This window comes from Streptomyces sp. NRRL B-24484, assembly GCF_000717715.1.
Lineage (GTDB): Bacteria > Actinomycetota > Actinomycetes > Streptomycetales > Streptomycetaceae > Kitasatospora.
Map to the genome: position 1 here is coordinate 56,340 of NZ_JOAI01000042.1, position 56,584 is coordinate 112,923.

52 protein-coding genes and 2 tRNA genes (2 of these 54 only partly in view) are annotated in these 56,584 nt (G+C 74.2%); 25 read left to right on the plus strand and 29 right to left on the minus strand.

Going from position 1 to position 56,584, the window contains the following annotated elements:
• The 5 genes in view from IE98_RS0130780 to aroA are tightly spaced (at most 13 nt apart) and all read left to right on the plus strand, a layout consistent with a single transcriptional unit that may run on beyond the window.
• Positions 1-310 carry the end of a class II 3-deoxy-7-phosphoheptulonate synthase gene (locus IE98_RS0130780; RefSeq protein WP_052391192.1) on the plus strand. 1,085 nt of this gene lie to the left of the window's left edge, so 310 of the gene's 1,395 nt are visible here — the last part of the coding sequence; its start codon lies beyond the left edge, outside the window; it ends in the stop codon at positions 308-310.
• Positions 310-684: a chorismate mutase gene (gene aroH / locus IE98_RS0130785; protein ID WP_030274621.1), complete on the plus strand. Its 375-nt coding sequence runs from the start codon at positions 310-312 to the stop codon at positions 682-684. The genes IE98_RS0130780 and aroH overlap by 1 nt, the downstream gene beginning before the upstream one ends.
• The gene (locus IE98_RS0130790) at positions 684-1,844 is read left to right on the plus strand and encodes a prephenate dehydrogenase (RefSeq protein WP_078661444.1); all 1,161 of its coding nucleotides are present in this window, start codon (positions 684-686) and stop codon (positions 1,842-1,844) included. The genes aroH and IE98_RS0130790 overlap by 1 nt, the downstream gene beginning before the upstream one ends.
• A gap of 13 nt (positions 1,845-1,857) precedes the next feature.
• A complete protein-coding gene (locus tag IE98_RS0130795; protein WP_030274625.1) occupies positions 1,858-2,328 on the plus strand; it encodes a type II 3-dehydroquinate dehydratase in 471 nt (156 codons plus the stop codon).
• Complete coding sequence (aroA, locus tag IE98_RS0130800; protein WP_030274628.1) at positions 2,325-3,563, plus strand: 3-phosphoshikimate 1-carboxyvinyltransferase; 1,239 nt, start codon at positions 2,325-2,327, stop codon at positions 3,561-3,563. Before IE98_RS0130795 ends, aroA begins: the two co-directional genes overlap by 4 nt.
• A 57-nt stretch (positions 3,564-3,620) precedes the next feature.
• On the opposite strand, the gene hisC is transcribed toward aroA, so the two are convergent.
• The 3 genes from hisC to gap form a co-directional block, all read right to left on the minus strand.
• The gene (gene hisC, locus IE98_RS0130805) at positions 3,621-4,691 is read right to left on the minus strand and encodes a histidinol-phosphate transaminase (protein ID WP_030274630.1); all 1,071 of its coding nucleotides are present in this window, start codon (positions 4,689-4,691) and stop codon (positions 3,621-3,623) included.
• 28 nt (positions 4,692-4,719) lie between these two features.
• On the minus strand, positions 4,720-5,619 hold the full coding sequence (locus IE98_RS0130810; RefSeq protein WP_030274632.1) for a pyridoxamine 5'-phosphate oxidase family protein: 900 nt from the start codon (positions 5,617-5,619) through the stop codon (positions 4,720-4,722).
• Positions 5,620-5,757: 138 nt separating this feature from the next.
• Positions 5,758-6,765, minus strand: coding sequence for a type I glyceraldehyde-3-phosphate dehydrogenase (gap, locus tag IE98_RS0130815; RefSeq protein ID WP_030274635.1), 1,008 nt, complete (start codon positions 6,763-6,765; stop codon positions 5,758-5,760).
• A gap of 303 nt (positions 6,766-7,068) precedes the next feature.
• Here gap and IE98_RS45270 point away from each other — a divergent pair, with 303 nt between their 5' ends.
• The 4 genes from IE98_RS45270 (at position 7,069) to IE98_RS51300 (ending at position 11,218) form a co-directional block, all read left to right on the plus strand.
• A complete protein-coding gene (locus tag IE98_RS45270; RefSeq protein WP_159401130.1) occupies positions 7,069-7,827 on the plus strand; it encodes a helix-turn-helix domain-containing protein in 759 nt (252 codons plus the stop codon).
• Positions 7,828-7,996: 169 nt separating this feature from the next.
• Positions 7,997-8,779: a class I SAM-dependent methyltransferase gene (locus IE98_RS0130825; RefSeq protein WP_030274638.1), complete on the plus strand. Its 783-nt coding sequence runs from the start codon at positions 7,997-7,999 to the stop codon at positions 8,777-8,779.
• Positions 8,776-10,443, plus strand: a complete 1,668-nt coding sequence (locus IE98_RS0130830; protein ID WP_030274640.1) for an AMP-binding protein — start codon at positions 8,776-8,778, stop codon at positions 10,441-10,443. Before IE98_RS0130825 ends, IE98_RS0130830 begins: the two co-directional genes overlap by 4 nt.
• A 181-nt stretch (positions 10,444-10,624) precedes the next feature.
• Positions 10,625-11,218, plus strand: a complete 594-nt coding sequence (locus tag IE98_RS51300; protein WP_078661431.1) for a TetR/AcrR family transcriptional regulator — start codon at positions 10,625-10,627, stop codon at positions 11,216-11,218.
• Here the strand turns inward: IE98_RS51300 and IE98_RS45785 are convergent.
• From IE98_RS45785 to IE98_RS0130850, 3 genes are all read right to left on the minus strand, one after another.
• Entirely contained in the window at positions 11,119-11,592 is a 474-nt protein-coding gene (locus tag IE98_RS45785; RefSeq protein ID WP_063749035.1) for a LysR family transcriptional regulator, read from the minus strand. The two genes, IE98_RS51300 and IE98_RS45785, sit on opposite strands and share 100 nt — an antisense overlap.
• Before the next feature lie 60 nt (positions 11,593-11,652).
• Positions 11,653-12,675: a ScbA/BarX family gamma-butyrolactone biosynthesis protein gene (locus tag IE98_RS0130845; RefSeq protein WP_078661432.1), complete on the minus strand. Its 1,023-nt coding sequence runs from the start codon at positions 12,673-12,675 to the stop codon at positions 11,653-11,655.
• A 209-nt stretch (positions 12,676-12,884) separates the two neighbouring features.
• Entirely contained in the window at positions 12,885-13,535 is a 651-nt protein-coding gene (locus IE98_RS0130850; RefSeq protein ID WP_078661433.1) for a ScbR family autoregulator-binding transcription factor, read from the minus strand.
• 314 nt (positions 13,536-13,849) lie between these two features.
• On the opposite strand from IE98_RS0130850, the gene IE98_RS0130855 reads away from it, so the two are divergent.
• Positions 13,850-15,016 carry a hypothetical protein gene (locus tag IE98_RS0130855; RefSeq protein WP_078661434.1) on the plus strand — a complete coding sequence of 389 codons (1,167 nt, stop codon included), beginning with the start codon at positions 13,850-13,852 and terminating at the stop codon, positions 15,014-15,016.
• A gap of 99 nt (positions 15,017-15,115) precedes the next feature.
• On the opposite strand, the gene IE98_RS0130860 is transcribed toward IE98_RS0130855, so the two are convergent.
• Positions 15,116-15,496, minus strand: a complete 381-nt coding sequence (locus IE98_RS0130860; RefSeq protein ID WP_030274652.1) for a hypothetical protein — start codon at positions 15,494-15,496, stop codon at positions 15,116-15,118.
• Complete coding sequence (locus tag IE98_RS0130865) at positions 15,493-17,124, minus strand: class I adenylate-forming enzyme family protein (RefSeq protein WP_030274654.1); 1,632 nt, start codon at positions 17,122-17,124, stop codon at positions 15,493-15,495. The genes IE98_RS0130860 and IE98_RS0130865 overlap by 4 nt, the downstream gene beginning before the upstream one ends.
• 423 nt (positions 17,125-17,547) lie before the next feature.
• Between IE98_RS0130865 and IE98_RS0130870 the strand changes: the two genes are divergently transcribed.
• The 3 genes from IE98_RS0130870 (at position 17,548) to IE98_RS0130880 (ending at position 20,050) form a co-directional block, all read left to right on the plus strand.
• Positions 17,548-18,003 (plus strand): MoaF-related domain-containing protein, encoded by a 456-nt coding sequence (locus tag IE98_RS0130870; RefSeq protein WP_030274661.1) that lies wholly within the window; start codon positions 17,548-17,550, stop codon positions 18,001-18,003.
• 128 nt (positions 18,004-18,131) lie between these two features.
• Complete coding sequence (locus IE98_RS0130875) at positions 18,132-18,545, plus strand: DUF3151 domain-containing protein (RefSeq protein WP_030274663.1); 414 nt, start codon at positions 18,132-18,134, stop codon at positions 18,543-18,545.
• 623 nt (positions 18,546-19,168) lie between these two features.
• Entirely contained in the window at positions 19,169-20,050 is an 882-nt protein-coding gene (locus IE98_RS0130880) for a DUF3152 domain-containing protein (RefSeq protein ID WP_052391208.1), read from the plus strand.
• 79 nt (positions 20,051-20,129) lie between these two features.
• Here the strand turns inward: IE98_RS0130880 and IE98_RS0130885 are convergent, their stop codons facing one another.
• The 5 genes from IE98_RS0130885 to purS all read right to left on the minus strand — a co-directional run bounded on the left by IE98_RS0130885 (position 20,130) and on the right by purS (position 26,069).
• Complete coding sequence (locus IE98_RS0130885; RefSeq protein WP_030274665.1) at positions 20,130-21,893, minus strand: WD40 repeat domain-containing protein; 1,764 nt, start codon at positions 21,891-21,893, stop codon at positions 20,130-20,132.
• A gap of 107 nt (positions 21,894-22,000) precedes the next feature.
• Positions 22,001-22,810, minus strand: coding sequence for a maleylpyruvate isomerase family mycothiol-dependent enzyme (locus IE98_RS0130890; RefSeq protein WP_030274666.1), 810 nt, complete (start codon positions 22,808-22,810; stop codon positions 22,001-22,003).
• A gap of 69 nt (positions 22,811-22,879) precedes the next feature.
• A complete protein-coding gene (gene purL, locus IE98_RS43345; protein WP_043175525.1) occupies positions 22,880-25,135 on the minus strand; it encodes a phosphoribosylformylglycinamidine synthase subunit PurL in 2,256 nt (751 codons plus the stop codon).
• Positions 25,135-25,812: a phosphoribosylformylglycinamidine synthase subunit PurQ gene (purQ, locus tag IE98_RS0130900; protein ID WP_030274667.1), complete on the minus strand. Its 678-nt coding sequence runs from the start codon at positions 25,810-25,812 to the stop codon at positions 25,135-25,137. Before purQ ends, purL begins: the two co-directional genes overlap by 1 nt.
• Positions 25,809-26,069 (minus strand): phosphoribosylformylglycinamidine synthase subunit PurS, encoded by a 261-nt coding sequence (gene purS / locus IE98_RS0130905; RefSeq protein ID WP_199922992.1) that lies wholly within the window; start codon positions 26,067-26,069, stop codon positions 25,809-25,811. Before purS ends, purQ begins: the two co-directional genes overlap by 4 nt.
• Positions 26,070-26,521: 452 nt before the next feature.
• Between purS and IE98_RS0130910 the strand changes: the two genes are divergently transcribed.
• The 7 genes from IE98_RS0130910 to IE98_RS0130940 all read left to right on the plus strand — a co-directional run bounded on the left by IE98_RS0130910 (position 26,522) and on the right by IE98_RS0130940 (position 31,136).
• Entirely contained in the window at positions 26,522-26,839 is a 318-nt protein-coding gene (locus IE98_RS0130910; protein WP_030274670.1) for a histone-like nucleoid-structuring protein Lsr2, read from the plus strand.
• Between the two features lie 139 nt (positions 26,840-26,978).
• Positions 26,979-27,051, plus strand: a tRNA-Gly gene (locus tag IE98_RS0130915).
• Positions 27,052-27,102: 51 nt separating this feature from the next.
• Positions 27,103-27,175: transfer RNA gene (locus IE98_RS0130920), tRNA-Gly, on the plus strand.
• A gap of 160 nt (positions 27,176-27,335) precedes the next feature.
• Positions 27,336-28,310 carry an ABC transporter ATP-binding protein gene (locus IE98_RS0130925; RefSeq protein ID WP_030274672.1) on the plus strand — a complete coding sequence of 325 codons (975 nt, stop codon included), beginning with the start codon at positions 27,336-27,338 and terminating at the stop codon, positions 28,308-28,310.
• On the plus strand, positions 28,307-29,152 hold the full coding sequence (locus tag IE98_RS0130930) for an ABC transporter permease (protein WP_030274674.1): 846 nt from the start codon (positions 28,307-28,309) through the stop codon (positions 29,150-29,152). The genes IE98_RS0130925 and IE98_RS0130930 overlap by 4 nt, the downstream gene beginning before the upstream one ends.
• Positions 29,153-29,277: 125 nt before the next feature.
• The gene (locus IE98_RS0130935; RefSeq protein ID WP_078661436.1) at positions 29,278-30,525 is read left to right on the plus strand and encodes a sensor histidine kinase; all 1,248 of its coding nucleotides are present in this window, start codon (positions 29,278-29,280) and stop codon (positions 30,523-30,525) included.
• The gene (locus IE98_RS0130940; RefSeq protein ID WP_030274678.1) at positions 30,522-31,136 is read left to right on the plus strand and encodes a response regulator transcription factor; all 615 of its coding nucleotides are present in this window, start codon (positions 30,522-30,524) and stop codon (positions 31,134-31,136) included. The genes IE98_RS0130935 and IE98_RS0130940 overlap by 4 nt, the downstream gene beginning before the upstream one ends.
• An 86-nt stretch (positions 31,137-31,222) precedes the next feature.
• Here IE98_RS0130940 and IE98_RS0130945 read toward each other — a convergent pair whose 3' ends face one another.
• The 4 genes from IE98_RS0130945 to purD form a co-directional block, all read right to left on the minus strand.
• Complete coding sequence (locus tag IE98_RS0130945) at positions 31,223-32,122, minus strand: phosphoribosylaminoimidazolesuccinocarboxamide synthase (RefSeq protein WP_030274679.1); 900 nt, start codon at positions 32,120-32,122, stop codon at positions 31,223-31,225.
• 43 nt (positions 32,123-32,165) lie between these two features.
• Positions 32,166-33,707 carry a N,N-dimethylformamidase beta subunit family domain-containing protein gene (locus IE98_RS0130950; protein WP_030274681.1) on the minus strand — a complete coding sequence of 514 codons (1,542 nt, stop codon included), beginning with the start codon at positions 33,705-33,707 and terminating at the stop codon, positions 32,166-32,168.
• A 164-nt stretch (positions 33,708-33,871) separates the two neighbouring features.
• Positions 33,872-35,344, minus strand: coding sequence for a hypothetical protein (locus tag IE98_RS0130955; protein WP_030274684.1), 1,473 nt, complete (start codon positions 35,342-35,344; stop codon positions 33,872-33,874).
• Between the two features lie 510 nt (positions 35,345-35,854).
• The gene (gene purD, locus IE98_RS0130960) at positions 35,855-37,096 is read right to left on the minus strand and encodes a phosphoribosylamine--glycine ligase (RefSeq protein WP_030274686.1); all 1,242 of its coding nucleotides are present in this window, start codon (positions 37,094-37,096) and stop codon (positions 35,855-35,857) included.
• Positions 37,097-37,552: 456 nt separating this feature from the next.
• Here purD and IE98_RS0130965 point away from each other — a divergent pair, with 456 nt between their 5' ends.
• Positions 37,553-38,338, plus strand: coding sequence for an SLATT domain-containing protein (locus tag IE98_RS0130965; protein ID WP_030274688.1), 786 nt, complete (start codon positions 37,553-37,555; stop codon positions 38,336-38,338).
• 101 nt (positions 38,339-38,439) lie between these two features.
• Here the strand turns inward: IE98_RS0130965 and IE98_RS0130970 are convergent, their stop codons facing one another.
• The 3 genes from IE98_RS0130970 to IE98_RS0130980 form a co-directional block, all read right to left on the minus strand.
• Positions 38,440-39,090 carry a hypothetical protein gene (locus IE98_RS0130970; protein WP_030274690.1) on the minus strand — a complete coding sequence of 217 codons (651 nt, stop codon included), beginning with the start codon at positions 39,088-39,090 and terminating at the stop codon, positions 38,440-38,442.
• A 117-nt stretch (positions 39,091-39,207) separates the two neighbouring features.
• Entirely contained in the window at positions 39,208-40,116 is a 909-nt protein-coding gene (locus IE98_RS0130975) for a GntR family transcriptional regulator (protein ID WP_063749036.1), read from the minus strand.
• A gap of 184 nt (positions 40,117-40,300) precedes the next feature.
• Positions 40,301-41,098 carry a carbon-nitrogen family hydrolase gene (locus tag IE98_RS0130980; protein ID WP_030274694.1) on the minus strand — a complete coding sequence of 266 codons (798 nt, stop codon included), beginning with the start codon at positions 41,096-41,098 and terminating at the stop codon, positions 40,301-40,303.
• Positions 41,099-41,254: 156 nt separating this feature from the next.
• Between IE98_RS0130980 and IE98_RS0130985 the strand changes: the two genes are divergently transcribed.
• Together IE98_RS0130985 and IE98_RS45275 are read left to right on the plus strand one after the other, a co-directional pair.
• The gene (locus tag IE98_RS0130985; RefSeq protein WP_030274697.1) at positions 41,255-42,088 is read left to right on the plus strand and encodes a maleylpyruvate isomerase family mycothiol-dependent enzyme; all 834 of its coding nucleotides are present in this window, start codon (positions 41,255-41,257) and stop codon (positions 42,086-42,088) included.
• 150 nt (positions 42,089-42,238) lie between these two features.
• Positions 42,239-43,048 carry a Bro-N domain-containing protein gene (locus tag IE98_RS45275; RefSeq protein ID WP_078661437.1) on the plus strand — a complete coding sequence of 270 codons (810 nt, stop codon included), beginning with the start codon at positions 42,239-42,241 and terminating at the stop codon, positions 43,046-43,048.
• A gap of 86 nt (positions 43,049-43,134) precedes the next feature.
• Here IE98_RS45275 and IE98_RS43350 read toward each other — a convergent pair whose 3' ends face one another.
• The 9 genes from IE98_RS43350 to pdhA all read right to left on the minus strand — a co-directional run bounded on the left by IE98_RS43350 (position 43,135) and on the right by pdhA (position 54,806).
• The gene (locus IE98_RS43350) at positions 43,135-44,457 is read right to left on the minus strand and encodes an MFS transporter (RefSeq protein WP_052391197.1); all 1,323 of its coding nucleotides are present in this window, start codon (positions 44,455-44,457) and stop codon (positions 43,135-43,137) included.
• A 140-nt stretch (positions 44,458-44,597) separates the two neighbouring features.
• On the minus strand, positions 44,598-45,824 hold the full coding sequence (locus tag IE98_RS45280; protein WP_052391198.1) for a M64 family metallopeptidase: 1,227 nt from the start codon (positions 45,822-45,824) through the stop codon (positions 44,598-44,600).
• 244 nt (positions 45,825-46,068) lie between these two features.
• On the minus strand, positions 46,069-47,319 hold the full coding sequence (locus IE98_RS0131005) for an ABC transporter permease (protein ID WP_030274703.1): 1,251 nt from the start codon (positions 47,317-47,319) through the stop codon (positions 46,069-46,071).
• Entirely contained in the window at positions 47,316-47,999 is a 684-nt protein-coding gene (locus tag IE98_RS0131010) for an ABC transporter ATP-binding protein (RefSeq protein ID WP_052391199.1), read from the minus strand. The genes IE98_RS0131005 and IE98_RS0131010 overlap by 4 nt, the downstream gene beginning before the upstream one ends.
• On the minus strand, positions 47,996-49,528 hold the full coding sequence (locus IE98_RS49590) for a peptidoglycan-binding protein (RefSeq protein WP_052391200.1): 1,533 nt from the start codon (positions 49,526-49,528) through the stop codon (positions 47,996-47,998). Before IE98_RS49590 ends, IE98_RS0131010 begins: the two co-directional genes overlap by 4 nt.
• Before the next feature lie 338 nt (positions 49,529-49,866).
• Positions 49,867-51,096 carry a benzoate/H(+) symporter BenE family transporter gene (locus IE98_RS0131020; protein ID WP_030274708.1) on the minus strand — a complete coding sequence of 410 codons (1,230 nt, stop codon included), beginning with the start codon at positions 51,094-51,096 and terminating at the stop codon, positions 49,867-49,869.
• A gap of 136 nt (positions 51,097-51,232) precedes the next feature.
• A complete protein-coding gene (locus IE98_RS0131025) occupies positions 51,233-52,666 on the minus strand; it encodes a dihydrolipoamide acetyltransferase family protein (RefSeq protein WP_030274710.1) in 1,434 nt (477 codons plus the stop codon).
• 14 nt (positions 52,667-52,680) lie between these two features.
• On the minus strand, positions 52,681-53,655 hold the full coding sequence (locus IE98_RS0131030) for an alpha-ketoacid dehydrogenase subunit beta (RefSeq protein ID WP_030274712.1): 975 nt from the start codon (positions 53,653-53,655) through the stop codon (positions 52,681-52,683).
• Positions 53,655-54,806 carry a pyruvate dehydrogenase (acetyl-transferring) E1 component subunit alpha gene (pdhA, locus tag IE98_RS0131035; RefSeq protein WP_030274714.1) on the minus strand — a complete coding sequence of 384 codons (1,152 nt, stop codon included), beginning with the start codon at positions 54,804-54,806 and terminating at the stop codon, positions 53,655-53,657. Before pdhA ends, IE98_RS0131030 begins: the two co-directional genes overlap by 1 nt.
• 379 nt (positions 54,807-55,185) lie before the next feature.
• On the opposite strand from pdhA, the gene IE98_RS0131040 reads away from it, so the two are divergent.
• Together IE98_RS0131040 and IE98_RS0131045 are read left to right on the plus strand one after the other, a co-directional pair.
• The gene (locus IE98_RS0131040; protein ID WP_030274715.1) at positions 55,186-55,854 is read left to right on the plus strand and encodes a response regulator; all 669 of its coding nucleotides are present in this window, start codon (positions 55,186-55,188) and stop codon (positions 55,852-55,854) included.
• A 43-nt stretch (positions 55,855-55,897) separates the two neighbouring features.
• Positions 55,898-56,584 carry the 5' portion of a phosphotransferase enzyme family protein gene (locus tag IE98_RS0131045; RefSeq protein ID WP_324605818.1) on the plus strand. 474 nt of this gene lie beyond the right edge of the window, so 687 of the gene's 1,161 nt are visible here — the first part of the coding sequence; its start codon is at positions 55,898-55,900; its stop codon lies beyond the right edge, outside the window.

Here is a 56,584-nt window from a genome sequence, read left to right on the forward strand (position 1 = left end):
CGCCTCCACCGGCCACAAGACCCGCAGCTTCGACGCGGTGCTGGACGAGGTCGCCGGCTTCTTCGAGGTGCACCGCTCGCTGGGCACCCACCCGGGCGGCATCCACGTCGAGATCACCGGCGACGACGTCACCGAGTGCGTCGGCGGCGGTCACGCCCTGGTCGCCGAGGACCTCCACCAGCGGTACGAGTCGGCCTGCGACCCGCGGCTCAACCGCAGCCAGTCGCTCGACCTGGCCTTCCTGGTCGCCGAGATGTACCGGGGCCGCGGCACCGCCGCGGGCGTCCGCACCGTGCAGGCGGTGCGCTGATGCGCGCCGTCCGCGGGGCGATCCAGGTCGACCGGGACGACCCGGACGAGGTCATGGACGCCACCCGCCTGCTGCTGCGGGAGATCATCGAGGCGAACTCGCTCGTCGCCGACGACCTGGTCTCGATCCTCTTCACCGCCACCCCGGACCTGCGCAGCGGATTCCCCGCCCGCGCCGCCCGCGACCTCGGCCTGACCGACGTGCCGCTGATGTGCGCGCAGGAGATGGACGTCGACGGCGGGCTGCCGCGGACCGTCCGGGTGCTGGTCACCGCCGAGACCCCGCTGCCCCGCGACCGCGTCCGGCACGTGTACCTCGGCGGGGCCCGGGCGCTGCGCCCCGACCTGGCGCAGCCGATGGCGGGTGCCCGGTGATCCGCACCGCCGCGGTGGTCGGGGCCGGGCTGATCGGCACCTCGGTGGCGCTCGCACTGAGCCGCCGCGGGGTGCTGGTGCACCTGCTGGACACCGACCGGAACGCCGTCCGCACCGCCGTCGCGCTCGGCGGCGGTGTGGACTGCCCGCCGGACCACCCGGTGGACATCGCGGTGATCGCGGTGCCACCGAGCGCGGTCGGCCGGGTGCTGGCCGACCAGCAGGCCCGCGGCCTCGCCCACGCCTACACCGACGTGGCGAGCGTCAAGCACGAGACCGAGCGGGCGGTGCTGGTCGGCGCCCCGGACCCGAGCCTGTTCGTCGGCGGCCACCCGATGGCCGGCGGCGAGCGGTCCGGACCGCTGGCCGCCTGCGCCAACCTCTTCGAGGGCCGCACCTGGGTGCTGACGGCCTGTGAGCAGACCTCGCGGGAGACCCTCAACCGGGCGCTCGCCATGGTCGCCATGTGCGGCGCGGTGCCGGTGGTGATGGAGAGCGACGCGCACGACCGCGCGGTGGCCCTCGTCTCGCACGCACCGCACGTGGTCGCCGCACTGATGGCCGCCCGGCTGGAGAACGCCCCCGAGGAGGCGTCCCGGCTGGCCGGCCAGGGGGTGCGCGACATGACCCGGATCGCCGGCGGCGACCCCGGGCTGTGGGGCGACATCCTGGAGTCCAACGCCACCGCCGTCGCCGACGTGCTCAGCGAGCTCGCCGACGACCTGGCGGCCACCGTGCGGGCGCTGCGCGGCCTCGCCGAGGTCGACGCCGCCAAGCGGGCCGAGGAGATGACCCGGGTGATCGACCTGCTCGGCCGCGGCAACGCCGGCCGGGCCCGGCTGCCCGGCAAGCCCGGCACGGCCGGCGGCGCGCTGGTGCCGGTGGTCATCGGCGACCGGCCGGGCGAGCTGGCCCGGCTCTTCGCCGCCGTCCAGGACACCGGCGTCAACATCGAGGACGTGTCGATCGACCACTCCACCGGCCGGCCGAGCGGCCTGGTCGAACTGGTGGTGGCCACCGACGCGGCCGGCCTGCTCGCCGACCGGCTGCTGGCCGCCAACTGGACGGTGCAGCGGATCCGCCCGGTGTACGCGAACCGGTCCGCGGGCGCCGACGACCGGGACCGCGGCTCCGCGGACCGGGTCACCGTGCCGAGCTGACGAGGGAGCAGCCGTGACGCTCGTCTACGTGCTCAACGGCCCCAACCTGGCCCGGCTCGGTCTGACCGAGCCGGGCCCGGACGGCCGCGCCGCCTACCCGGAACTCGTCCGGGTCTGCCAGGAGACCGCCGCCGAACTCGGCCTGCGGGCCGTGGTGCTGCAGACCGACAGCGAGGCGGAACTGGTCGGCTGGCTGCACCGGGTCGCCGAGGAGGCGGCCCCGCTGGTGCTCAACCCGGCCGCGTTCACGCACTGCTCGTACCCGGTGCGGGACGCGCTGGCGCTGCGCCGCGCACCGGCGATCGAGGTGCACCTGTGCAACCCGTACGCGCGCGAGCCGTTCCGCCGGGTCTCCGTGCTGTCCGACGTGGTCGACGGCGCGGTGACCGGCCTCGGGACGGACTCCTACCGGCTCGCGCTGCACGCCGTCGCCCGCCTCGCCGGGGCGGGCACCCGTCCGGAACCCCAAGGAGCCATCGCGTGACCACCGCCGCCCGAGGGGCGACCGCCCGCATCCCGGGCTCCAAGAGCATCACCAACCGGGCGCTGCTGCTGGCCGCGGCCGCCCTCGGCCCGAGCCGGCTGGGGGCGCCGCTGGTCAGCGCCGACACGGTGGCCTTCCGCCGGGCGCTGGAGGCGCTCGGCGTGCGCGTCGACGAGCAGGACGGCGACTGGGTGGTGCACGGCACCGGCCGCGGACCGCACGGCCGGGCCCGGATCTGGTGCGAGGACGCCGGAACCGCCGCCCGCTTCCTGCCGGTGCTCGCCGCGGCCGGCTCCGGCCGGTTCGAGGTGGACGGCACCGAGCAGCTCCGGGCCCGCCCGCTCGGTCCGCTGGTCGACGCGCTGGTGCGGCTCGGCGCCGAGGTGACCGCCGGGCCCGGCGGCCGGCTGCCGCTGACCGTCCGCACCACCGGGCTGCAGGGCGGCGAGATCGCCCTGGACTCCACCAGCAGCAGCCAGTACCTGACCGGTCTGCTGCTGTCCGCGCCGCTGATGCGCAGCCCGCTCACCGTGCACGCGGCGGGCCTGGTGAGCCGCCCCTACATCGACATGACGGTGGCGCTGATGCGCCGCTTCGGCGCCGACGTGGCGGAGGGGCCGGACGGCCGGCTGCGGGTCACCGGCGGCTACCGGGCCACCGACCTGCGGATCGAGCCGGACGCCTCCACCGCCTCGTACGTCTTCGCGGCGGCGGCGGTGACCGGCCGGTCGGTCACGGTGTCCGGTCTCGGCAGCGACAGCCTCCAGGGCGACCTGCGGTTCGTCGAGGTGCTGCGGCGGGCCGGTGCCGAGGTGGAGACCGGCGCCGACGGCACCACCGTGACCGGGACGGGGCGGCTGCGCGGCGGCTTCGAGGTCGACATGGGCGACATCTCGGACACCTTCATGACGCTGGCGGCGGTCGCGCCGCTCGCGGACGCGCCGATCACCGTCACCGGCATCCGGCACGCCCGGTTCAAGGAGTCGGACCGGATCGCCGCCGTCGCCGGCAACCTGCGGCGGCTCGGCGTCGAGGTGACGGAGGGGCCGGACCGGCTCACCGTGCACCCCGGACCGGTCACCGGCGGCCTCGTCGACTGTCACCGCGACCACCGGATCGCGATGTCCTTCTCCGTCCTGGGCCTGCGGATACCGGGCATCGTGCTGGACGACCCGTCCTGCGTCGACAAGACCTTCCCCGAGTTCCACACCGAGTTCGCCCGCCTCTTCGCCTGACGGAAAGCCACAGGGGCGCGTGGGGGTGTGCCCTCCACGCGCCCCTGTGGCTTTCCGTCACCGCCGGGCGGCAGCCGCCCGCAGGACCACGTCGTTGGCCTCCGGCTCCCCCACCGTGATCCGCACGCCGTCCGTCCCGTACGGCCGGACCACGGCGCCGAGCTCCGCGCAGGCCTCGGTGAACGCGGCGGTGCGCCCGCCCAGCCGCAGCCAGACGAAGTTGGCCTCGCTGTCCGGCAGGGCGAAGCCGCTCTCCCGGAGCGCCGCGGTGACCCGGGCCCGCTCCTTCACCAGCAGTTCGACCCGCTCGAGGAGTTCGTCCTCGGCGGCGAGGGAGGCCAGTGCGGCGTCCTGGGCGAGCCGGCTGACACCGAACGGCAGCCCCACCTTGCGGAGCACGGCCGCCACCTCCGGGTGGGCGACGGCGTAGCCGATCCGCAGGCCGGCCAGGCCGTACGCCTTGGAGAAGGTGCGCAGCAGCACGACGTTGCCGTGCCGGCGGTGGAAGTCGAGGCCGTCGGCGGCGTCCGGGTCGCGGACGAACTCGGTGTAGGCCTCGTCGAGGACGACCGTCACGTCGCTCGGCACCCGGTCGAGGAAGCGCTCCAGTTCGGCGCGGCGGACGACGGTGCCGGTGGGGTTGTTGGGGGTGCAGAGGAAGATCAGCCGGGTGCGGTCGGTGACCGCGTCGGCCATGGCGTCGAGGTCGTGGCGCTCGTCGGCGAGCAGTGGGACCCGGACGGAGGTGGCGCCGCAGACCTCGGCCATGATCGGGTACGCCTCGAACGACCGCCAGGCGTAGAGGACTTCGTCGCCGGGGCCGGCGGTGGCCCGGACCAGCAGCCGGCCGACGGCGACCGAGCCGGTGCCGAAGACCAGCCGGTCGGCGGGGACGTCGAGCCGGGTGGCGAGCGCCTCGGCGAGGGCGGTGCAGGCCGGGTCCGGGTAGCGGTTGATCCGGCCTGCCTGTTCGCGGACGGCGGCGACGACCGAGGGCAGCGGCGGGTAGGGGTTCTCGTTGGAGGAGAGCTTGAGGTTCTCGCAGCCCTGCCGCGGGGATCGGCCGGGGACGTAGTCCGGGACGGCGGCCAGCGCGGCTCTGAGCCGGGGGGCGTCGTAGCGGCTCACAGCGGGTACCTCCTGCGATCGGGCCCGATCAGGTCGGGTTGAAGGGCGAGGGGGCGGCGAACTTCCAGCGCAGGGTGGTGAAGTCGCGGACCTCGACCACCTGCTCGACGTCGAACTCGACCAGCCGCAGGGCGCCCTGGACGGCCTTGGTGCGGGACTCGTCCCAGTCGATCCGGGCCTTCCCGGTGACGTGCAGGGCGTGGCCGGCCTCCCAGTCGAGGAAGGTGAGGCCGCAGGCGGGGTCGAGCTGGAGGTTGCCGAGGGTCATGTAGAAGGAGTTGCCGAAGTAGTCCGGCCAGACGATCCTGTTCGGCGCGGGGACCTCGACGAAACCGGCCGCACCGCCGCGGTGCGAGGCGTCGGCGCCGTGCTGCGGAGCCCGGCTGGCGATGAAGAAGGTGTCGGCGCCGGTGATCAGGCGCTGCTGGTCGGCGTCGAGCACGGTGGAGCGGCGCACGGTCGGTGCGGCGGCCTGCGGTGCGTCGGGGCGCAGCACCCGCTGCTGCAGGTACTTGGGGCAGTTGCCGAGGACCTGCTCGGTGGTGACGACCAGGATGTCGCCCTCGCGCTGCGCGACGCCGTTGATCCGGATCCGCTGGCTGGTCTGCGGCTCGATGGCGAGCATGCCGATGTCGCGCTGTTCGTCGAAGACGTGCTCCAGCGGGTCGCCGGCCACCGGCAGGGCCTTGACGTGGATGGTGTGGGAGCCGACGGCGCCGGCGAAGCCGCGCGGGCCGGTCAGGACGGTGGCCCAGGCGGCGCCGTCGTCGTCCACGCCGCCGATCACCAGCATCCGCTGGCGGCGCAGGAACATGTCGAACGGCGGCGGGATCGCGGCCTCGAACATCGGCGAGCCCCAGCCGGGGTGGCCCTCGCCGGCCCGCTGCTGCACCGCCTGCTCGCCCTCGTGGTACGGCGTCTTGACCATGGGTCGGCCCTCTCTGTGCGGGTGTTCGTCCGGTGCGGCGGATGTCGCCGCCGGTCGCCCGGTGGGTTCACGGGCGCGGGCCGGGAGCCCGGGGTTCGCCCCGGGCGCCCGGCCCGCACGTGCGGTCGGCGGTGCCGGTCAGGCGTGCTTGCCGATCAGCAGGACGGTGTCGACGACGCGGTTGGAGAAGCCCCACTCGTTGTCGTACCAGCCGGCGACCTTGACGGTGCGGTTGTTGATGACCTTGGTGAGACCGGAGTCGAAGATGCAGGACGCCGGGTCGGTGACGATGTCGCTGGAGACCAGCGGCTCGTCGGTGTAGCGCAGGACGCCGGCCAGCGCGCCCTCGGCGGCCTTCGCGAACAGCGCGTTGACCTCCTCGACGGTGGTGTCCCGGGCGACGGTGACGGTCAGGTCGGTGACCGAGCCGACGACGACCGGGACGCGCAGCGCGTAGCCGTCGAGCTTGCCGTTGAGCTCGGGCAGCACCTGGCCGATGGCCTTGGCGGCGCCGGTGCTGGTCGGCACGATGTTGCCGGCCGCGGCCCGGGCCCGGCGGAGGTCCTTGTGCGGACCGTCCTGCAGGTTCTGGTCCTGGGTGTAGGCGTGCACGGTGGTCATCAGGCCCTGCTCGATGCCCAGGCCGTCGTTGAGGACCTTCGCCAGCGGGGCGAGGCAGTTGGTGGTGCACGAGGCGTTGGAGACCACGCTGTGGACGTCCTCGTCGTACACCGCGTCGTTGATGCCGATCGCGATGGTGAGGTCCTGGTTGGTGGCCGGGGCCGAGATGATCACCTTGCGGGCGCCGGCCGCGAGGTGCGCCTTGGCCTTCTCGGCGTCGGTGAAGACGCCGGTGGACTCCACGACCACGTCCACGCCCAGCTCCGCCCAGGGCAGGTCGGCCGGGTTGCGCTCGGCGGTGACGCGGATGCTGCGGCCGTCGACGACGATCTCGCCCTGGCCGGCCGTCACCGGCACCGGCAGCTTGCCGAGCGTGGTGTCGTACTTCAGGAGGTGGGCCAGGGTCGCCGCGTCGGTGAGGTCGTTGACCGCCACGATCTCGATGTCGGCGTTCTGCTCAAGTGCGGCGCGGAGGAAGCTCCGGCCGATCCGGCCGAATCCGTTGATGCCTACCTTGATTGCCACGGGTGGGCCCCTTCTGGGTGGGTGCACAGGGGGACGCGCGCAGCGCCGGTGATCCGCGCGCCCGGCACTGATCTGTACCGCCGACGCTAGGCGGGGCCCGGCCGGGCGACTTGTCGGAACGCGCACGGGTCGTGGTGCGCCGGCGCACGATCCGGCCGGAGCGCTTCACAGCGGGCCGGGCATCACTGCTGCCGATGAAAACCGCATACCTTCCAGAAGGTATGTTTCCATGATGGAGGGGTCCGCCCTCCCGGAGCGGACCGAGTGTCGACTGACGCGGCCTCAAGTCCTCGCGGGGGAGCCATGGATGCACTGCTTACCGAGAACTGGCACACCGACCACGGAACGGCGCCACGTCAGTCGGCGGAGGTGTCTGCGCAGCAGGTGGTGGAGAACGTGAGCGAGGTCAGCCTCGGCAGGGTCCGGATCACCGTCGTCGAGGGCGCCGCCCCGGACTGCACCGGCGACGACCTCCGGGTCTCCCAGCACCGCACCCGTACGGGCGAGGCCTACCTGCGGGTGAGCTGCCCGCTGTCCGACCCGCTCGCCGTCCCCGAGCTGCTGCGCCGGCTCGCCGACCAGGGCGCGCTGCCCTCCGACCGCACCGCCGAGCTGCTGGCCCGCGGCATCACCGGGCTGGTCGCCCAGGCCTGCGCCGACTACATGGACCGCGACCAGGACTCGCCCCGTCCGGCCCGCAGTTCCGGCCTCGCCCGCCGCGCCATGCTGCAGCGGGTCAAGCACTTCGCGCGCAGCCGGCTCGCCGATCCCGAGCTGAAGCCGGAGATGCTCGCGCAGCACCACCACATCTCGCTGCGCTACCTGCAGAAGCTCTTCCAGGAGCACGGCCAGAGCCCGGCCAGCTGGATCCGCGACGAGCGGCTGCACCGCTGCTGCACCGAGCTGCGCGACCCGCGGCTCGCGCACCTGACCATCGCGATGATCGGCGAGCGCTCCGGCCTGTACGGCGCCTCGCACTTCAGCCGGCTGTTCCGCGACCGCTACGGCATCTCGCCGCGCGAGTACCGCCGCGACCACGCCCGTCTGACCGACGCCGCCTGACCGACGCCGCCGGCCCGGTGCCGCCCGCCCGGGCCGGCCGGTGTCGCCGCACCGCCAGCACCGCCGTCCCGCACCGCCCGAACAACGCCGCCCGCCGGGCCGGCCGGCACCGACCGGACCGGACCGGGACGACCGGCGCCCGCCGGTCCCGAGCGAAAGGCCCTCCTCCGTGTCCAGCCCGTCCAGCTTCGAATACCCGGGCGAGTTCTACGAGGTGATCCGCAAGGATTTCCGCGACCTCGCCACCGAGACCGAGTTCCTCGCCTCGTACCTGCCGCCCGGCGGGTCCGCCCTCGACATCGGCAGCGCCACCGGCGGCAACCTGCGGGCCCTGGCCGCGCTGGGCCACCCCGGCACCGGCCTCGACCAGAGCGCCGCCTTCACCGAGTACGCCGCCTCGAAGGCGCAGGAGCCCGGCTCCGCCCCCGTCGAGTACGTGTGCACCCGGGCCGAGGAGTACACCACCGACCGGCGCTACGACCTGGTGTACAGCCTGTTCAGCACGCTCAACCAGCTGGACCGCGGCGAGCTGCGGCAGCTGCTGGCGGCCGTCCGCGGCTGGCTCGCCCCCGGCGGCCACGTCGTGGTCGACATCGGCCACCTGCTGAACTTCGTCGACGGCTACCAGCCGAACATCATCGCCCACCACCAGGGCGACGGCCTGCTCGTCACCCGGCTCGCCCGGCAGTCCGTGCACGCCCACCGCGCGGTCTGGCGGAACGAGGAGACCATCATCGCCCGCGACGGCGGCGGCACCGTCTCGATGTACGCCAACTTCTTCGACCAGACCGTCTTCACCGCGCCCGAGGTCCGCGACCTGCTGGTGGACGCCGGCTTCGAGGTGGTCGCCGAGTACGGCGGCTTCCGCAAGGAGCCCGGCCCGCGGATCGGCCGCGGCCCGCTGCTGTTCGTCGCCCGTGCCGCCGCGACCGGCGAGGAGGCCGCCGCATGACCACGACCGTCGACACCCGCACCCTGCCGGACGCCGTCCTCGACGGCGGCCCGGCCCCCGAGCTCCCGGTCTGCAACCTCGGCGAGGCCCTGCAGCGCGCCGCCGCCCGGCCCGACGCCGGCCGGATGCACTTCGTCCGCGCGGACGGCTCCGACACCGTGCTCGGCTACCCCGAGCTGCTGGACGGCGCCCGCCGGATCCTCACCGGCCTGCGCGCGGGCGGCGCCCGCCCCGGCGACCGGGTGCTGCTGCAGATCCGCGAGGAGTCCGACCAGCTGGCCGCGTTCTGGGCCGCCGTGCTCGGCGGCCTGGTGCCGATCCCGGTGCCGCCCGGCCGCACCGACGCGCCCGAGGCCGCCGCCCAGCAGCTGGAGTGGATCTGGGCCGGCTACGACAGCCCCTGGGTGGTCGTCGGCGACGACGGCGCCCCGGCCAGCCCGGCGATGGCCGCGGCGGGCCGCTGGCTCGGCCGCACCGGTGAACTGCGCGACCACGCCCCGGCCGAGGAACTGCACCCGGCCCGCGCCGACGACCTCGCCGTCCTGCTGCTGACCTCCGGCAGCACCGGCGTCCCGAAGGCCGTCGCGCTGACCCACCGCAACGTCCTGGCCCGTTCCACGGCCACCGCGCAGGTCCGCCGGCTGGACGTGACCAGCCGCTCCTTCAACTGGATGCCGCTCGACCACATCGGCGGGCTGGTCATGTTCCACGCCCGCGACGTGCTGCTCGGCTGCACCCAGGTGCACGCCCGCACCGAGTGGATCCTGGACGACCCGACCCGCTGGTTCGAGCAGATCTCCCGGCACGGCTGCGACACCACCTGGGCGCCCAACTTCGCCTTCGGCCTGGTCAACGACCGTGCCGAGGAGATCGCCGGACGCGACTGGGACCTGCGCAGCCTGCGCTACATCATGAACGGCGGCGAGTCGGTCAAGGCCCGGGTGATCCGGCGCTTCCTCGACCTGCTGGCCCCGTTCGGCCTGCCGCGCACCTCGATGCACCCCGGCTGGGGCATGTCCGAGACCTCGGCCGGCATCGTCGACTTCGTCTTCGACCCGGACACCATGGGCGACGAGCGGTTCGTCCCGGTCGGCCGGCCGCACCCGGGCGTCCGGCTGCGCGTGGTGGACGAGCACGACGCCGCGCTGCCGACCGGCACCGTCGGCCGCCTCCAGGTGACCGGCGACCCGGTGTTCTCCGGCTACTACGAGAACCCGGAGCAGAACGCCAGGTCGTTCACCGCGGACGGCTGGTTCCGCTCCGGCGACCTCGCCGTGATCGAGGACGGCATCCTCACCGTCACCGGCCGGGTGGACGACCTGATCACCCTCAACGGCGCCGAGTACCACGGCCACGAGATCGAGGCGCTGGTCGAGGAACTCCCCTTCGTGGAGCCCTCGTTCACCATCGTCTCGCCGTGCACCGCGGCCGGCGGCGAGGAGGAGCTGGTGGTCTTCTACCACCCGCGCGGCGGCGCCGGCGACGACGAGGCCGACCGCCGGATCCGCGACCTGGTCACCGAGCGGTACGGGGTGCGCCTCGGCGGGGTCGTCACCCTCGCACGCGAGGACGTGCCGAAGACCGGCATCGGCAAGCTCCGCCGCGCCGAGCTGCGCAAGCGCTACGAGGCCGGCGGCGCCGGCGGACCGGGCACCGGGGCCTGACACCCCGCCGCGGCACGCACCGAGCGGCCCTTGGTCCGGACACCCGGCAGACCGAGGGCCGCTCGCGTGTTCATGGAGAGGACATGGACGATAGGCGGGGGTCCGGAAGAAGGGTTTGCCTTCGAACCATGAACTGCGGTACGTGAGTTCACGGGCAACGTGGTGGAACGGAAGGAAGCCGATGGCACAACAGGAGCGGGCCAGGAGGACGTACGAGGCGGTGCTGGACGCCGCAGCACGGGAGTTCTCGGCCCACGGCTACGCCAACACCAACCTCGGCCATGTGGCGCAGAGCACCGGCGTCACCAAGGGAGCCCTGTACGGCCACTTCGCCTCGAAGGAGGAACTGGCCGCGGCGCTCGTCCAACACCTGGACGATGCATGGAAGTTGATCGAGGACGGGGTCGGCGAGACACCGGACTCACCGGTGGCGACCCTGAAGAACGTGACCTGCGCGCTGGTCGCCCGGCTGCACCGCGACATCCGGGTCAACGCGGCCCTGCGGCTGCTGCTGGAGGAGGCCCAGTCCACCAAGCGGACGCCGGCCTTCGTGTCGGACGTGGAACGCACGCTGCTGCGCCTGGTCGTCCAGGCGCAGCAGCAGGGCGAGATGGACTCCGACTACCCGCCGGAGCCGGTGGCCCAGTTGATGACCACCGTGATCTTCGGTGCGCACTACCTCGGTTCGGTGCGCGAGGAGTTGGATCTGATCACCCGGGTCCGCTCCTCCTGGGACGTGCTGCTGCCGGCCCTGGGCGCCCGCTGGGTGAGCTGAAGCCGCCCGCGCTGGGCGGGCAGCCTGACGCCCGCCCGGCGGGGCACGGCGGCCCGCCCCAGCGCCTGGCCGGCCGCCTCGGCGGACGCGCGCTCGGCCCGGCCGGACGGCCGGTCGCCGACGCCGGCCACCTCGCGGTGGGCGAGGTCCGCCAGGGCCACGATGCGCTCCGCCACCGGGCGCAGCCGCAGTCCGCTCTCGGTGAGGGCGATCCGGCGGCCGCGCCGGTCGAACAGCACGGCGCCGAGCGAGGCCTCGAGGTGCTGGATCTGCGCGGTCACACTGGACTGCGCGTAGTTCAGCTTCTTGGCGGCCCGGGTGAAGCTCATCTCGCTCGACACCTCGAGGAACGAACGCAGATGCTGAAGTTCCATCAGGACTCCTTCGGAGCGGGCCGGCGGGCACGGCGGTGCACGGACGCACCCGACGGTCCGTCAGGACGTGGGGCCGCCGGGCAGGGCGGCCGGGCGGAACACGAGGTCCGCCTGGGCGATCGGACGGCCCGCCTGGGCCGCCGTGGCGCGTACGGTCCGGGAGCCGGGCTCGCCGCCCGTGGACCGGGCGTCGAGGAGGATCGGCGTGCCGAACTCGCCGTACGCGTGGAACTCGACCCGCAGGCCGGTGAGCACCTCGGCGGAGGCGCCCTCGGCCGGGCCGTCCGCGAGCAGGCCGCCCTGGCGCAGGGCCTCCAGCAGCAGCACCGCCTGGACGTGGTCGGATCCGTGGTCGAAGAAGGTGGGGTGGCCCTGGTCCACCCGCAGCCGCCAGCGGGCACCGTCGCCCGGCTGTGCGGCGAGCAGCACCACGTCGTCGGGGCGCCGCCGGCCCACCTGGGCGGGGGTGGCCGCGACCGGACCGCCGTCGCCGGACGGGAGCTCCGGTACGGCCGGGCGGGCGGCGCGCAGCCGCCGGTAGAGCGCCGGGTCGAGGATCTCGCCGCCGATGGTCACCCGGGCGCAGGGGCGGCCGGCGCCGGCGTGCACGACGGTGTGCGTCCGGAAGGGCATCCGGCGGCCGGCCCGGCGCTCGGCGGGCATGTCGACCACCAGGTCGAGGGTGACCTCCTGCGGCGCCCCGAAGGAGCCGCGCGCGGCCTGGCCGTCCGTCAGTTCGAAGTCGAAGCTCTTAGCGACGAAGGGCAGGTCGAGCGGGACGCCGTAGTACTCGTGGAACGTGAACATGGTGGCCTGGCGGACGGTCTCGATGATGACCATGCTGTCCGCGGTCCCGCCCGGTCCGGGCTGGAAGACCGCGTGGTCGCGGGGCCACTGGGCGGCCAGCAGGTAGCTGTCCGCAGCGGCTCTGGCCGAATCGGTGAGGAACACCTCGGACACGGCGGCCTTGTGGACCAGTTTGCGCGACACCGTTCGATGGAAGTCGAGATCTGCGGCGCTCCGCTGCCGCGGCAGCAGTCCGGCCGTCGGATGGGTCAGCTGATCTGGTGCAAAGGTGTCCATCGCGAGCCTTCCCCCACGGGGCTGTGAACGACAGGGCACTGGCCAGGGTCCGACGCTGGGACCGAGAGAAAATATACCTCCGGGAAGGTATGTTGCCAAGCTTTGACTCTCCCCAAGTCCCTTTCACCACAAGGGAAAAGCGGGGGCACCGGCTCCGCGCGGAACGGCGCGGAGCCGGTGCCCCCGCCGAGAGGGGGTGCGTGGGGCGGTCAGCTGCCCGGCAGGATCAGGTCCAGCAGCTCCTCGACCCGCGCGACCACGTCGGCGCGGTCGTTCAGGATCCACGACACGTGCTGGACGCCGAAGAACGAGGCCACGATGGTCCGCGCCAGCGACTCCGCCGAGGCGTCCGCCGGGAGCTCGCCCGCCTCCTTGGCCCGTTCCAGCAGCAGGGTGTAGACGGCGATGTAGTCGATGAAGGGCAGCGGGAGATCGGCGTCGGTGACCATCCGCTCGGTCTGCAGCCGGACGGCCGCCTGCGCCACCGCGTCGTCGCGGAGCCGGCGCGCCGTCTCCATGGTCAGCCGGCGGACGGTCTCCAGCGGCTTGAGGTCCGGGTCGGCCAGGGCCGAGGTGGTCTTCGGTGCGGCCGCGTAGAAGCTGCCGACCAGTTCCGCCGCGAGCGCCTCCTTGTTGGGGAAGTGGAAGTACACGGCGCCCTTGGTGGCGCCGGCCTCCTCGGCGATCTCCTGCATGGTGACGACTTTGAAGCCCTTGCGGGCGAAGAGCGCGGCGGCGGCCTCCAGGACCGTCGCCCGGGTGCGCAGTGCCCGCGCCTGTTTCAGGGCCGGAACGCTCCGACCCGCTGCCGTGCCCCGGCTCCTGCTGGTGCCGCTGACCGGATTCCCGCTGGCCGCCATGGCTCAACCTCCAGGGGTGCCGGCACGGTTGTGCCGGAGTTTCGCGCGAATCATAACGTCACGAAGGTATGTTCCAAATATTCTGCGGTACGACGGCAGCCGGCCAGGTCCCCGTGCCCCGGAACGCCCGCGTCCGCACCCCGTGGCTGCGGCCGCCTTCCGCGACCGGTTCCGGTCGGCCACGCTGTCCTCGTCGACGACGACGTCCCCGCCCGCTGCACCGCTGTCCGAACGGGCAGCGGGTTTCCCCGGCCCTGCCGGCGGCCGGCGTCGTCGCGACGCGTGACGCCAGTCCACGACAGGGGGAGACAACGATGAGCATTCTGGACGATCCCTGCACCACAACCCGGCCCACCGGGCTGCCCGCACCACTCACGTCGGCCGCGGACGCGCTCCGCCCGACCGCCCTCGGCCAGGCCGCCGAGGCCGACCGGCGGCGCGGCCTCGACGCCGCGCTCGCCGAGCGGCTGACCGGCTCCGGCTTCGCCCGGCACTTCGTCCCGCGCCGCTGGGGCGGCGCCGAGGGCAGCTTCGCCGAACTGGTCGAGGCGACCGCCTCGTTGGCGGAGGGCTGTACCTCGGCCGCCTGGTGCGCCGCCCTGCAGGCGGCCCACGGGCGGCTGGCCGCCTTCCTGCCCGAGGCCGGCCAGCAGGAGATCTGGGGGGCCTCCCCGGACGTGCCGATCGCGGCCGCGCTCGTCCCGCCGACCGGCCGGCTGGAGCGGACCGCCGACGGCGGGGTGCTGGTCACCGGCCGCTGGCGGTGCGTCAGCGGGGTGCGGAACGCCGCCTGGGTGCTGCTCGCACTGCCGGACCCGGCGGCCCTGCCGGGCGACTTCCTGATCGTCGCCGTCCCGAGGGAGGCGGTGACGGTGCACGACACCTGGCACAGCAACGGGCTGCGCGGCACCGGCAGCCACGACGTCAGTGTGGCCGAACCGCTGGCCGTGCCGGCGCACCGCTGCCTGGCCTTCATGGACCTCGTCCGGGCCTCCGCGGCACCGGGCCGGGCCCGCTGCCACGGTGTGCCGCCCCGGCTGGTCGCCGGACTGGCGTTCGCCGCGCCCGCCGTGGGGGCGGCGCGCGGCGCGCTGAAGGCCTGGGCGGCGCCGCTGGCCGACACGCACGGGCCGGGCGGTCCGGCCGTCAGCCCGGCCCGCTGCGAGGTGATGGCGCGGGCCTCCGCCGAGATCGACATCGCGGCCTCGCTCCTGGCGGACGCCGCGATGCGGGCCGACGCCGGGGCGGCCGGCGACCGCGCGGTGGGCCGCAACCTGCGGGACACCGCGCTGGCGGTGGAACTCACCGTCTCCGCGGTGGAGCGGCTCTTCCGGGCGGGCGGGGTGGCCGCCCAGTGGGAGGACTCGGCGCTCCAGCGGGCCTGGCGGGACGTCCACACGCTGGCCGCCCACGGTGCGCTCAGCTGGGACACGGCGGCCGCCGAGTACACCCGGACGGGCCTGGCCGCGTACGCCGGCTGAGGCGCGGGTGCGGCCCGGGGCGGGCGGGGTTTCGTGCCCCCGCCGGCCCCGGGCCGCGGGCCCCGGTGCCGGGGCGCGACCGGCACCGGGGAGTCCGGCTCAGGCCGACATCTCCTTGGGCAGCAGCAGGTCGCGGGCGATCTGCGGCAGCATCTCGTCGAAGAGCTGCTGTCCGCGCAGCTCCCCGTCCAGGGTGTACGGGATGTCGTCGACCGGGATCACCAGCGCGGGCAGCGCCGGGACGAGCCGGGCGCAGGCGGCCCGGGCCGCCCGTTGGGTGGACTCCTCGCGGTCGGCGTCGGCCGGCACGAAGGCGACCAGCAGCACGTCCCCGTAGTCGGGGAGTTCGCCGATCATGATGGCGGTCTGGCGGGCCGCGGGCAGCTCGGTGAGCGCCCGTTCGAGCGAGAGCAGCCGGGTGCCGAGGTCGGCCTCGTCCAGCTCGTCGTCGGTGGTGTGCGGCGGAACCGGCGTGGTCATGCGGGGATCTCCGTAGCTGACTGCTTGTCCAGGTGGATGTAGAGGTTGACCAGCGGCATGATCTCGGTGAGCAGCTCGCCGGTGCGGATGGTGCCGGTGGGGCTGTACGGGATGGCGTCGACCGCGATGACGTGCGCGGAGATCCACGGCACCCGGCGGGCGCAGACCGCGCTGACCGCACGGTAGGCGGAGGCCTCCAGGTCCCGGGCGACCGGGACGAAGGGCACCGCGAGGACGGGCCCGTGGTCCGGCACGGTGACCCGCAGCACGGCCAGGTCGCGGACGGCCGGCTGGTCGAGCAGTTCGGTCTCCAGGCCGAAGAAGGCGGAGTCGTGCTCGTCGTCGGCCCGGGCCCGCACGGGGCCGTCGGTGCGGCCGGTGAGTTCCAGCCGGCCCTCGTAGTCGATGACGCCGTCGTCCCCGGTGAGCAGGAACGGGCGCGGCCCCTGGCCGTCGCTCAGGTCGACCAGTACGGAGGGCGCGGGGGCGTCCCCCCAGGCGTCCATGAGCTGGTAGCTCGCGACGGCGACCCGGCCGCGGACGCCGGGCGGCAGCGGGCGGTGCTCGGCGTCCAGCACGGCGATGCCGATGCCCGGCATCGCGCGGCCGGAGCGGCAGGGCGAGAGCGCCAGCTCGTCCGGGCCGAGCAGGGTGACCAGCCCGGTCTCGGTGGAGCCGTAGTAGTGGTGCAGGACGGGGCCGAAGCGGTCCCAGGCCTCGTTGACGATCCAGCGGTTGAGGTGCTGGCCGCCGGTGAGCAGGAAGCGCAGCCGGGAGGTCTTGCGCAGCTCGGCGGAGGCCGGGTGGGCGAGCAGCCGGGAGAGCACCGGCGGCACCATCAGGGTGGCCGTGACGCCCTCGTCGGTGATCAGCCGGCACATCTCGGCGAGGTCGTGGTACGGGCCCAGCACGACCGTGCCGCCCAGGGCGAAGAAGACCCTCGCCCAGCCGGGGCTCGACGCGTGGTACATCGGGACGGTCACCAGGTAGGTGTCGTCCTCGTCGAAGGCGAACTCGTCGACCAGTTCGGCGAGCCGGCGCGCCTCGAAGGAGCGGCGGCGGATCACCAGCCGGGGGGTCCCGGCGGCGTCGTAGCTCACCGCGAAGTGCTCGTAGGGTTGGGAGATCGGCGCGGTCACGGCGGTCTGCGCGGCGGCCAGCGTCGAGTAGTGCACCGGCTCGCCGGCCTGCGGGTCCGGGGCGACCGGCTCGGGTGCGGCCAGCTCCTCGCCCACGCCGTGCAGGTGGACCTGCAGCACGCCCTCGCGGTCGGCCCAGCCGGCGGCGATGAGCAGCGGGCGGTGGAGCTTGCTGCTGACCACGACGGTCGGGCGGAGCTGCTCCAGGGCGTCCGCGGTCGCCTGCGGGGTGGCCTCGAAGTCGAGGCCGGTGACGGACACGCCCAGCGTCTCGAAGGCGGCCATGGTGACGACCAGCTCCCAGCCGTTGCAGCAGAGGAAGGCCGCACGGGCCGGCCGTCCCTCGGGCAGCACCGCGGCCAGGCCGCCGGCCACCTTGGCTATCTCGTCGGCCAGTTCGCTCCAGGTGATCCGGCGTCCGCCGTCCACCAGTGCGACGTGGTCCGGGCGTTCAGCGGCGTGCCGCAGGGCGTCTTGCAGCTTGATCATCTCGAACTCCGTTCCAGTGGGCTGGAGTTGGCCCTTCTGGTTCATCCATCGGTTGGGGCGCCGGAACACCTGCCCGGCGGTCTCGCTGGGGAAGGTCGGGCTCTTCTTCGCTGCACGCGGTCGCCGCCGAATGCGCGGGCACGCGTCGGGACACCCCCCCGATAGAAACAAACCTTCCCGAAGGTATCAATAGCCATCGGCAGGACCGATGCCCTGCCCGCCGACACCCCCGCCGACGCCCCTGCCGACACCCGTCCTACCCCGCCACCACCGCCCCCACCTGCACACATGCCCGGCGTGCGCGGATCCACGACGGCCGGTGCGCGGACCGGCAACACCCCCGTCCGGCCGGTCGGTAGCTTCGGCCGGGCACCGTCCCACCGCGCCCCGCCAGCCCCGTCCCACCGTGGAAGGAACAGCCCCATGAAGCGCCGTTTCGTCGCCCTCGCCGCCGCCCTCGCCCTCTCCGCAGGCGGCGCCACCCTCGTCGCCGGCCAGGCCTCCGCCGACGACGGCACCGCGGCCGCGACGGCCTCCGCCGCCCGCACCAGCAGCCTGCCCCCGTTCGCCGGCAAGACCTACCTGATCACGGTCGACAACGGGAACGTCTACAAGAACACCTACTCCGCGGACGGCACCTCGCTGCACTCCGAGGCGGTCGCCGGCACCGGCGTCGGCGAGACCTTCGACGCCGCCCTGGCCACCGCCCAGGTCGGCTGGGGCCTCTACTTCACCAACTGGGTCGAGCCCAACGGCGTCACCGTCAGCCACGTCATGAACTTCAACAACAACACCGTGAAGGTGTACTTCACCTTCGCCACGGCCACCGGCACCCGCCTCGGCCAGCTGCACAGCGCCACCATGAGCTGCGTGGCCTGATCCCCTTCCGGCCCGCACCCGGCGCGCCGCGCCCGACCCCCTTCCGGCGCCGCGCCCCGGCCGTGCCCGGGTACCGCCCCTCCCTGCGGTGCCCGGGCACGCCACCCGGCAGTGGTTGACTGGAGCCCATGAGCATTCACGAGAACCTGCTCGGCGGCCCGCCGCCGACCCACCTCCCGGCCGAGCCCGGACCGCTGGAGGCGCTGGCTCAGGGCGCCTCGCCCGCCGAGGTCGCGGCGAAGTTCCCGACCTCCTCGCTCGCCTGGGCCCAGCTCGCCGACGACGCCTTCGCCGCCGGCCGCGTCGTCGAGTCCTACGCCTACGCCCGCACCGGCTACCACCGAGGCCTCGACGCGCTGCGCCGCAGCGGCTGGAAGGGCCACGGCCCGGTGCCGTGGGAGCACGAGCCCAACCGCGGCTTCCTGCGCGCCCTGCACGCCCTGGGCCGCGCCGCCGCCACCATCGAGGAGAAGGACGAGGCCGAGCGCTGCGCCACGTTCCTGCGCGACAGCTCTCCGACCGCCGCCGACATGCTGGGCTGACCGCCCGCCGCGACACCCCCGCGGGCGGCCGCCACGGCCGCCCGCGGACTTCCCGCCGCGCGCACCCCTGAGGGCACGGGTCAGGCGTGAGAGCGGGATCGACTGGGCACGGCCCCTCGCCCTGACCGGCGCGGCCCGCCCGGACCTGTGACCAGCTGACGGCCCCGGCACCGCCGTGCACCGCCGCGCCGGTGCCGCGTACGCGCGCCCCGCCCGTCCGGGCCGAGACCGCCCCTCCGGGCACGGCGCCGGCACCTCGGGGAGTTCACCGGTGACGGCCCGTCGGCTGACCGACCGCCGTCGAGTGCGACGCCCGGGCCGGCCACATGCCGCCCTTGGCGAGGATGCGCACCCGGTCGCCCCCGCCCCCGCCCACGGCGCCCCTCCCCCTTCTTCCACCTGCACCGACGCCGCCGCGGCGGGACGTGCGACACCCGCAACCGACCCGGGGCGCGGCGCGTCTCCAGTCGTGGCGTCCGCCCGGACGCGACCCTGACCGGGCCGGCGATGCATACCGGGTATGTGGACACGCGGGCCGCCTGCGTGCAAGGGTGGATCGACGGTAACGATCCCGCAGCACCATGACGGACCGTCACGCCCTGTCGTCGACCAGAAAGCACCTCGTGCGAGCAGCCTCCGCCACCAGGAACGCACCCGCGCCCAGCCGACGCCGCGCCCGACAGCAGCGGCGGCGCCGGGCACGGCGGCGCACCGTCTTCGGCATGGGCCTGCTCTGCTCACTGACCGTGCTGGGCGGCACCGCCTTCATGGTGCTCAACGGCGGCAACGACAGCGGCACCGGCGGTCCCACCGCCCAGGCCCGGCCGATCCCGCCCCTGGGCAGCAGCGCCGCGCCGGCCGCCCGGAAGACCGAGACGCCGCCCACCCCCACTCCGACCCCGAAGCCCACACCGAGTCCCACGCCGAGCCCCACCGCCGTCGCCGACAAGGGCAAGGGCACCTTCACCGTCGCCACCTCCAAGGGCGACGCGGTCGGCAAGGGCCTGATCCGGCGTTACCGGGTCGAGGTGGAGGACGGCATCGGCATCGACCCGCAGGCCGCCGCCCAGCAGGTCCAGGCGATCCTCGGCGACAAGCGCAGTTGGACGACCGACGGCAAGGACGGCTTCAAGCTGGTCTCCGACGGCGTGTACGACTTCACCGTGAAGGTCGCCTCGCCCGACACCGTCGACAAGATCTGCGGCGCGGCCGGCCTGGACACCAAGGGCGAGGTCAACTGCGACGTCGGCAAGCAGGTCGTCGTCAACTCCAAGCGGTGGCTGACCGGTTCGCCGCAGTTCAGCGGTTCGCTGGACGACTACCGGGCGCTCATCGTCAACCACGAGGTCGGGCACCGGATCGGCCACGGCCACGAGGGCTGCCCGGGCAAGGGCAAGCCCGCCCCGGCCATGATGCAGCAGATCTACGGCCTCAACGGCTGCGTCGCCAACGCCTGGCCGTACACCGCGGACGGCACCTACATCAGCGGCCCGGCCGTGGCGTAGCGCCCCACCGCCGGGTGCCCCGCCCCCGGGACGTCCCTGCGCCGGCGGCGCAGGGACCCGGACGGAGCCGCGGCAGCCGTCAGTAGCGGATCGCCGCGACGCCCTCGCCGGTGCCGGCCACCAGCAGGCCGTCGGTGACCGCCAGCGCCCAGACCTGCGAGCCCAGCCGCAGGTCGAGCGGGGCGTCCGCGTCCGGCCGTCGCAGTCGCACCACGCCGTCCGCCCAGGCCACGGCCGTCACCGGCCCGGCCGGGGTGTCGGCCGCCGCCACGGCGGTGACCTGGCTGCCGCGGCGGTCGACCGGTTCGGCGGCCGGCTCCGGCACAGCCGCGTCCCAGCGCCGCACCGTCCCGTCGAAGCCGCCGCTGACGAGCAGCGAGGCGGTGCCGGCCAGCGCGGTCACCGGGCCGTCGTGGAGCTTCTCGGTGACGGTGCCGCCCTCGGGGCGGCAGCGGTGCACCGAGCCGGTGTCGTCGGCCACCGCGGGCAGGCCCTGCGGACCGGTGGTGGCGAGGGCGCTCAACTCGCCCCGGACGACCGCCTGCAGTGCCTGCAGCGCCTGCCCGGCCAGGGCGGCACCCGCCGTCTGTCCGCCGGGCTGCCCCGCCGGCTCCGGCAGGACGGCCGCGGTACCCTCCGCGTCCAGCAGCAGCACGGTGCCGTCCGGCGCCGACGTCAGCCCGCGCAGCGGCCGGGCGTCCGGCAGGGCGACCCGGGCCAGCGGCCGGCCGGAGCCGGCGTCCACCGTGCGCACCACGCCGCCCGGGTCCGCGAGCAGCAACTGCCCGTCGTAGCCGCCGGTGCCGACCGCCAGACCGGCGACCGGGCCGGGCCAGCCCTTCGAGGAGCCCGGCCACATCGCCCACTCGGCCCGCCAGGGCGCGGGCACCTCGGCGAGCCGGTCCGCGGCGGTGTCGTCCATGCCGATCAGCCGGGTGCGCAGCACCGCGGCACGGACGGCCGGGTCGTCCTCGCCGACCAGGGCCGGGCCGGCCGCCGTCCAGCCGTCCGGGACGGGCCCGTTGACGAAGTCCATGGCCGCGGTGACCGCCACCGGCTCGGCCCGGGTGAGGAGTTGGACGTCGGCGAGCAGCCCCGCCGCGGAGCCGTCCTTGGCCGCGGCCGTCCACAGGTCGCCGAGCAGCGCGGCATCGGCGGCGGCGAGGTCGGGCCGGCCGTCGGGGTGCCGCGGCACCCGGGCGATCAGCTCCGCCGCGGTCTCGGCGGGCCGCCCCGCACTGCCGTCCGCCGCACCGGGGCTGGGGTAGGCCGCCGGGTCGCCGCCGACCGAGGCCGCCCAGGCGGCGAAGCGGGCGGGGTCCGTCCACTCCGGGCGGTCGAGGTCCAGGACGGCTGCCTCCGGCACGACCGCACCGAAGGCGGCCGCCGCCGCGCCGCCGTCCGGCGCCTCCACCACCAGCCGTACCAGCTCGGACTCGGCGAGCGGACGCAGCAGCCCCGCCACCAGGTGCGAGGGGTGCACGGCGCGCCCGAGGTCCGGAACGCAGACCACCACCGGCCGACCCTCGTCGGCGAGGGCGGTGAGCAGTTCCTCCGTGCTGTGCGCGAGGTGGCCGAGGCGGCGGCCGAGCAGCCAGAGCGCGCTGTCGACGGTGAGCCGCTCTCCGGCGAGCACCGCGTCCACCCGCTGCCCCTCGGGCACCTGCCCGCCGGTGCAGGCCTCGCCGAGCCAGGTCAGCAGATGGGTCTTGCCCGCCCCCGGCGAACCGGTGACCCGGCACAGCCGCGGCGCGCGGGGGTCGGCCAGCCAGCCCAGCAGCGCCCGACCGGCCGGCTTGCGGCCCGCCCTCAGCGGCGGTATCCGACGCGCGCCGTCACTCATGCCTGTCCCCTCGTAGCCCGGTGCACGACCCATGAGCTTACTGAGCACGGACACCCCGACGGCCCGTCACCCCGCTGCCGTCCCGGCCCGGCGGCCCCGGCGGGGCGTCAGCCCAGGACGGGCAGCAGGCCCCGCAGGTCGCTGCGCTCGCCGCCGGCGTGCACCTCGGCGGCCTCGACCGCCTCCTGCCAGCCGCGCCGGCCGGTGGCCAGCCGGATCCAGGTGAGCGGGTCCGTCTCGACGACGTTCGGCGGGGTGCCACGGGTGTGCCGCGGCCCCTCGACGGCCTGCACGACCGCGTACGGCGGGATCCGCACCTCGACGGCGCCGCCCGGCGCCTGGTCGGCGAAGGCGTCGGCGAGCAGCCGGGTGGCGGCGGCCACCGCCTGCCGGTCGTGCGGGAAGGCGCGGCCGAGGGCGTCCGCGAGGTCGTCGGCGTGCACCACGGTCTCCACCAGCCTGGTCACCAGGAAGTCGGCGAGCGGCATCGGGCCGAAGCGCATGCCGATCAGCCGCCCGGCCTCCGCCGCGGCCGGGCCGGCCAGCACCGCGTGCAGCTCCGCACAGCGCCGGTCGAACTCGGCGGCCACCTCGGCGGGCGTACCCGCGAAGGGACCGGCCGCGAGCTCCTCGGCGATGTCGTTGATGGTGGCGGCCGCCGTCCGGGTCCGCCGCGCCCAGTCGAGCGGGGTGATCGCGGGGGCGTCCGGCAGCGGGTCGTCCAGGTGGGCCGGCACCCAGCTGATCACCATGCCCAGGTGCGACACCAACTCCCGGACCCGCCAGTCGCCGAGGCGGGTCGGCAGGTCGAGCTGGGCGGCGGTCAGGCCGCGGACGGCGCCGCACAGCGCCTCGGTCTGTCCGGCGAGCGCGGCGCGCACCTTCGCCGGGTCGTACGTGCGGGTCTTCGTCGGCATACCCGGCAGCGTACGCCGAGGGGCGGCCGGTTCTGCGGAACCGGCCGCCCCTCGGGACGTGCGCACCCGTCAGGCGAGCAGGGCCTCGATGACGCCGGTGTGGGCGTCCTTCAGCTCCGCCAGCGTGACGGTGAACTGGCCCTGGACCTCCAGGGCGTCGCCGTCGACGACACCGATCCGCGCGACCGGCAGGCCGCGGGCACCGCACATGTCGTTGAACCGGACCTCCTCGCTGCGCGGCACGGAGACCACCGCGCGGCCGGCCGACTCGGAGAACAGGAACACGAACGGGTCCGTGCCCTCCGGGACGACCACGCGGGCGCCGTTGCCGCCCTTGAGGCAGCTCTCCACCAGGGCCTGGCCGAGACCGCCGTCGGAGAGGTCGTGCGCGGCGTCGATCATGCCGTCGCGGGAGGCCGCGACGAGGATCTCGCCGAGCAGCCGCTCGCGCTCCAGGTCGACCCTGGGCGGCAGGCCGCCGAGGTGGCCGTGCACGACCTGGGTCCAGGCCGAGCCGCCGAGCTCGTCCTCGGTGTCGCCGAGCAGGTACAGCAGCTGGCCCTGCTCGCCGAAGCCGATCGGGGTGCGGCGGGTGACGTCGTCGATGACGCCGAGCACCGCGACCACCGGGGTCGGGTGGATGGCGACCTCGCCGGTCTGGTTGTACAGCGAGACGTTGCCGCCGGTGACCGGGGTGCCGAGCACCAGGCAGGCGTCGGCGAGGCCGCGGGTCGCCTCGGCGAACTGCCACATCACGTCCGGGTCCTCGGGAGAGCCGAAGTTGAGGCAGTCGGAGACGGCGAGCGGCTTGGCGCCGCCGGCCGCGACGTTGCGGTAGGCCTCGGCCAGGGCCAGCTGGGCACCGGTGTACGGGTCCAGCTTGGTGTAGCGGCCGTTGCCGTCGGTGGCGACCGAGACGCCGAGGTTGGTCTCCTCGTCGATCCGGATCATGCCGGAGTCCTCGGGCACCGAGAGCACGGTGTTGCCGAGCACGTAGCGGTCGTACTGGTCGGTGATCCAGGACTTGGAGGCCTGGTTCGGCGAGCCGGCGACCTTGAGCAGCGCGTCCTTCAGCCCGGCGCCGTCCGTCGGGCGGGCGAGCCGCTCGGCGGTGGGGGCGTCGGCCTGCAGCGCGTCCTGCCAGCCCGGGCGGGCGAACGGGCGCTGGTAGGTCGGGCCCTCGTGGGCGACGGTGCGCGGGGGCACGTCCACGACCTGCTCGCCGTGCCAGAAGATCTCCAGGCGCTCGCCGTCGGTCACCTCACCGATGACGGTGGCGATGACGTCCCACTTCTCGCAGATCTCCAGGAAGCGGTCGACCTTGGCCGGCTCGACGATGGCGCACATGCGCTCCTGCGACTCGCTCATGAGGATCTCCTCCGGCGAGAGCGTGTTGTCGCGCAGCGGCACGGTGTCCAGCTCGATCCGCATGCCGCCGGTGCCGGCCGAGGCCAGCTCCGAGGTGGCGCAGGACAGGCCGGCACCGCCGAGGTCCTGGATGCCCGCGACCAGGTCCTCCTTGAAGATCTCCAGGGTGCACTCGATGAGCAGCTTCTCCTGGAAGGGGTCGCCGACCTGGACGGCGGGACGCTTGGCCGGGCCGGTCGCGTCGAAGGTCTCCGAGGCGAGCACCGAGACGCCGCCGATGCCGTCGCCGCCGGTGCGGGCGCCGTAGAGGATGACCTTGTTGCCGGGGCCGGAGGCCTTGGCGAGGTGGATGTCCTCGTGCTTCATGACGCCGACGCAGAGCGCGTTGACCAGCGGGTTGCCCTGGTAGCAGGAGTCGAAGACGACCTCGCCGCCGATGTTGGGCAGGCCCAGGCAGTTGCCGTAGCCGCCGATGCCCGCGACGATGCCGGGCAGCACGCGGCGGGTGTCCGGGTGGTCGGCCGCACCGAAGCGCAGCGGGTCCATCACCGCGACCGGGCGGGCGCCCATCGCGAGGATGTCGCGCACGATGCCGCCGATGCCGGTGGCCGCGCCCTGGTAGGGCTCGATGTACGACGGGTGGTTGTGCGACTCGACCTTGAAGGTGACCGCGTAGCCCTGGCCCACGTCGACGACGCCGGCGTTCTCGCCGATGCCGACGAGCATGGCGTCGTTCTCCGGGGCCTTCTCGCCGAACTGCTTGAGGTGGACCTTGGAGCTCTTGTACGAACAGTGCTCCGACCACATGACGGAGTACATCGCGAGTTCGGCGCCGGTCGGGCGACGGCCGAGGATCTCCCGGATGCGCGCGTACTCGTCCTCCTTGAGGCCGAGCTCGGCCCAGGGCTGGGCGGCTTCCGGGGTCTGCTCGGCGTTCTTGACGGTGTCGAGGCTCATCAGGCGTTCACCAGCTGCTTCAGGACGGAAGTGAAGAAGCCCAGGCCCTCGGTGGTCGGGCCGGTGAGCGGCTCCACGGCGTGCTCCGGGTGCGGCATCAGGCCGACGACGTTGCCCGCCGCGTTGGTGATGCCGGCGATGTCGCGGTACGAACCGTTCGGATTGACGTCGAGGTAACGAGCCACGACCCGGCCCTCCGCCTCGAGTTCGTCCAGGACGTGCTCGTCGGCGACGAAGCGGCCCTCGCCGTTCTTCAGCGGCACCACGATTTCCTGGCCGCTGCTGTAATCGGACGTCCACGCTGTGTCGGCGTTCTCGATGCGCAGCTTCTGGTCGCGGCAGACGAAGTGCAGCGAGTCGTTGCGGGTGAGCGCACCGGGCAGCAGGTGCGATTCGCACAGCACCTGGAAGCCGTTGCAGATACCGAGGACGGGCATTCCCTGGCGGGCCTGCTCGATGATGGTGTCCATGACCGGCGAGAAGCGGGAGATGGCCCCGCAGCGCAGATAGTCGCCGTACGAGAATCCGCCCGGCAGGACCACCGCGTCGACCTGGTGCAGGTCCTTGTCGCGGTGCCAGAGGGCGACCGGCTCCGCGCCGGCGAGGCGGACCGCGCGCTGGGCGTCGCGGTCGTCGAGCGAGCCGGGGAAAGTGACGACGCCGACGCGGGTGGTCACTTCGCCTCTCCCTCGACGCGGACGGTGAAGTCCTCGATCACGGTGTTGGCGAGAAACGTCTCGGCGGCCTCGCGGATGCGGGCGAGCGCGGCGTCGTCCACCGGCCCTTCCAGCTCCAGTTCGAAACGCTTGCCCTGGCGGACGTCGGCGATCCCGGCGAAGCCGAGACGCGGCAGTGCGCGCTGCACCGCCTGTCCCTGGGGGTCGAGGATCTCCGGCTTGAGCATGACGTCGACTACGACGCGTGCCACTGGCACTCCCGGTGGTGATTGCGTGAAGGCGGGGGACCTTCAGACTACCTGGCATTTCGGGCCTCTCCGCGGTCGGTCCCGGTGACGCGCGTAGACAAACGCCCCTTACGCCGCAAGGGCTCCAGGCGTTCGAGCCGCCCCGGCGCGCCCCCTTTCGCCGGATTCAATGCCGCACCGGCCGGCCGGGCCGAGAACGCCCGAATACCGGCACACCGGACATGTCGACCACGACTATCCCCGTCTATCCGGCACGCTCGTGAAGCCTCGTGAATATCCGGAAAAAAGGAATGCCAGGGCCTTCGATTTCCGGCCTCTTTGGGTGCAGAATAGGGCGACCGGTGGCAGCGATCGGCTGCCTTTTGGCACGGCATGCCCGCATGCCGCCATGCGCGCCACCGGCGGACGGGCCACCGGACACCAGCATCCGGCGGCCGAATTGCCCGAGAGGATTGACACCCATGGCTCAGCGTGTAGTCGTCACGCTCTCCGACGACCTGGACGGCGGCACCGCCGCGGAAACCGTCCACTTCGGTGTCGACGGGAAGTCGTACGAGATCGACCTCTCCGTGGAGAACGCGGAGAAGCTGCGGGAGGCCCTCGCCCCGTTCGTCGCGGCCGGCCGCCGGCAGAGCCGCACCGGCAAGTCCTTCCGGCGCACCGCCCTGACCCCCGACCCGCAGGCCGTCCGCGCCTGGGCGCAGTCGCACGGCATGGACCTCCCGGCCCGCGGCCGCATCCCCAAGGCGGTCTACGAGCAGTTCGCCGAGGCCAACTGAGTGTGCCGCCGCCCCACCCCGGTACCCCTCCGGGGAAAGGGTGGGGCGAGCACTCCGATCGATGGGGTAGAGTATTTCTCGTCGCCGCAACCGGAGGCCGAAAGGCAACCGGGAGGGGCGATCGGTGCCGAGGCACCGTGCGGACGTGGCTCAGTTGGTAGAGCATCACCTTGCCAAGGTGAGGGTCGCGAGTTCGAATCTCGTCGTCCGCTCGCAGTGTTCCAGCAACACGGCAGCAGTACAGCAGGACAACTCAACAGCATGCGGACGTGGCTCAGTTGGTAGAGCATCACCTTGCCAAGGTGAGGGTCGCGAGTTCGAATCTCGTCGTCCGCTCCGAGCACGAAGGGCCCCCTCGTAGAGGGGGCCCTTCGTCGTGTTGCCGACACGCGCGGCAGCGCCGATGACATTTGTCATCGCCGACCCGTGCGAGCGCACCGGTAGCCGGTGACGGCACGCACTGACCGCGCGCGCCGACGGCCGGGAGGCTGGAGGCATGAAGGACACCAGCCACTCCGGGCCGGCCGTCGAGGCCGTGGACCTGCACCGCCGTTACGGCCCCACCGGCCCGGGCGGCTTCGACGCCGTCCGAGGCCTCGACCTCACCGTCCACCGCGGCGAGCTGTTCGCCCTGCTCGGCACCAACGGCGCGGGCAAGACCTCCACCATGGAGCTCCTCGAAGGGCTGGCGGCACCCACCGCCGGCCGGGTGCGGGTCCTCGGCCACGACCCGCACCGCGAGCGCACCGCCGTCCGGCCCCGGATCGGCATCATGCTCCAGGAGGGCGGCTTCCCGGGCGACCTCACCGTCGCCGAGACCTGCCGCGGCTGGACCGGACTGACCAGCGGCGCCCGCCCGGTCGGCGAGGCACTCGACCTGGTCGGCCTCGGCGGCCGCGCCGGGGTGCGCGTCAAGCAGCTCTCCGGCGGCGAACGCCGCCGCCTCGACCTCGCCGTCGCCCTGCTCGGCCGCCCCGAGGTGCTCTTCCTCGACGAACCCAGCACCGGCCTCGACCCCGAGGCCCGCGCCGCCGTCTGGCGGCTCGTCCGCCGGCTGCGCGAGGAGGGCACCACGGTGCTCCTCACCACGCACTACCTGGAGGAGGCCGAGGAGCTCGCCGACCGGCTCGCGATCATGCACGCCGGCCGGATCGCCGCCACCGGCACCGTCTCCGAGGTCATCGCCGGCCGCCCGGCCCGGATCGCCTTCGAGCTCCCGGAGCGCTGCGGCCCGTACGAGGCCATCGGCCTGCCCGCCCTGCCCGCCGCGGACATCACCGCCGAGGGCCGCCGGATCACCGTCCGCACCCCGCAGCTCCAGGCCGACCTCACCGAACTGCTCGGCTGGGCCGCCCACCACGGCGTCGCGCTCGGCGGGCTGGAGGCCCGCAGCGCCACCCTCGAAGAGGCCTTCCTCGCCATTGCCGCCGAGGCGGCCGCCACCCCCGAGACGATCGGCAGCCCCCGATGACCACGCCCGCCGCCACCGCAGCCACCTCCGCCGCCGGCCGCCCGGCCGCGACCACCACCGCCGGCCGCCTGCTCGCCCTCGGCCGCAGCGAGGCCACCCTGCTGCTCCGCAACCGCACCGCGCTCTTCATGGCGGTCGCCATGCCGCTGGTCATGATGGTGACCCTCAAGGGCATCCTCGACCAGCAGGCCGAGACCACCCCCGACCTCGACCTGCACGCCAACCTGGTCAACGGCGTCGCCGGACTGATCCTGCTCTTCGTCGTCTACTACAACCTCACCACCGCCTACGTCGCCCGCCGCGGCGAGCTGGTGCTCAAGCGGCTGCGCACCGGAGAGGCCCGCGACCTGGAGATCCTGGCCGGCACGGCGCTCCCCTCGGTCGCCCTCGGTCTGCTGGAGTGCGGACTGATCGGCGCGGTCGGCGCCGCCCGGCTGGACCTGCGCACCCCGGTCAATCCGCTGCTGATGGCCGCCGGCCTGCTGCTCTGCACCGGCCTGCTGATCGCGCTCGCCGCCGCCACCAGCGCCTTCACCAAGTCCGTCGAGACCGCCGGCATCACCACCCTGCCGCTGCTGCTGTTCGCCCAGATCGGCTCCGGCCTGCTCATCCCGCTGGAGACCATGCCGGACGGCCTCGCCACCGCCTGCCGGCTGCTGCCCACCACCCCGGCCTTCCAGCTGATCCGCCTCGGCTGGTTCGGCACCGACGGCTCCGACGCACCCACCGACTTCCTCGGCACCTGGGTGGAGGCCCTGCCGCACCTCGGGCTCGGCGTGCTCTGGCTCGCCGCCGCCGTCTGGGCCGCCCGCCGCTGGTTCCGCTGGGAGCCGCGCCGCTGACCCCGCCGCCGACCCGCCGTCCGCCGGAACACCGCCGTGTCCGCCGCACCCGCCGCACCGGAGGATTCCGGCGGCCCAGCCGATGGGAGGATCTGACGACCGTGCATCCGTCGAGAGGGGACGACGTGGACCTGCTGAGGCCGTCGCGGCGCTGGCGGGCGCTGGGCAAGCCCAAGCGCACCGAGCTCTTCATCCGCTGGTCCCTCTACGTGACCGGCGTGCTGCAGCCGCTGCTCCTGATCGGCGCCCTCACGGGCAAGCGCGGGGCGGAGCTGCCCGGCGCCCTCCGGATCACGGTCGCCGTCGCCTCGCTGACCGCCTCGGCCCTGTTCGTCGTCTGCTGCCGCGCCGGGCTCGCGCACTACCTCGGCCGGCGGGCCCGGCCCACCGGCTGGCTGATCGCCTTCACCGCCGGCACGCTGGCCTGCTACTGGGCGGTGCTCTCCAGCAGCAGCCCAACCGGTGACAACCCCGTCCCGAACAGCGTCGCGACCGCCACCTGGCTGCTGGTCTTCTGGTTCGCCCCGATGGCCGTCGCCGTGCCGGTGAAGGCCGTCGCACCGCTCGGGCTGCTCGGACTGGCGTCGTCCGTCCCCGTCGCCGTGCTGGCCGGCATCCAGACCGCCACCGCGGTCGGCCTGGCGGTCGGCTCCGGGATCGTCATGGCCCTCATCGGTGCGACCTGGCGGGGCACCGCGTGGATCGCCGCCGTGGTCTGGGAGCTCGACGCGGCCCGCGAGGCGCAGGCCCGGCTCGCCGTCGCCGAGGAACGGCTGCGCTTCTCCCGCGACCTGCACGACGTGCTCGGCCGCAACCTCACCACCATCGCGCTGAAGAGCGAGCTCGCCGTCCAGCTCGCCCGCCGCGGCCGCACCGAGGCCGCCGACCAGATGGTCGAGGTCCAGCGGATCGCCCAGGAGTCCCAGCGCGAGGTCCGCGAGGTCGTCCGCGGCTACCGGACGGCCGACCTCGCCGCCGAGGTCGCCGGGGCCCGGTCCGTGCTGCGCGCCGCCGGCGTCGAGTGCGACATCGACCTCGGCCCGGACGCCGCCGGTCTGCCGCCCACGGCCCAGTCCGTGCTCGGCTGGGTCGTCCGCGAGGCGACCACCAACGTGCTGCGGCACAGCGAGGCCGGGCACTGCACGGTCACCCTGCGCCTCGACGGCGGGCACGCCCGGCTGACGGTCGAGAACGACGGCGTCACCGCACGGCCGGCCGACCGCGACCAGCCCGGCACCGGCCTGCTCGGCCTGCGCGAACGGCTCGCCGCCCACGGCGGCGGGCTCGCCACCCCGCCCGCCGACCCCGGTCGGTTCCGGATCACCGCATCGCTCCCGCTCGACCTCCCGGCCCTGGAGGTGGCCGCCCCGTGACCGATCCCGTCCGCGTCCTGCTCGCCGACGACGAGCACCTCATCCGCGGGGCCCTGGCCACCCTGCTCGGGCTGGAGGACGACCTGCAGGTCGTCGCCCAGGCCGCGTCCGGGCCGGAGGCCCTCGCCATGGCCCGTGCCCACCGTCCCCACGTCGCGGTCCTCGACCTGCAGATGCCGGGGCTGGACGGGCTGGAGGTCGCCGCCGAACTGCGGCACGTCCTGCCGGACTGCCGGACGATGATCGTCACCGGGCACGGGCGGCCCGGGTACCTGAAGCGGGCCCTGGAGGTCGGGGTCCGCGGCTTCCTGCCGAAGACCGTCTCCGCCTCCGACCTCGCCGGCATCATCCGGACGGTCGTCGCGGGCGGCCGCTACGTCGACCCTGAACTCGCGGCCGACGCCATCAGCGCGGGCGACAGTCCGCTCACCCCGCGCGAGACCGACGTGCTGGAGCTGGCCGCCCACGGCACCTCGATCGCCGAGATCGCCGAACGGGCCGCCCTCTCCCCCGGCACCGTCCGCAACTACCTGTCCTCCGCCGCCGGCAAGCTCGGTGCCGAGAACCGCCACGCCGCCGTCCGCATAGCCCGCGAACACGGCTGGATCTAGACCGGGTACGGCAACAGGACAGGGGCGGGAGGTGCCCCCACCCGCCCCTGAGTGTGCTCCTGCGTAGCTGCCTCGGAGGCCGCCCGTCAGACCCAGGACGTCCCGGTGAGGCGCTCGTAGGCCTCGATGTACTTGGCGCGGGTCCGCTCGACGATCTCGGCGGGCAGCGCCGGCGGCGGCTCCTCGCCGGTACGGTCCCAGCCGGACTCCGGCGAGGCCAGCCAGTTGCGGATGATCTGCTTGTCGAAGGACGGCTGGACCTGGCCCGGCTGCCACGCGTCGGCGGGCCAGAAACGGGAGGAGTCCGGCGTCAGCACCTCGTCGCCGATGATCAGCTCGCCGTCCAGCAGGCCGAACTCGAACTTGGTGTCGGCGAGGATGATCCCCCGCTCGCGGGCGATGTCCCGGGCCCGGCCGTACACCGCGAGGGTGGTCTGACGCAGGGTGGCGGCGAGCTCGGCGCCCAGCCGGCGGGCGGTCTCCTCGTAGGGGACGTTCTCGTCGTGCTCGCCGACCTCGGCCTTGAGGGCCGGGGTGTAGATCGGGGAGGGCAGCTCGGAGCCGTCCTCCAGGCCCTCGGGGAGGGCGATGCCGCAGACGGTGCGGGAGTCGCGGTACTCGACCAGGCCGGAGCCGGTCAGGTAGCCCCGGGCGACGCACTCGACCGGCACCATGTCCAGGCTGCGGCAGATCAGCGTGCGGCCCTTCCAGTCCGCGGGGGCGCCGGCCGGCAGCTCGGTGGAGACCACGTGGTTGGGCACCAGGTCGGCGATCCGCTCGAACCACCACAGCGACAGCTGGGTGAGGATGCGGCCCTTGTCCGGGATCTCGTTGGGCAGCACCCAGTCGAAGGCGGAGGTCCGGTCGCTGGCCACCATCACCAGGTCGCCGTCGGCGGCGCGGTACAGGTCGCGCACCTTGCCGGTGTGCAGGTGGACCAGGCCGGGAACCTGGACGGGCTCGGGCTTGGTGACAAATCCGCTCAAGGTCGTCTCGTCCTCAGGGAAGGGGGCTGACGGCCCGAGTCTTTCACGTCGGCCCGCCGGCCTCCTTGCAGAGGTGGTCGAGCAGGTTGGCGGTGGCCCGCTGGACGCGCTCGTCGGTGTGCCCGGGCCGGTCCAGTGCCGGCGACCAGGCGAAGGTGCCGGCCGCGAAGACGTACGCGCCGCTGGGCGCCCGGTAGAGCGAGGTCTGCTGGTGCCGCAGCCGCCCGGCGCTGTCGCGGTACGGGGAGTGGGCGAGCAGGGTCCGTTCGGTGTGCTCGGGCAGCGGGGCCCGCGGGTGGTAGTGGTCGGCCTCGCCGGCGACCAGGCCGGGCAGCGGGTCGCCGTCCTGCAGGCCGGTGCCGGCCCACAGCCAGTGGCCGGTGTTGCGGGCGATCATCGGGGCGGGCGAGGGCACCCGACCGGCGTACTGGACGCCGAGCAGGGCCTGCTCGGGCTCGCCGGCCTCCCGCCAGAGCGCGCCCGCGGTGCCCGGCAGCCCGGCGGCCGGGCTGCCGACCGGGACCTTCTGCCGCTTGCGGCAGTTGAGCAGACGGTTCGGCTCGCCGGACGGCCCCGCCGAGAGGTCGACCCGCCAGTACATGGTGTTGGCGGAGAGGAACACCAGCGAGGTGCCGGTGTCCCGGGCGTACTCGACCGTCCGCCGCATCGGCTCGGACCAGTACTCGTCGTGCCCGGGGAAGACCATCGCCCGGTGCCGCTCCGGGTCGACCAGCCCGGCGTGCAGGTCGGTGGCGGTCGCGTAGGCCAGGTCGTAGCCGTACCGCTCGGCCCAGCGGATGAAGTCGTAGGCGTGCCCGACGTGCAGCGGCAGCCCCGCGCCCGCGTGCGGCCGGTCGAAGGAGACGGTGACGGCGGCCTCGGACTCGCCGACCAGCCGTCCCTGCCCGTCCCAGGCGTGGTACAGGCTGGCGCCGGTGTGCCCGTCCTCGGGGAAGAGGTTGTAGGCCTGCCAGGTCACGTCGGGCAGGACGAGCAGCAGCTCCGCCGGGTGCTCCGGATCCGCGTCGCGGACGGTGAACGGGACGTGGCTGCGGTGCCGGTCGTCGGCCGTGGTCAGCACCGCGACGTACGCGCCGGGACGCCAGTGCGCGGGGATGTGCAGCCGCCAGGACTGCCACCAGTGGTGACAGGAGACCGTCCGGCCGACGACCAGGGGCGCCGCCTGGGCGAGCCCGGAGATCAACGGGCTGGAGGTGACCTGGCGGGCGCCGTCGCCGCCGTAGTGGCCGATCCGGTAGACGTCCACGGTGAACTCGCGCGGCGGGTTCACCGTCACCCGGAAGTCCACCGAACCCCCGGGGCGGACCACACCGGCCGAGGCGAAGCCCTTGATCTGCTGGTCGACGTCGTCGGCGTTGGCCGGGCTGTTCACCACCGGGGCGGGCCTTGGCCCGCTGAGCGGCTGCTGGCCGGGCGCGTCGACGCTGACGTACCACGGGACCCCGCCGTCGGCGAGGTACTGGTCGGGGCTGCGCAACCACGGCAGCGGCCCCTGGCCGAAGGGGTCGGACACGCCGTGCGCCAGCGTGCCGGACTCCCAGCGGCGGTTGAGTTCCGTCCCCACGCGCCCCTCCCCACGGTCGCCGGCGTCAGGCTCGGCCCGCCCCTCCGCAACTGGCATGTGCCACACGGATGTGCGTGCGGTCCAGCACACCACAGGTTGCTGTCACTGCGTCACCCCACCGTAGCAACTGGTAGGCAAGACGCCCGATTCCGCACGGTTCGTCATCAACTGCGCACGGGGCGCGCGAGCCGCACGCCCGCCGTCTCCAACCAGCCGCGCAGCGGTGCGTCCTTGCCGAGTTCGACGGCCTGTCCGACCACCGCGACCAGGTCGGCCCGGCGCACCCCGCCCATCAGCAGCACCGGCCCGTCCAGCCAGTCCAGGCCGGGGACGGCGGCGCCGGCGTCCACCACGGCGCAGCTGACCATCGCCGTGAGGTGGTCAGCGAGCAGGTCGCGGGCGTGGCGGCCCGGCGCGGTGTGGCCGCAGCGGCCGGCCAGGGTGGTCGCCAGCTCCTCGCCGCCCCCGCCGGCGAGCCGGGCGAGCACCCGGGCGAGCGGCGGCCCGCCGGACCGGCCCGACCCGGCACCGTCCAGGGCGGACTGCAGCACGGCCGACTTGTCGCGCCAGGCGCGGGCGGCCACCTCGGCCGGGTAGGCGTCCCAGTCGAGCGGCCGCCAGCCGCCGGGCGGCACCTGGTGCAGCAGCTCCGCGGCGAGCAGCGAGACGGCGGCGTCCACCCGGCCCGGCTCCTCCAGCAGGTCGCAGGCCGGCCGGTCGCCGAGCCGGGTCTCGTAGCCGTCGGCGAGCCGGTCGCGGCGGGCCAGCTCGGTGAGGGCGGCGACCACGCCCGCGTTCAGGTGCTCCGGGTGGCGGCCGAGCCGCCAGGCGGGCAGGGCGACCCGGGTGAGCAGGCGGTCCCACCCCGCGTAGGCGAGGCCGACCTGCTCCTGGGCGGCGATCCGCATCCCGTAGTCGACCGCCCTGGCCTGGTGCGAGGCCCAGGCGGCGGCCGAGCGCTCCAGCTCGGCGGCGTGGTCGCGGCAGGCGCCCAGCAGCAGGCGGTTGATCCGGTCGATCACCGCGGCCGGCCCGCGGTGCGGCTCGCCGAGCGCGGCGTCCAGGCTGCGGACGAAGCGGCGGGCGGCGGCCACGTCCGTGTCGGCGGCGACCGCCGTGCCGGCCACCACGGGGGCGAGCAGGGCCCGGAGCTCGCCCGCCCGCATCCACCACAGGAAGGGCGAGCCGATCACCAGGACGGGCGCCGGGTGCGCAGTGCCCCGGCGGTGCGGGCCGACCGGTTCCTCCAGCCAGCTGTCGCAGTCCGGGGTCAGCGCGATCCCGGAGGGCACGGGCACCTCCAGGCGCTCCGCGAGGTCGGCCAGCAGCCGGTACAGCTCCGGGGCCTCCTCCCGGCGGACCGGGACGGCCGGGGTGACCGGCGGCACGGCGGACCGGTGCGAGCGGTGCACCAGCCAGCCGGTCACCAGTGCCAGGACGGCGACGGCGGCCACCGCCCAGCGGACGGCGTCCCACGGGCCGCCGTCCGGCGAGCCCGGCGCGCCGATCCGGCCGGTGAAACGGCCCGCCAGCAGCACGACGGCCAGGGCGGCGGGGACAACGGTGGCGGCCAGGGCCCAGCCACGGATTCGCAGCACGGCCTGGGCATGCACGCGTGCGGCGTCGACAGCGGCCATTCGGCGCGGCACCCCCTTCGGAGCGGTCGGAGGCCAGTGGGCCGGGGCCGGATGGACCGGCCGGGCCGGCACCCGCGGCGTCCGAGCGACTCGAAATGATCAGTATCCGACCGGGACTCGGCGGCAGCCGCCCCCGGTTGTGCATCCTGCATGGCACTTCTGACAGTGTTGACGCCCTCGTGCGGATGGGTGTTCCGGATCGCACCGCTTTCCACTCGTCCTGGTGACGGCGCGAACAATCCGGACGCCCCCAGCATCCCCCCGGGGACGTCGCCCCACCCGGTGGCGTCCGCGGTGGCGATACCGCGGGCGGGCGCGATTCAGCGCACCCTACGACCGGATCGCGGGTTGCGTCAGCCGGATGCCCGATGAGTCACCCGAAGGGCTGGATTCCCGGCTTCGGGGAACCCCGCGGGGCGCGCCGGGTGGGCCGGGAAAAGCCCGAGGGCGCTGCGCCCATGGGGGTGTCCCCGCGGAGGCAGCGCCCTCGGCGCCGTCGACGGCCGTGCGCTACTGCGCGGCCTTCAGCGCGATGTCGGTGCGGTGGTGCGAGCCCTTCAGCGAGATCTTCGCGACGCCGCGGTAGGCGCGCTCGCGGGCCTCGGCGATGTCGGCGCCGGTCGCGGTGACCGACAGCACGCGGCCGCCCGCACTGAGCACCTCGCCGTCCTCACCCGTTCGGGTGCCCGCGTGCAGCACGTGGGTGTGCTCGTCGGCGACCTCGGCCAGGCCCTCGATCGGGTCGCCGGTGCGCGGCGCGGCCGGGTAGCCCTCGGAGGCCACGACCACGGTCACCGCGGCGCCCTCGTCCCAGCGCAGCGGCTCCAGGCCGGCCAGGGTGCCCTCGGCGGCGGCGAGCAGCACGCCGGCCAGCGGGGTGCGCAGCCGGGCCAGCACGACCTGGGTCTCCGGGTCGCCGAACCGGGCGTTGAACTCGATCACGCGGGTGCCGCGCGAGGTCAGCGCGAGGCCGGCGTAGAGCAGGCCGGAGAACGGCGTGCCGCGGCGGCGCAGCTCGTCCACGGTCGGCTGCAGGACGGTGGCGAGCACCTCGTCGACCAGGCCCTCGGGGGCCCAGGGCAGCGGGGAGTAGGCGCCCATGCCGCCGGTGTTCGGGCCCTCGTCGCCGTCGAGGGCGCGCTTGAAGTCCTGGGCGGGCACGAGCGGCAGCACGGCGGTGCCGTCGGTGATCGCGAAGAGCGAGACCTCGGGGCCGTCCAGGTACTCCTCGATCACCACGCGCTCGCAGGCGGCGGCGTGCTCCAGCGCGGCCGCGCGGTCGGAGGTGACCACGACGCCCTTGCCGGCGGCCAGGCCGTCGTCCTTGACCACGTACGGCGCGCCGAAGGCGTCCAGCGCGGCGGCCGCCTCCTCGGCGGTAGTGCAGACGTAGGAGCGGGCGGTCGGCACGCCGGCTGCGGCCATCACGTCCTTGGCGAAGGCCTTGGAGCCCTCCAGCTGAGCCGCCTCGGCGGAGGGGCCGAAGACCGGGATGCCGGCCCCGCGCAGCGGGTCGGCCACGCCGGCCACCAGCGGGGCCTCGGGGCCCACCACCACCAGGTCGGCGGCGAGCTCGCGGGCCAGGGCGGTGACGGCCGCGCCGTCCAGCTGGTCGACCGGGTGCACCGTGGCGACCTCCGCGATCCCGGCGTTGCCCGGGGCGCAGTGCAGCTCGGTGACGGCGGGATCGAGGGACAGTGAGCGGCACAGGGCGTGTTCGCGGGCGCCGCCGCCGATTACGAGGACCTTCACGCTTGGCAAGGGTAGTCGGTGGCCGGTTCCGCGCTCCTGCCGCCCGTGGCGAAACCTCCAATGCTGCCGCTTTTCTGCGCATCCGATCTGGAGGATCGCACAAAGCGGGGCGCCGACGGCGGCCCTCCGGGCGCCGACGCAGGCCGCGGGTCATGTCCGCGGGCCCGCCGGGCCTCGCTCGGAAGAGTGAAATCTCGCCGCCCGACGAAACCCTCTCACCTCGGCTTCCGGACCCGAATTCGGATAACGATCACAGCCGAAGCGCCCCCACGGTAAGCCATTTGGGGGTAAGAAGTGCTGATGGACGAGAACCGGCGAACCGCCGGAGCACGGCACCATGGGCGGCTCACATCCACCCGCGCACGGAGCCATGTCCGACGATGCGTCAGCCGGACGCGCCGTCAGCCGGGCGTCCAGCCAGGACTGCACTGTCACCCGCCACAGGGAGCCCCACAGGTGAGCCAGCCGGAAATGCAACCCGAGGAGAGCCCCTGGGGCAAGGACGTCGGCGAGGAGGACCAGCCCCCGGCGGCCTCCGCCGGCCGCACTCCGACGCGCCGCCGCACGGATCTGAGTGCCCGTCAATTTCCTCTCGGTGACTGGGGAGAGCCGGCCGAGCGACTGGAGGAGCTCTACCGCTGGTCCGAGGAGCGGGCCGTCGAGGCGATCGACTGGTACCGCAAGGACCGTGTGTGGAAGCGCCGTTGGGCCCGGCTGCTGCGTTTCGGCGCCGCGGTGTCCGGGGTCGCCGGGGTGAGCGCCCCGCTGGTCGGGACGACCGGTGTGCTGGAGGGCGCGGCCGGCTGGGGCTACGTCGGCCTCGCGATGTCCGCCGCCTGCCTGCTGACCGACCGCGGCTTCGGCCTCACCTCCGGCTGGATGCGCGACGTCTCCACCGCGCAGGCGCTGCAACGGCGCCTGGAGGCCTTCCAGTTCGACTGGGCCTCGGAGTGCGTCCGCGAGGTGCTCGGCCCCACCGAGGGCACCGCCGGCGAGGCCGCGGAGCGCTGCCTGGGCGTGCTGCGGCGGTTCTGCGAGGACGTCTCGGACATGGTCCGGTCCGAGACCTCGGAGTGGATGCTGGAGTTCCGCGCGACGATGACCCAGCTGCCCACCCAGGCGCCGGGCGCCTGGGGCGGCCGTTCCGAGGGCGGGATCGGCGCCCAGGTGCGGGTGCTGCCGCCGCCCGGCACCCGGCCCACCATGCCCCGCCAGCGCCCGCCGGAGGGGCCGCTGCGCTGACGGCGCGCACCGAAACCGCAGGGCGGGCCCGCCGTGGCCCGCCCTTCCGTGTTGCACCGGCACCCGGAGGCCCGCCCGGGCGGCGGCACCGGCACGGACGGTCAGGCGAAGACGATCATCGAGCCCTGGGTGACGCTGCGGGTCGCCGCCGCGTAGAGCCCGGCCCAGGCGTGCCGCTCCCGCGCGAAGGGGTGGTGCACCTCGTCCAGCGGCGGGGCGAAGGGCTGCTCCAGACCGGTCGGCGAGAGCGGGCGGGTGGGCGCCGGGGGTTCGAGCACGTCGATGCCCAACACCGGCGCCACCGCCTGCAGTTCGCGCAGCAGGCCGTACGAGGAGCCGAGCGGGCCACCGGTCGCCAGCAGTGCGTCGTCGACCAGGGGGACGGCGAAGTCCACCGGGACGTACGCACCGGCGTGGTCGAAGTGCCAGACCAGGTGCGACTGTTCGGCGGTTGACTCGAACATCTCCAGCAGCTGCTCGTAGTCGCCGCCGAGCGCGTCCACCGGGGTGATCTGGAAGCCGGTCACACCCAACAGGTAGGCGCGGCGCAGGAAGTGGAGCGAGTCGTAGTCGAAGGCGGCTATCGGCTCGACCTCACCGGTGATGCCGGGCGCGTAGCCGTGCACCGGGACCTCGGGCAGCCCGTGGCCGGCCAGCACCGCGTTGTAGCGGACGAGGTCGTCCCGGAAGGGGTTCTCGGGGTTGTAGGTGAGGACGTCCACGAGCGGGACGAGCCAGAGGTCGCAGGCCATGGCCGGCTCATCCTCTCCGGAGGTCGGACGGGCGTGCGCCGCCGACGGTGGTCGGGGAACGAGCGCCCACCCTACCGGTGCCCCCGGGACCTCCGCGGGCCGAGGACGGCGGCCGGCTCAGGACGGGGAGGTGCGGCCCGGCACCGGGCCGGACGGCCGCACCGGCCGCCCGAAGCGCCCCGGCGGGACGGACCGCGGCAGCGGCACCCGGGTGGCCTCGTCCGGCACCGCGGCCGGGGCGGCGGGAGCAGCGGGGGCGGCCTGCGGGCCGACCGTGGCGGCGCCCGCGACCGGGGCGCGCAGCAGTCCCGCCACCGGCACCGCGTCCGCCTCCTCGCCCGCCAGGCGGGCCAGCAGTTCCAGGGTGAACAGGTTGTAGTCGTTCACCACCCGGTGCGCGCCGGACAGGTCGCGGGCCTCGATCCGGTCGACCAGGTCGCCGTGCCGGTCCCAGCAGACCCCGGCGATGTCCCCCGCCTGCCGCAGGTACGGGGCGGCGAACATCCAGGACTGCACCCGCAGCCAGCCGAGGTACTCGGCGATCCGGGCGTTCCCGAGCAGGGCCGCGGCCTCCTGCCAGAACCGCAGGTCGCATCCGACCAGCACGTCGAGCTGACCCTGCCGGGAGGCCCGGGCGGCGGCGTCCGCCCGGCGGCGCAGCGAGGGCATCCGGGACCAGTCGTAGCCGCCGGTGCCACGGGCCGGGTGCGCGGTGAGCCGGCGCATCGCGCTGTCGGTGAGCAGGGTGCGCGCCTCGAAGATCTCCAGGAAGTCCCGCCAGGTGAAGGCCGGCACGGTGAAGCCGCGGTGGTGCTCGGCGCGCAGCAGCCCCTGGGCGGCGAGGTCGACCATCGCCTCGCGGGCCGGGGTCGCGGACACCCCGTAGAGGTCGGCGATCTCCTTGACGGTGAAGTTCCGGCCGGCGGCGAGCCGGCCGGCCATCATCTCCTCGCGCAGCGCGTCGGCGATCTGCTCGCGCAGGCTGTTGCGCTGGATCGGGGGACGGGCGGCACCGGTGCCGTACATGCGCGGCCACCCCTCCTCGGCAGGTGTCACGGGGCCAGCGCGGAAGGCGATGGCGGCTCATCTTCTCAAAGTCGCCCCCGGGGTGCACAAGTACCCCATCACGCCCATAACCGGACACCGGGCACCGGCTGCCGGAACAGCCGGGTCGCCCGGCGGTCGGGGACGGGACGCGGGCCGGCCGGGGTCAGCGCTGCACGGGCGCGGGAATGCCGAGCAGCCGGTCCCGGTGCACCGGGAAGTCGGCGCGGGCCTTGCCCACCTCGGCCGGGTCGAGCTCCACCGTGAGCACCTCCTCGTCCGGGCCAGCCTCGCCGAGCACCCGGCCCCAGGGGTCCACCACCAGGCTGTGCCCCGCCTGCGGCACACCGCCGTGGGTGCCCGCGGTGTTGCAGGCCAGGACGAACGCCTGCTCCTCGACGGCACGGGCCCGGGCCAGCAGTGTCCAGTGCTCGCGACGGCGCTCCGGCCAGGCGGCCGGGACCACGAGCAGTTCGGCGCCGTCGTCGAGCAGCGCCCGGAAGAGCTCGGGGAAGCGCAGGTCGTAGCAGGTCGCGAGGCCCAGTCGGCCCAGGTCGGTGGCGGCGGTGACGATCTCCTGCCCGGCACCCATCGCGACCGCCTCGCCGCTGTCGAAGCCGAAGCGGTGGATCTTGCGGTACGTGTGGGTGAGCGTGCCGTCCGGCGCGAACAGCAGCGAGGTGTTGTAGACCGGGCCGTCCGGATCGCGTTCGACGATCGAACCGGCGTGCAGCCACACCCGGGCCGCCCTGGCGGCCGCCGACATGGCCTCGGCGGTGGGCCCGTCCAGCGGCTCGGCCCCGGTCGACCACGCCTCGTAGGCGAAGCCGCCGAGCGCCCACAGTTCGGGCAGCACCACCAGATCCGCGCCCTCCTGGGCCCGGACCAGCGCCGCAGCGCGGGACCGCCGCTCGGCGGGCGGCTCGGAATCGGAGACCGCGAGTTGGATCAATGAAGCGCGCACAGTACCACCGTCCACGGCAAGAGTCCTACGATCATCACCCGAAAGCACTGCCCTGCTGTGACCCGACAGCGTAACGTGCGGGTAGCGCTTGCGCCCCCAGGTCCCGGCGGCGGCCGGCGGCGCGTGTTGGAAGCTGACGGAGGGCCGGAGATACCCGTGACGGACAACCAGACCGTGCAGGCTTACACGGACGCGTGGACGCAGTCCATCGAGTCCGTGGCCGAGCTGCTGGCCCCGCTGCCGACCGACTCGTGGAACCGGCCCACCGAGTGCCCCGGCTGGTCGGTCCGCGACATCGTCTCGCACATCATCGCCGTCGAGTCCGAGCTGCTCGGCGATCCCCGGCCGATCCACTCCCTCCCCCGCGACCTGCGGCACGTCACCTCCGAGTTCGCCCGCTACGTCGAGCTGCCGGTCGACAAGCGCCGCTGCCACACCCCCGTGGAGATCACCAGCGAGCTGGAGTACACGGTCATCCGCCGCTCGCGCGCCCTGCGCAACGCCCGCCACCAGCCGGAGGACCTCGTCCGCTGGCCGGCCGGCCCGCTCTCCCGGGACATCAGCTACGCCGAGCTGCTGCGCAACCGCGCCTTCGACGTCTGGGTGCACGAGCAGGACCTGCGCCGTGCCCTCGGCGTGCCCGGCAACCTGGACTCCCCCGGTGCGGCGGTCACCCGCGACTACCTGGTCCAGGGGCTGCCCAAGGTGGTCGCCAAGCTCGCCGGGGCACCGGCCGGCACGACGGTGGTCTTCGACGTGACCGGTCGGCTGGAGTTCCTGCGCACCGTCCGGGTGAACGCGGTCGGCCACGGCAGCGTGGACACCTCCGTCGCCCTCGCCCCCGACGTCCAGTTCCACCTCGACTGGGAGACCTTCCTGCGGCTCGCCTGCGGCCGGGTCCGGCCCGAGATCGCCGCCCACGCCGTCCGCGTCGACGGCGACACCGAGCTCGCCGCCCGCATCCTCGCCCACTTCGCCCTGACGCCCTGACCCCTCCCGGGGCACTCCCCTGGCGCACGCCCCCGCACGCGGGTGGCGCACCCCGTCGCACCTCCGTACGACGCCTGCCGACCGCCACATCACGCGTTCGGACTCGTTGATGCGTGCAGAACCCATCACCGAGAGTGAAGGAGGGGCGGTATGCGCGACGAGACCGACATGGTGTTGGTGCCGTCGAGCTTCCCGATCACGGGGCAGCCGATCAGGGTGGTGATGATCGACGGGGAGCCGTGGTTCGTCACCGCGGACGTGTGCAGGATCCTCGGATTGACCAACCCGAGCGAGGCCGTGAGGAGCCTCGACAGCGTCCGCGTCCGGCGGGTCGACCTTCGGGTGATTACCCTCAGCCCGGCTGAGGGTATTGACGTTTCTGCAGGTGGAAAACCCTATGGACGCGGCAACCCAGTGGTCGGTGTAGTGGACGAAGCCGGCCTGTACCGGCTGATCCTGCGGTCCGCCAAGTCGGCCGCCCAGCCCTTCCAGGAGTGGATCACCGGGGATCTGTTGCCCTCGATCAGGCGCGGTGACTTCGACCTCGGTCACCACCGGGCGCGGATGGCCGAGACCCTGGCCGAGGCGGTCGGGGAGCAGGTGGAGATCCTCACCGACGTCACGCGCAGTGACGGCATCGGCGCCCACGTCCGCTCGGACGGCACGGTGCACTGCCGGCACGGCGAGATGGAGTTCAGGGTGCCGGGCCGTGGCGAGGACAGCGGTCCGCCCTTCGGCCCGTACTACAGCTGCCCGAGCGTGGAACGGGTCGGGATCCGCGGGAGCGTGGTGCTGCCGCGCTGCCCGCGGCTGAAGCTGGTCGAGCTGATCCGGCACCTGGCCGAGACCGGCCGCCGCAACCACCCGGGCGGCACGGTCACGTGCGAGCTCGGCCGGATCACCTTCTCGGGGGCACCGCTCGACATCGCGGACCTCCTCCGGGAGATCGGCGAGGTCTGAGTCATGCTCATCAACCGGGCCTAGGGTTTCTGACCTGCGAAGACGCCAATACCCTTACTTGAAATAAGGGTATTGGCGTCTCGTGTTCAGTGCCCCGCCTTCCGGCGGAGCCGAAGGATCATGAAAGTCCCCAATGCCAGCGGCACGTACTGCCAGCAGAACGCCCAGCGGTAGGCCTCGGCGGAGTGGGTGCCGTCGGAGCCGGCGAGGGCGTCGAGGAGGACGCCGATACCGAGCAGGGTGACGACGGCTCCGACGAAGCCGCCCATGTTGGCGATGCCGGAGGCGGTGCCGAGCCGCTCGGCGGGGTTGTGCGAGCGGGCGTAGTCGAGTCCGACCAGCGAGGCCGGGCCGTTGCTGCCCATGACGGCGATCAGGACGACGAGCCACCAGAGCGGCGGGCGGCCGCCGGGCCAGCACAGGGCCACGGCCCAGCAGAGCGCGGTGGCGGAGATCACCGCGAGGCTGAGCGGCATCCGGCTGCGCGGGCTGCGGGAGACCGTACGGCCGAAGACCAGCGCGAAGACCATGTTGCTGACCACGAGCAGGGTGAGCATTCCGCCGGCCGCGGTGCGGCTCATGCCCTGGCCCTCGACCAGGTAGGGCATGCCCCAGAGCAGGCCGAAGGCGCTGGCGGGGAAGGCCGTGGTGAAGTGCACCCACAGGCCGAGCCGGGTGCCGGGTTCGGCCCAGGCGTCCCGGATCCGGCGGCCGACGGAGGCGGCCGGGGCGGTGGCCGGGGCCTCGCGCCGGGTCCGCCGGTCGTGGCCGGGCCCCTCCCGCAGGACGAGCCCGACGAGCGCGAAGACGCCGATGCCGGCCAGCGAGATGGCGGCGAAGGTGGCCGTCCAGCCCTGGTCGTGCAGGGCGCGGGCGAGGACGACCGTGGTGACCAGGTTGCCGCCGACCCCGACCAGACCCGTGAGCTGGGCGATCAACGGGTTCCGGGCGGCCGGGAACCAGTGCGCGGCGATCCGGAGCACGCTGATGAAGGTCATCGCGTCGCCGCAGCCGAGCACGGCCCGGGAGGCGAGGGCCGGGCCGAAGGAGGTGGCGAAGGCGAAGGCCAGCTGCCCGGCGCTCATCAGCAGGACGCCCAGCAGCAGCACCCGCCTGGCACCCTGCCGGTCCACCAGCAGGCCGACCGGGATCTGCATGGCGGCGTACACCAGGACCTGCAGGATGGCGAAGGTGGAGAGGGCGGAGGCGCCGATCCCGAACCGGGCGGCGGCGTCGAGGCCGGCGACGCCGAGGCTGGTCCGGTGGACGACCGCGAGGAGGTAGACCGAGGCGCCGACGGCCCAGGCCGCCCAGGCGGCTCGGCCGCCCGGGGGGACGGGACGGACGAGGGGCTGCGGCGGGACGAGGGGGGACGGGGGACGGGTGGTGCCGACTGGGTCCGCGCTCATGGCCCCTGAGCCTAGTCATCCCATGACCGGATCAATCGGGCAGGGTACGAACCGGGTCCGCACCACGAACACGGCCCGGACGCCCGGACACCGCCCGGACGCCCGCCCGCACCCGCGACCGGCCGGTCAGCCCCAGCCGGTCAGCCGGTCAGCGTCCAGCTCACGGTGCGGGTCATGAAGCGGTCCCGGAAGGCCTCGTCCCGCACCCAGTCCGTGGTGTCGCGGACGGTGGCGGTGACGGTCGCTCGGGCGCCGGGCGCGAGCGCCAGGGCGGCGGTGTCCAGCCAGGTGCCGCCGGGGGCCGCGACCGGCCGCCCGTTCACCGTCCACTCGACGGCGAGCTGGCGCGGCCCCTCCAGGGGCACCGCGCCCACCTGGAGCCGCGGTCGGCCGGAGACCACGCCCGGCGTGGGCGAGGCGCCGTCCAGCGGCTTCACCCGGCGGTAGATCTGTTCGACGATCGCCTCCCGCGAGGGCAGGTTGTACTGCCCGCCGAGGGTGCGCATCACGGAGTCCGCGGTGGGCCGGTAGAGGCCGTTGGCACTGCGGTAGGCGCCCACCACGCCGCTGCCGTCCGGGGAGGTCGCGCCGAGCCAGCGCCACCACTTGGTGTGGGTCCGCAGCATCTCGTCGGCGTCGACGGCCGAGAGGTTGGCGTAGTCGGGGTCGTCGGGGGCGCTGTCGTACTCGTCGCCGAGGTCGCCGACGGTGTGGCCGATCTCGTGCTGGATGATCCGACCGGCGTCGGGGCTGCCGCCGGCCAGGGTGGTGACGCCGGTGCCGCCCGCGCCGCCGTACTCCTCGGAGTTGGCGAGCGCTATCAGGTACTGCGGTCCGGCGTCCTCGCCGGCGTAGCGGGCGGTAGCGGACTCGTCGGCGCAGAGCAGCCGGGCCGTGCCCTCGCACCAGAAGTGCATGCCGAGCGGGGTGTCGGTGGGCCGGGCGTCCTCGCCCTCGGCTATGCCGGAGACCGGGGAGACCACCTCCACCCTCCGTATGTTGAAGAAGTTCTGGTAGGTCCGGAACGGCTCGATCTCCATCAGGGCGCGCCAGGCCCGGTCGGCCTGTTCCCGGAAGAGCGGCTGCTGGGCGGCGGTGTAGCCGTCGCCCAGCAGCACCAGAGTGATCCGGTTGGCCGGGTCGCCGGCCCGGCGGATGTCCACGCTGGGGGCCACGCCGGGTGCCCGGAGGTCGATCCGGTTCGGGGCGGGCGGCGCGCCGCGGTCGGTGAGCGGTCCGACGGGCGGCCCTATCACCGCGGACGGTGCGGGCGCCGCGACCTCCAGGACGGCGGGCAGCACGGCGGCCGACATCAGCACGAGTGCGGCCAGACTCCGGACGATCCGGCCAGGGTTGCCAGGCGGCATGCGGGTGCGTCCTCCGGGCTCCGGTCACCCGGCAGGGGCTCGGGTGGTGGTCGCACAGACGTACCCCTCGCGACACGCCCGGCCGACCGGACGCGCTCGAAGTTCGCCGGACCGGCCCAATGCCGCACCGGCGTGTCGGCTGGCCACGGGGGCACCGGACGCCCCGGAGACTCCCTGGTCAGCCGCCCGTCAGCAGTCCGTCAGCAGTCCGTCGGCCGCCGCACAGTCGCCGGCAGGCCCCCGGTCAGCCGCCGCGCAGCGCGGTGAGCGGGTCCGTCCGGGCCGCCCGGACGGCCGGGTAGAGCCCGGCGAGCAGCCCGACCGCGGAGCCGATCAGCGGCGCCGGCAGGGTGGCCCAGGGCTGCAGGACGGCCGTCCAGTCCCGGGCGGCCGCGACCGCGAGGACGGCGAGCACGCCGACGCAGGTGCCGATCAGTCCGCCGAGCGTGCCGAGCGCGGTCGACTCGGTCAGGAACTGCGCGGCGATGTGCCGGGTGCGGGCCCCCAGGGAGCGGCGCAGGCCGATCTCGGGGGTGCGTTCGAGGACGGCGACGAGGGTGGTGTTGGCGATCCCGACCGCGCCCACCACCAGGCAGATCGAGGCCAGCGCCAGGAACAGGCCGGTGAGGTCGGAGGTGACCCGGTCGCGCAGGCCGTGCGGGTCCGGCGGGGCGGTGACGGTCAGCAGGTCCGGGGCGTCCGGGCGGAGGGCCACGGCCAGCTGGTCGGCCACCACGGAGGCGGCGCCGACCCGGGTGGCGGCGATCAGGTGCGCGGCCTCGTCGTCGGCGGTGCCGGGGTTGCCGAAGCGCTCCAGCGCGGTGGACTCCGGGACGATCATGCCGAGCAGGGTGTCCGGCAGCCGCTCGACCCTGTCGTAGACGCCGATCACCGTGTACGGCAGGCCCTGGATGAAGATCGCGGGCTGGGCGTCCAGCCGGGTCACCCCGAGCCTCGTCGCCGCCGTCCGGCTGAGCAGCACCACCGGCAGCGCGGTGGACTGGGCGTACCGGTCGAGGGTCACCCCGGCGGCCAGGGTCGGGTGCACCGCGGCGACCGCGCCCGGGGTGGCGGCGAACAGGGCGATCCCCTGGACGCCGGGGCCGTCGGCGGGGGTCGCGGAGACCCGCAGGTCGTCCGAGGGGATCCGCCACCACAGGCCGACCGCGGTGACTCCGTCGATCCGGCCGGCCCGGACGTCGGAATCGGGCGGGAAGCCGGTCGGCGGGTTGGCCCCCGGCGGGACGCCGTCCGTCACGGGGTGGTCGGCGACGGTCACCGTGGTCGCCCGCGCCAGGTCGAACCCGGCACCGATCTGGCCGGAGGCGGTGGCGGTCAGACCCAGCACCGCGACGAACGCCCCGATGCCGAGCACCGTGCCGAGCATGGTGAGCGCCGAGCGTCCGGGGCGCTGCAGCACGCCCGCCAGGGCCTCGGCCACGAGGTCGCGCGGCCCCAGCCGGGAGGGCGGGCCGGCCGGGCCGGCGGCGGTCATCGGACGGCCGCCGGTTCGGTCAGGCGGCCGTCCGCAATCCGGACGACCCGGCGGGCCCGCGCGGCCACGGCCGGATCATGGGTGATCATCACCAGGGTGTAGCCCTCGTCGTTGAGCCGCTCGAACCGCTCCAGCACGGCGGCCGCGCTCGCGGAGTCCAGGTTGCCGGTGGGTTCGTCGCAGAGCAGCAGGTCGGGCCGGTTGACCAGCGCCCGGGCGATGGCCACCCGCTGCCGCTCGCCGCCGGACAGCGTGGTGGGCAGCGCCTCCACCCGGTGGCCGAGACCGACCCGGTGCAGGGCCTCCCGGGCGGCCGTCCGGCGCTGCTCGCGGGGGGTGCGGTTGTAGACCTGGGCGAGCTGCACGTTCTCCTCGGCGGTGCGGTGCGGCAGGAGCTGGAAGGTCTGGAAGACGAAGCCGATCCGGCGGCCGCGGAGGGTCGAGCGGTCCCGGTCGCGGAGGCTCCCGGTGTCGATGCCGTCCAGTTCGTACCGGCCGGTGGTCGGGGTGTCGAGCAGGCCCAGCAGGTGGAGCAGGGTGGACTTGCCCGAGCCGGACGGGCCGGTCACCGCGACGAACTCGCCGCGCCGCACGGACAGGTCGCAGGGGTGCAGGGCGGTGACCGGCGGCGGCCCGGCGAAACTGCGGCCCACCCCCTCCAGTCGGATCACCTCGCTCACCGTCCGACCACCACCTGGTCGCCCGGCTGGAGCTGGGCGGCCTGCACGGGGGTGACGGCCACGTACCCGTCGGCGTTCACGCCGGTGGTCACCGGCACGGTGACCTTGCGGCCGGTGGAACCGATCCGGGTGACCGCCGTCCGCCCGGTGGCGTCGGTGTACACCGCGGCGACGGGCACGCACAGCACCGGCTCGGCGGTGGCGCTGCGCTGGACGGTGATGCGGACGTTCTGGCCGCTCAGCGCGGCGGGCAGCGGCTCGGCCGGGGTGATCCGCAGCGGCACGTAGGCGGCCGCGGGCGGGGCGGCCGGAGCCGCCGGAGCGGCAGCCGCGCCACCGGAGCCGGCGGCCGTCCCGGAGCCGGGCGGAGCCGCGGCGCCGCCGATCGCGATCACCCGGCCGGCGGGTGCCGTGGTGGTCCGCGGGCCGAGCTCGGCGACCTTGCCCCGCACCACCGTGCCGGTGCTCTCGGAGAGGATCTCCACCGTCATCCCGGGGGTGATCCCGGGTGCCTGGCCGGGGGTGAGCTGGCCGGTGACCACCAGGTCGCCGCTGGTCAGCGAGAGCAGCGGGCCGGTGACCGGTACCCCGACGGCGGCGTTCACCGCGGTCACCGCGGCCGGCAGCACCGGCAGGAAGACCACCTCCCCGGCCGGCAGCACCGGCCCGTCCGCCTCCTGTGCCCGGGCGAGCGCCGCCTTGTCGTCGGACAGCTTCTGCTCGGCCTGGGCGAGCTGCGCGGCCAGGTCCGGCAGGACGGTCTGCTCGGGCGGGGCGGCCGAGGCACCGGCCGCCGAAGGGACCGCGGGGGCCGGGGTCTGCCGGGACTTGAGGTCGTCGACCGTGCGCTGATCGGCCTCCACGGCGCGCTTGGCGGCGTCCACGGCCTGCTTCGCGGCCGCGCCCCCGGTGGGGGCGGGGTGTCCGAGCTGCCGGTAGAGGTCGGTGACGGCGGAGGCGGTGCCCGGGCCGAACTCGCCCTCCGCGTCCGAGCCGCGTCCGTGGCCGAGGTCGGCCAGCGCGGCCTGCAGCTGGGCGACGTCGGACCCGCTGGAACCCTGCTTGAGGTCCCGGTAGGCCGGCACCGCGCCCTTGAGGACGAACAGCGGCCGGCCGGAGACCTCCGCGAGCAGTTGCCCGTTGGCGACGGCGTCTCCGGCCTTCACCGCCAGCGCGGAGACGTACAGCTGCGTGATCTCCGGGGAGGACGAGGCCGGGGTGACGTCGTACCGGGTCGGCGGGTAGACCTGGCCGCGGGTGACCGTGGAACGGGTCAGCACCTTCATGGCCGCCTCGGCGGTGAGGGTGCTGCCGGGCGGCGGGGCGGTGTCGGCCGCCCGTTCGGCGGGCGACTCGACCAGTCCGGCCGCGCCGAGGCCGCCGCAGGCGACCAGCGCCGCCGAGGCCGCGACCGCGAGCAGCGCACGGCGGCGGCGCACCAGCCGCGACCGGCCGGATCCGACCGCCCCGGGGGCGGGCTCCTCCTCCCCGTCGAATTCGCGCTCCGGTTCCCGAATCAGATCGCTCACTGCCATGTCACCAGCCATCGCCGCTGCTCGTCGGAGGAATTCACGTGCACCGGAGCGGGTGATTCCGAATTCCCCACCACATCCGGATCGAGCCGCCTCAGCCTACCCTCGCGACCCGCCGCGCCATGCGATCCCCGGGCCGCGAATTTCGCGCCGAACTTCCCGTACGCGCACGGAATTCGGCCGTTCGGGGCAGTTCCGCGAGCACATCCGCGGCAAGATCGCACCCCGGGTTCGGCCGTCCGGTCGACCGGAACGCGCGGACGGCGTCCACGAACCCTGAATGGGGTCGTTCGGCGTGATTCCGGATGAATACCGGGGAATTGCGCGGCGTTGGTTCAGCCGCGCCGGGGGCGCAGCACGAGATGGGTCGCGACGCCGAGCAGCAGACCCCAGAAGGCCGCGCCGATGCCGAACAGCGTCATGCCCGAGGCGGTGGCCAGGAAGGTCACCACGGCGCCGTCCCGGCCGTGCTCCTCGGCGACCGCGCCGGCCAGGCTGCCCTGGAAGGAGGCGAGCAGCGCCACCCCGGCGATCACCGCGATCAGTACGTGCGGCAGCCCGGTGAACAGGCTGACCAGCACACCGCCGAAGCTGCCCACCAGCAGGTACAGCACGCCCGCGGACATGCCGGCGACGTAGCGCCGCCGCGGGTCCGGGTGGCTCTCCTCGCTGGTGCAGATCGCGGCGGTGATGGCCGCCAGGTTGACGCCCGGCGAGCCGAACGGCGCCAGCAGCACGGAGACCGCGCCGGTGGCGCCCACCAGCATCCGGTCGTCCGGCCGGTAGCCGGAGGCCCGCATGATGCCGAGGCCCGGGGCGTTCTGCGAGGCCAGCGCCACGATGGTGAGCGGTAGCGCCAGGCCGACGGTCGCCGCCCAGGAGAAGGCCGGCACGGTCAGCACCGGCCGGGTCGGCCCGCCCGACCCGAGGTGCAGGGGCAGGCCCACGGTGGCCGCGGCGAGCACCGCGCCGGCGAGCAGCGCCAGCGGCACGGCGTACCGCGGCAGCCACCGCTTGGCGAGCAGGAAGGCCGCGAAGGTGCCGAGCACCAGGGCGGGGGCGCCCCGCAGCTCGGTGAAGATGCCGGCGCCGAAGGTGAACAGGATGCCGGCCAGCATCGCGTTGACGATCCCGACCGGGATCGCCCGCACCAGTCGGCCGAACAGGCCGGTGGCGCCGAGCACGGCCACGGCGACCGAGGAGAGCAGGAAGGCGCCGACCGCCTCCCGGTAGGGGTACGAGCCGAGGCTGCCGACCAGCAGGGCCGCGCCGGGGGTGGACCAGGCGGTGATCACCGGGGTCCGGGTCCACCAGCTGAGCAGCAGACAGGTCAGGCCGCTGCCGATCGACACCGCCCAGATCCAGGAGGCGGTGTGCGCCGCGTCCAGGTGGCCGGCCGCGGCCGCGGCGAGCACCACCACCAGCGGTCCCGAGAAGGAGACGGCGATGCAGACCAGCCCGGCCAGCAGGGCAGGCAGCGAGGCGTCGCGCCGCAGCGACGGCCGGGGCCCGGGCAGGTCGGCGGCGCTGCGGGCGGTCTTCACCGCGGTCTGACGATCGGACATGGCAGCAGTATCGCCGAGTGCCTCCGGACACCCGGAATCGTTTTCCCGAACACCGCCCGCCCGCCGCCGTCGGGTCCGGGAACGCCGTCGGCCCCGCCCCCACGGAGGGGGCGGGGCCGACGGCGTGCGCCTGGGATCAGGCCCAGGTGATCAGCCGCTTCGGGCGCTCCAGGAGCGCCGCGACGTCCGCGAGCACCTTGGAGCCGAGCTCGCCGTCGACCAGGCGGTGGTCGAAGGAGAGCGCCAGCGTGGTGACCTGGCGGGGCACCACCTTGCCCTTGTGCACCCAGGGCATCGCCCGGACCGCGCCGAAGGCGAGGATGGCCGCCTCGCCCGGGTTGAGGATCGGGGTGCCGGTGTCGACACCGAAGACGCCGACGTTGGTGATGGTGATCGAGCCGCCCTGCATGTCCGCGGGCGAGGTCTTGCCCTCGCGCGCGGTGTCGACCAGCTCGCCGAGCGAGAGGGCCAGCTGGGTCAGCGTCTTGCCGCCGGCGTCCTTGACGTTCGGGACGATCAGGCCGCGCGGCGTCGCCGCCGCGATGCCGAGGTTGACCTGCCCCTTGATCACGATCTCCTGGGCGGCCTCGTCCCAGGCGGCGTTGATCTCCGGGTGCCGCTTCACCGCGGTGAGCAGCGCCTTGGCTACCAGCAGCAGCGGCGAGACGCGGACGTCCCGGCCGAGCTCGCCGGTCTCCTTGAGCTTGCGGACCAGCTTCATCGTGCGGGTCACGTCGACCTGGACGAACTCGGTGACGTGCGGCGCGGTGAAGGCCGAGGAGACCATCGCGGCCGCGGTCGCCTTGCGGACGCCCTTGATCGGCACCCGCACGTCGCCCGCACCGCTCGCCACGGGGGCGGCGGCCGGTGCGGCCTGCGGAGCGGGGGCCGCCACGGCCGCCGGAGCGGCCGCCGCGGGGGCCGGCGCGACGGCGGCGTGCACGTCCTCGCGGGTGATCACGCCGTCCGGACCGGTCGGGACGACCGTGCGCAGGTCGACGCCGAGGTCCTTGGCGAGCTTGCGCACCGGGGGCTTGGCCAGCGGCCGCTCCCCCGCCTGCGCGGGCACCGGCGCCGGAACGGCGACCGGCACCGCGGGGGCGATCGGCGCCGCCGGGACGGGCGGTGTTTCACGTGAAACCGGAGCGGCGGCCGCCGGAACGGCGGTCCGGCGGGCCCGGCGCTGGGTGCCGCCGGTGCGCGGACCGTAGCCGACCAGCACCTCGCGCCGCTCGGGCACCTCCTCCGCCTCGGCCGGGGCGGCCGGTGCGGGGGCGGCAGCGGCGGCCGGCGCGGCCGCCGCCGGGGCGGCACCCTCGACCGCCACCGCGATGATCGCGGTGCCGACGTCGACGGTGGAGCCCTCGGGGAAGAACAGCTGCTCGACGACACCGGTGAACGGGATCGGCAGCTCGACGGCGGCCTTGGCCGTCTCGACCTCGCAGACGACCTGGCCGTCGGTGACGGTGTCACCGGGCTTGACGTACCAGGAGAGGATCTCGGCCTCGGTCAGGCCCTCGCCGACGTCGGGCATCTTGAACTCGCGGAGCGCGCGGACTTCGGTGGTCATGTGCGTCGCTCCTCTCAGTACGCGAGCGCGCGGTCGACGGCGTCGAGCACACGGTCCAGGTCGGGCAGGAAGGACTCCTCGACCCGGGACGGCGGGTAGGGCGCGTAGTAGCCGCCGACCCGCAGGACCGGGGCCTCCAGGTGGTAGAAGCACTTCTCGGTGAGCCGGGCGGCCAGTTCGGCGCCCATGCCCAGGAAGACCGGCGCCTCGTGGACGACGATGCCGCGGCCGGTGCGCTTCACCGACTCCTCGAGGGTGGCGAAGTCGACCGGGGTGAGCGAGCGGAGGTCGACGACCTCCAGGTTGCGGCCGTCCTCCTCGGCGGCCGCGGCGGCCTCCTGGCAGACCTTGACCATCGGGCCGTACGCGATCAGGGTCGCGTCGGTGCCCGGGCGGACGATCCGCGCGGAGTGCAGCGGCAGGTCGGAGCTGTCGCCGACCTCGCCCTTGTCCCAGTAGCGGCGCTTGGGCTCCAGGAAGATCACCGGGTCGTTCGAGGCGATCGCCTCGCGGAGCATCCAGTGCGCGTCGTGCGCGTTGGACGGGGTGACCACCTTGAGGCCGGCGGTGTGCGCGAAGTAGGCCTCGTGCGACTCGCTGTGGTGCTCGACGGCACCGATGCCGCCGCCGTACGGCATGCGGACGGTGATCGGGAGCTTGACGTGCCCGAGCGAGCGGGCGTGCATCTTGGCGAGCTGGGAGACGATCTGGTCGAAGGCCGGGTAGACGAAGCCGTCGAACTGGATCTCCACCACCGGGCGGTAGCCGCGCAGCGCGAGGCCGATCGCGGTGCCCATGATGCCGGACTCGGCGAGCGGGCTGTCGATGACCCGGTCCTCGCCGAAGTCCTTCTGCAGGCCGTCGGTGATTCTGAAGACGCCGCCGAGCTTGCCGATGTCCTCTCCCATGAGGAGGGTCTTCGGGTCGCTCTCCAGCGACTTGCGCAGCGCCTCGTTGAGCGCCTTCGCGATGCTGAGTCGCTCTGCCATCAGTTCTGCTCCCCGCCCTCGAAGGAGGCCGCGTAGGCCACGTACTCGGCCCGCTCCTCGTCCACCAGCGCGTGCGGTTCCGCATAGACGTGGTCGAAGATCAGGGTCGGGTCCGGGTCGGGCATGGAGCGCACGCCCTCGCGGACCCGGAGGCCGAGCGCGTCGCTCTCGGCCTCGACGCCGGCGAAGAACGCGTCGTCGGCGAAGCCCTCCTTCTCCAGGTGGGCCTTGAGGCGGGTGATCGGGTCCTTGGCCTTCCAGGCCTCGGTCTCCTCGGAGCCCCGGTAGCGGGTCGGGTCGTCGGAGGTGGTGTGGGCGCCCATGCGGTAGGTGAACGCCTCGATGAGGACGGGACCGTTGCCGGAGCGGGCGTGGTCGAGCGCCCAGCGGGTCACGGCGAGGCAGGCGAGCACGTCGTTGCCGTCCACCCGCACGCCCGGGAAGCCGAAGCCGGAGGCGCGGCGGTAGAGCGGGATGCGGGTCTGGTTGGTGGTCGGCTCGGAGATCGCCCACTGGTTGTTCTGGCAGAAGAAGACCACCGGCGAGTTGTAGACCGAGGCGAAGGTGAAGGCCTCGTTGACGTCGCCCTGGCTGGAGGCGCCGTCGCCGAAGTAGGCGATCACCGCGTCGTCCGCGCCGTCCTTGGTGATGCCCATCGCGTACCCGGTGGCGTGCAGGGTCTGCGCGCCGATCACGATGGTGTACAGGTGGAAGTTCTTCTCGTTCGGGTCCCAGCCGCCGTGGTTCACGCCGCGGAACATGCCGAGCAGGTTCAGCGGGTCGACGTCGCGGCACCAGGCCACGCCGTGCTCGCGGTACGTCGGGAAGGCGTAGTCGCCGGGGCGCATCGCACGGCCGGAGCCGACCTGCGCAGCCTCCTGGCCGAGCAGCGACGCCCACAGGCCCAGCTCGCCCTGTCGCTGCAGCGAGGTGGCCTCGGCGTCGAACCGCCGGACCAGCACCAGGTCGCGGTAGAGCGCGCGCAGCTCCTCGGGGCTGGTCGCCAGCGGGAAGTCCGGGTGCTCGACCCGGTCGCCCTCCGGCGTGAGCAGCTGGACGAGCTCCGGCGCGGCGCCCGTGCCTGCGCGGAGGTTGTCAGGGACGCCGGGGGCGGCCTTCTTGCGCGCCCTCGCCGTGCTTTTGACGGTCACGTTCACTCCTCGGTCTGTCCGGCCGCCCGGGGTCGCCGGTGACCGGTCCGGTCACCTCCGGGCAAAGCGCGCTGGGTGTGCGCACCGGCTGCTCGGCAGGTGGTGATCCTTCTCCGACGGCGTCCCTCACGAGAACGTTACCCAGCGGCGCCCCTTGGCGCGCTTGCGCTAGGACGTCCTACTTGTTCCTGTCCGAGAACCACCGGTGTGGTGCGGGTCTCGGCTCGGTGGCCGTCAGGACACCAGCGCACGGTATCCGGGCAGAGCTCTCCGCGTAAGGGGGTAACGGGCATCGATTCGGTGTCTCCCGTTCCCGGCTGTCCCTTGGGGAGCGGCCGGGAGCAGGGATTTCGACACGGTGGCGTGGAAGGATTCCCCCATGACAGGAAACGGACATATCAGGGTATTCCTCCTCGACGACCACGAGGTGGTGCGGCGCGGCGTACACGACCTGCTGTCCACCGAGGAGGACATCGAGGTGGTCGGCGAGGCCGGTACGGCCGCCGAGGCGCTCGCCCGGATCCCCGCGGTCGAACCGGACGTCGCGGTGCTCGACGTCCGGCTGCCGGACGGGAACGGGGTGGAGGTCTGCCGCGAGGTCCGCTCCCGGGTGCCCGGGGTGCGCTGCCTGATGCTCACGTCCTTCTCCGACGACGAGGCGCTGTTCGACTCGATCATGGCGGGCGCCTCCGGGTACGTGCTGAAGGCGATCCGCGGCACCGACCTGATCGCCGCCGTCCGGGACGTCGCGGCCGGCCGCTCGCTGCTGGACCCGGTGGCCACCAGCCGCGTCCTGGAACGGCTGCGCGAGGGCGGCGGCAAGGAGGACGAGCGGCTCGCCCAACTGACCCGGCAGGAGCGCCGGATCCTCGACCTGATCGGCGAGGGGATGACCAATCGGCAGATCGGCAATGAACTCCACCTGGCCGAGAAGACGGTGAAGAACTACGTCTCCAGCCTGCTCGCCAAGATGGGCATGGAAAGGCGCACGCAGGCGGCCGCGTACGTGGCCCGGAACCTCCCGCCCGGTGCGAGATCAGACGGCTGACGATCTGTCAACCATGCCTTCACGACCTCATTACGCTCTCTCCGTGATTACCGGCCCGGCCTCCCCGCCCGATCTCCGCGGGGACGGCACCCTGTCCCTCCTGCTCCCCTCCGCCCGCCGCGCCCGGCCCCACCGGCCCGCCGCCGCACCGGCCCGCCCGGACCTCTCCGCCCCGCCCGTGGGCACGCTCAGCCCGCCCGTGGCGCACGCCGCAGTGGCGGGCGTGCTCCGCCGCTTCGGCACCGCTCCCGCGGTCGCCGTCCGGCCGGTGGCCGAGGGCCTGCTGAACCGCGGCTACCGCGTCACCACCACCGAGGGCCGCTACTTCCTCAAGTGCTACGTCGACCGGGCCACCGCCTCCCGCACCGCCGTCACCGCCCAGCACCGGGCGACCACCGCCCTGCACGCCCGCGGACTGCCGCTGCCCCGGCCCCTGCCCGCCGCCGGCGGGGACACCGTCGTCGCCCACGACGGCCGGCTGTTCGGCCTCTACCCCTGGGTGGACGGCGAGCACCCGCACGGGACGGCGCTCGACCCGTCGCAGTGCGCGGACCTCGGCGCGCTGCTGGGCCGGCTGCACGGCGCGCTGGCCGAGGTCTGCGCCCCGGTGCGCCAGCCCGCCGGGCGGCTCGCCGCCGATCCCGACGAGACCGGACGCCTGGTCGGCGACCTGCGCCGGCTCGCCCGGCAGCACCGCCCGCACACGCCCTTCGACGCACTGGCCGAGGAG

Coding starts and splice junctions, on each gene's coding strand:
- IE98_RS0131030 (WP_030274712.1), bottom strand. CDS start 53,655: ATGGCAGAGCGACTCAGCATCGCGAAGGCGCTCAACGAGGCGCTGCGC.
- IE98_RS45280 (WP_052391198.1), bottom strand. CDS start 45,824: ATGCCGCCTGGCAACCCTGGCCGGATCGTCCGGAGTCTGGCCGCACTC.
- IE98_RS0130975 (WP_063749036.1), bottom strand. CDS start 40,116: ATGTACGGCACCGGTGCCGCCCGTCCCCCGATCCAGCGCAACAGCCTG.
- IE98_RS0131025 (WP_030274710.1), bottom strand. CDS start 52,666: ATGACCACCGAAGTCCGCGCGCTCCGCGAGTTCAAGATGCCCGACGTC.
- IE98_RS45270 (WP_159401130.1), top strand. CDS start 7,069: ATGGATGCACTGCTTACCGAGAACTGGCACACCGACCACGGAACGGCG.
- IE98_RS0130850 (WP_078661433.1), bottom strand. CDS start 13,535: ATGGCGGCCAGCGGGAATCCGGTCAGCGGCACCAGCAGGAGCCGGGGC.
- IE98_RS0130925 (WP_030274672.1), top strand. CDS start 27,336: ATGAAGGACACCAGCCACTCCGGGCCGGCCGTCGAGGCCGTGGACCTG.
- IE98_RS0131020 (WP_030274708.1), bottom strand. CDS start 51,096: ATGTCCGATCGTCAGACCGCGGTGAAGACCGCCCGCAGCGCCGCCGAC.
- IE98_RS0130855 (WP_078661434.1), top strand. CDS start 13,850: ATGAGCATTCTGGACGATCCCTGCACCACAACCCGGCCCACCGGGCTG.
- IE98_RS0130860 (WP_030274652.1), bottom strand. CDS start 15,496: ATGACCACGCCGGTTCCGCCGCACACCACCGACGACGAGCTGGACGAG.
- IE98_RS0131040 (WP_030274715.1), top strand. CDS start 55,186: ATGACAGGAAACGGACATATCAGGGTATTCCTCCTCGACGACCACGAG.
- IE98_RS51300 (WP_078661431.1), top strand. CDS start 10,625: ATGGCACAACAGGAGCGGGCCAGGAGGACGTACGAGGCGGTGCTGGAC.
- IE98_RS0130875 (WP_030274663.1), top strand. CDS start 18,132: ATGAGCATTCACGAGAACCTGCTCGGCGGCCCGCCGCCGACCCACCTC.
- IE98_RS0130890 (WP_030274666.1), bottom strand. CDS start 22,810: ATGCCGACGAAGACCCGCACGTACGACCCGGCGAAGGTGCGCGCCGCG.
- IE98_RS0130955 (WP_030274684.1), bottom strand. CDS start 35,344: ATGGCCGCTGTCGACGCCGCACGCGTGCATGCCCAGGCCGTGCTGCGA.
- IE98_RS45785 (WP_063749035.1), bottom strand. CDS start 11,592: ATGGAACTTCAGCATCTGCGTTCGTTCCTCGAGGTGTCGAGCGAGATG.
- IE98_RS0130970 (WP_030274690.1), bottom strand. CDS start 39,090: ATGGCCTGCGACCTCTGGCTCGTCCCGCTCGTGGACGTCCTCACCTAC.
- IE98_RS43350 (WP_052391197.1), bottom strand. CDS start 44,457: ATGAGCGCGGACCCAGTCGGCACCACCCGTCCCCCGTCCCCCCTCGTC.
- purL (WP_043175525.1), bottom strand. CDS start 25,135: ATGAGCCTCGACACCGTCAAGAACGCCGAGCAGACCCCGGAAGCCGCC.
- IE98_RS0131005 (WP_030274703.1), bottom strand. CDS start 47,319: ATGACCGCCGCCGGCCCGGCCGGCCCGCCCTCCCGGCTGGGGCCGCGC.
- aroH (WP_030274621.1), top strand. CDS start 310: ATGCGCGCCGTCCGCGGGGCGATCCAGGTCGACCGGGACGACCCGGAC.
- IE98_RS0130865 (WP_030274654.1), bottom strand. CDS start 17,124: ATGATCAAGCTGCAAGACGCCCTGCGGCACGCCGCTGAACGCCCGGAC.
- IE98_RS0130830 (WP_030274640.1), top strand. CDS start 8,776: ATGACCACGACCGTCGACACCCGCACCCTGCCGGACGCCGTCCTCGAC.
- IE98_RS45275 (WP_078661437.1), top strand. CDS start 42,239: ATGCGCGACGAGACCGACATGGTGTTGGTGCCGTCGAGCTTCCCGATC.
- IE98_RS0130845 (WP_078661432.1), bottom strand. CDS start 12,675: ATGGACACCTTTGCACCAGATCAGCTGACCCATCCGACGGCCGGACTG.
- IE98_RS0130910 (WP_030274670.1), top strand. CDS start 26,522: ATGGCTCAGCGTGTAGTCGTCACGCTCTCCGACGACCTGGACGGCGGC.
- IE98_RS0130930 (WP_030274674.1), top strand. CDS start 28,307: ATGACCACGCCCGCCGCCACCGCAGCCACCTCCGCCGCCGGCCGCCCG.
- IE98_RS0130870 (WP_030274661.1), top strand. CDS start 17,548: ATGAAGCGCCGTTTCGTCGCCCTCGCCGCCGCCCTCGCCCTCTCCGCA.
- IE98_RS0130810 (WP_030274632.1), bottom strand. CDS start 5,619: ATGGTCAAGACGCCGTACCACGAGGGCGAGCAGGCGGTGCAGCAGCGG.
- IE98_RS0130885 (WP_030274665.1), bottom strand. CDS start 21,893: ATGAGTGACGGCGCGCGTCGGATACCGCCGCTGAGGGCGGGCCGCAAG.